At 37.3% G+C, this 47,282-nt stretch carries 56 protein-coding genes, 4 tRNA genes and 1 pseudogene; 8 read left to right on the forward strand and 53 right to left on the reverse strand.

Going from position 1 to position 47,282, the window contains the following annotated elements; genetic code table 11:
* The 50 genes and pseudogenes from PKC21_10360 to PKC21_10605 all read right to left on the reverse strand — a co-directional run.
* A partial coding sequence (locus PKC21_10360; GenBank protein HMR25742.1) for a gamma carbonic anhydrase family protein occupies positions 1-445 on the reverse strand: 445 nt, incomplete at its 3' end.
* Between the two features lie 5 nt (positions 446-450).
* Complete coding sequence (gene miaB / locus PKC21_10365) at positions 451-1,863, reverse strand: tRNA (N6-isopentenyl adenosine(37)-C2)-methylthiotransferase MiaB (protein HMR25743.1); 1,413 nt, start codon at positions 1,861-1,863, stop codon at positions 451-453.
* Between the two features lie 51 nt (positions 1,864-1,914).
* A complete protein-coding gene (locus tag PKC21_10370; GenBank protein HMR25744.1) occupies positions 1,915-2,784 on the reverse strand; it encodes a hypothetical protein in 870 nt (289 codons plus the stop codon).
* A 57-nt stretch (positions 2,785-2,841) separates the two neighbouring features.
* Positions 2,842-3,783 carry an ACP S-malonyltransferase gene (fabD, locus tag PKC21_10375; GenBank protein ID HMR25745.1) on the reverse strand — a complete coding sequence of 314 codons (942 nt, stop codon included), beginning with the start codon at positions 3,781-3,783 and terminating at the stop codon, positions 2,842-2,844.
* Positions 3,784-3,821: 38 nt separating this feature from the next.
* On the reverse strand, positions 3,822-4,364 hold the full coding sequence (locus tag PKC21_10380; protein HMR25746.1) for a TlpA disulfide reductase family protein: 543 nt from the start codon (positions 4,362-4,364) through the stop codon (positions 3,822-3,824).
* Positions 4,365-4,375: 11 nt separating this feature from the next.
* Positions 4,376-4,888: a 50S ribosomal protein L17 gene (rplQ, locus tag PKC21_10385; protein ID HMR25747.1), complete on the reverse strand. Its 513-nt coding sequence runs from the start codon at positions 4,886-4,888 to the stop codon at positions 4,376-4,378.
* Between the two features lie 8 nt (positions 4,889-4,896).
* Positions 4,897-5,955: a DNA-directed RNA polymerase subunit alpha gene (locus tag PKC21_10390; GenBank protein ID HMR25748.1), complete on the reverse strand. Its 1,059-nt coding sequence runs from the start codon at positions 5,953-5,955 to the stop codon at positions 4,897-4,899.
* Between the two features lie 182 nt (positions 5,956-6,137).
* Positions 6,138-6,536 (reverse strand): 30S ribosomal protein S11, encoded by a 399-nt coding sequence (gene rpsK, locus PKC21_10395; GenBank protein ID HMR25749.1) that lies wholly within the window; start codon positions 6,534-6,536, stop codon positions 6,138-6,140.
* A 16-nt stretch (positions 6,537-6,552) separates the two neighbouring features.
* The gene (rpsM, locus tag PKC21_10400; protein HMR25750.1) at positions 6,553-6,933 is read right to left on the reverse strand and encodes a 30S ribosomal protein S13; all 381 of its coding nucleotides are present in this window, start codon (positions 6,931-6,933) and stop codon (positions 6,553-6,555) included.
* 9 nt (positions 6,934-6,942) lie between these two features.
* Entirely contained in the window at positions 6,943-7,056 is a 114-nt protein-coding gene (gene rpmJ / locus PKC21_10405; protein ID HMR25751.1) for a 50S ribosomal protein L36, read from the reverse strand.
* Positions 7,057-7,064: 8 nt separating this feature from the next.
* Positions 7,065-7,811 carry a type I methionyl aminopeptidase gene (map, locus tag PKC21_10410; protein ID HMR25752.1) on the reverse strand — a complete coding sequence of 249 codons (747 nt, stop codon included), beginning with the start codon at positions 7,809-7,811 and terminating at the stop codon, positions 7,065-7,067.
* Positions 7,804-8,355 (reverse strand): adenylate kinase, encoded by a 552-nt coding sequence (locus tag PKC21_10415; GenBank protein HMR25753.1) that lies wholly within the window; start codon positions 8,353-8,355, stop codon positions 7,804-7,806. Before PKC21_10415 ends, map begins: the two co-directional genes overlap by 8 nt.
* Before the next feature lie 10 nt (positions 8,356-8,365).
* Positions 8,366-9,679, reverse strand: a complete 1,314-nt coding sequence (secY, locus tag PKC21_10420; protein HMR25754.1) for a preprotein translocase subunit SecY — start codon at positions 9,677-9,679, stop codon at positions 8,366-8,368.
* A 33-nt stretch (positions 9,680-9,712) separates the two neighbouring features.
* Complete coding sequence (gene rplO, locus PKC21_10425; GenBank protein ID HMR25755.1) at positions 9,713-10,195, reverse strand: 50S ribosomal protein L15; 483 nt, start codon at positions 10,193-10,195, stop codon at positions 9,713-9,715.
* A gap of 173 nt (positions 10,196-10,368) precedes the next feature.
* Positions 10,369-10,545: pseudogene (gene rpmD, locus PKC21_10430) on the reverse strand (50S ribosomal protein L30).
* A gap of 2 nt (positions 10,546-10,547) precedes the next feature.
* Positions 10,548-11,048, reverse strand: a complete 501-nt coding sequence (gene rpsE / locus PKC21_10435; GenBank protein HMR25756.1) for a 30S ribosomal protein S5 — start codon at positions 11,046-11,048, stop codon at positions 10,548-10,550.
* A gap of 9 nt (positions 11,049-11,057) precedes the next feature.
* Positions 11,058-11,402 carry a 50S ribosomal protein L18 gene (rplR, locus tag PKC21_10440; GenBank protein ID HMR25757.1) on the reverse strand — a complete coding sequence of 115 codons (345 nt, stop codon included), beginning with the start codon at positions 11,400-11,402 and terminating at the stop codon, positions 11,058-11,060.
* A 13-nt stretch (positions 11,403-11,415) separates the two neighbouring features.
* A complete protein-coding gene (gene rplF / locus PKC21_10445; protein HMR25758.1) occupies positions 11,416-11,952 on the reverse strand; it encodes a 50S ribosomal protein L6 in 537 nt (178 codons plus the stop codon).
* Positions 11,953-11,982: 30 nt separating this feature from the next.
* Entirely contained in the window at positions 11,983-12,378 is a 396-nt protein-coding gene (rpsH, locus tag PKC21_10450) for a 30S ribosomal protein S8 (GenBank protein HMR25759.1), read from the reverse strand.
* 15 nt (positions 12,379-12,393) lie between these two features.
* Entirely contained in the window at positions 12,394-12,936 is a 543-nt protein-coding gene (gene rplE, locus PKC21_10455; GenBank protein ID HMR25760.1) for a 50S ribosomal protein L5, read from the reverse strand.
* Positions 12,937-12,953: 17 nt separating this feature from the next.
* Positions 12,954-13,292: a 50S ribosomal protein L24 gene (gene rplX / locus PKC21_10460; protein HMR25761.1), complete on the reverse strand. Its 339-nt coding sequence runs from the start codon at positions 13,290-13,292 to the stop codon at positions 12,954-12,956.
* Complete coding sequence (gene rplN / locus PKC21_10465) at positions 13,292-13,660, reverse strand: 50S ribosomal protein L14 (protein HMR25762.1); 369 nt, start codon at positions 13,658-13,660, stop codon at positions 13,292-13,294. Before rplN ends, rplX begins: the two co-directional genes overlap by 1 nt.
* Positions 13,657-13,956, reverse strand: coding sequence for a 30S ribosomal protein S17 (gene rpsQ / locus PKC21_10470; GenBank protein HMR25763.1), 300 nt, complete (start codon positions 13,954-13,956; stop codon positions 13,657-13,659). The genes rplN and rpsQ overlap by 4 nt, the downstream gene beginning before the upstream one ends.
* Positions 13,957-13,968: 12 nt before the next feature.
* Positions 13,969-14,199, reverse strand: coding sequence for a 50S ribosomal protein L29 (gene rpmC, locus PKC21_10475; GenBank protein HMR25764.1), 231 nt, complete (start codon positions 14,197-14,199; stop codon positions 13,969-13,971).
* Positions 14,196-14,609, reverse strand: coding sequence for a 50S ribosomal protein L16 (rplP, locus tag PKC21_10480; protein HMR25765.1), 414 nt, complete (start codon positions 14,607-14,609; stop codon positions 14,196-14,198). The genes rpmC and rplP overlap by 4 nt, the downstream gene beginning before the upstream one ends.
* A gap of 14 nt (positions 14,610-14,623) precedes the next feature.
* Positions 14,624-15,298, reverse strand: a complete 675-nt coding sequence (gene rpsC, locus PKC21_10485) for a 30S ribosomal protein S3 (protein HMR25766.1) — start codon at positions 15,296-15,298, stop codon at positions 14,624-14,626.
* Positions 15,299-15,308: 10 nt separating this feature from the next.
* Positions 15,309-15,635, reverse strand: coding sequence for a 50S ribosomal protein L22 (gene rplV / locus PKC21_10490; GenBank protein HMR25767.1), 327 nt, complete (start codon positions 15,633-15,635; stop codon positions 15,309-15,311).
* A gap of 14 nt (positions 15,636-15,649) precedes the next feature.
* Positions 15,650-15,925, reverse strand: a complete 276-nt coding sequence (rpsS, locus tag PKC21_10495; protein HMR25768.1) for a 30S ribosomal protein S19 — start codon at positions 15,923-15,925, stop codon at positions 15,650-15,652.
* On the reverse strand, positions 15,925-16,752 hold the full coding sequence (gene rplB / locus PKC21_10500) for a 50S ribosomal protein L2 (protein HMR25769.1): 828 nt from the start codon (positions 16,750-16,752) through the stop codon (positions 15,925-15,927). Before rplB ends, rpsS begins: the two co-directional genes overlap by 1 nt.
* Before the next feature lie 2 nt (positions 16,753-16,754).
* Positions 16,755-17,060, reverse strand: coding sequence for a 50S ribosomal protein L23 (rplW, locus tag PKC21_10505; GenBank protein ID HMR25770.1), 306 nt, complete (start codon positions 17,058-17,060; stop codon positions 16,755-16,757).
* On the reverse strand, positions 17,057-17,683 hold the full coding sequence (rplD, locus tag PKC21_10510; protein HMR25771.1) for a 50S ribosomal protein L4: 627 nt from the start codon (positions 17,681-17,683) through the stop codon (positions 17,057-17,059). The genes rplW and rplD overlap by 4 nt, the downstream gene beginning before the upstream one ends.
* A 2-nt stretch (positions 17,684-17,685) precedes the next feature.
* A complete protein-coding gene (rpsJ, locus tag PKC21_10515; protein ID HMR25772.1) occupies positions 17,686-18,003 on the reverse strand; it encodes a 30S ribosomal protein S10 in 318 nt (105 codons plus the stop codon).
* Positions 18,004-18,017: 14 nt separating this feature from the next.
* Positions 18,018-20,090, reverse strand: a complete 2,073-nt coding sequence (gene fusA / locus PKC21_10520; GenBank protein HMR25773.1) for an elongation factor G — start codon at positions 20,088-20,090, stop codon at positions 18,018-18,020.
* Positions 20,091-20,099: 9 nt separating this feature from the next.
* Positions 20,100-20,570, reverse strand: a complete 471-nt coding sequence (rpsG, locus tag PKC21_10525; GenBank protein HMR25774.1) for a 30S ribosomal protein S7 — start codon at positions 20,568-20,570, stop codon at positions 20,100-20,102.
* A gap of 5 nt (positions 20,571-20,575) precedes the next feature.
* Entirely contained in the window at positions 20,576-20,944 is a 369-nt protein-coding gene (gene rpsL, locus PKC21_10530) for a 30S ribosomal protein S12 (GenBank protein ID HMR25775.1), read from the reverse strand.
* Positions 20,945-21,031: 87 nt separating this feature from the next.
* Positions 21,032-25,198, reverse strand: a complete 4,167-nt coding sequence (gene rpoC / locus PKC21_10535) for a DNA-directed RNA polymerase subunit beta' (GenBank protein HMR25776.1) — start codon at positions 25,196-25,198, stop codon at positions 21,032-21,034.
* Between the two features lie 37 nt (positions 25,199-25,235).
* Positions 25,236-29,408: a DNA-directed RNA polymerase subunit beta gene (gene rpoB / locus PKC21_10540; GenBank protein HMR25777.1), complete on the reverse strand. Its 4,173-nt coding sequence runs from the start codon at positions 29,406-29,408 to the stop codon at positions 25,236-25,238.
* 302 nt (positions 29,409-29,710) lie between these two features.
* The gene (gene rplL, locus PKC21_10545) at positions 29,711-30,085 is read right to left on the reverse strand and encodes a 50S ribosomal protein L7/L12 (protein HMR25778.1); all 375 of its coding nucleotides are present in this window, start codon (positions 30,083-30,085) and stop codon (positions 29,711-29,713) included.
* Positions 30,086-30,120: 35 nt separating this feature from the next.
* Entirely contained in the window at positions 30,121-30,657 is a 537-nt protein-coding gene (gene rplJ, locus PKC21_10550) for a 50S ribosomal protein L10 (protein ID HMR25779.1), read from the reverse strand.
* A gap of 31 nt (positions 30,658-30,688) precedes the next feature.
* Entirely contained in the window at positions 30,689-31,384 is a 696-nt protein-coding gene (gene rplA, locus PKC21_10555; protein HMR25780.1) for a 50S ribosomal protein L1, read from the reverse strand.
* 12 nt (positions 31,385-31,396) lie between these two features.
* Positions 31,397-31,825: a 50S ribosomal protein L11 gene (gene rplK / locus PKC21_10560; protein ID HMR25781.1), complete on the reverse strand. Its 429-nt coding sequence runs from the start codon at positions 31,823-31,825 to the stop codon at positions 31,397-31,399.
* Positions 31,826-31,833: 8 nt separating this feature from the next.
* Positions 31,834-32,496 carry a transcription termination/antitermination protein NusG gene (gene nusG, locus PKC21_10565; protein ID HMR25782.1) on the reverse strand — a complete coding sequence of 221 codons (663 nt, stop codon included), beginning with the start codon at positions 32,494-32,496 and terminating at the stop codon, positions 31,834-31,836.
* A gap of 6 nt (positions 32,497-32,502) precedes the next feature.
* Entirely contained in the window at positions 32,503-32,883 is a 381-nt protein-coding gene (secE, locus tag PKC21_10570; protein ID HMR25783.1) for a preprotein translocase subunit SecE, read from the reverse strand.
* Positions 32,884-32,966: 83 nt separating this feature from the next.
* Complete coding sequence (gene tuf / locus PKC21_10575) at positions 32,967-34,163, reverse strand: elongation factor Tu (protein ID HMR25784.1); 1,197 nt, start codon at positions 34,161-34,163, stop codon at positions 32,967-32,969.
* 65 nt (positions 34,164-34,228) lie between these two features.
* Positions 34,229-34,303, reverse strand: a tRNA-Thr gene (locus tag PKC21_10580).
* A 31-nt stretch (positions 34,304-34,334) separates the two neighbouring features.
* A tRNA-Gly gene (locus PKC21_10585) sits at positions 34,335-34,410 on the reverse strand.
* 28 nt (positions 34,411-34,438) lie between these two features.
* Positions 34,439-34,524: transfer RNA gene (locus tag PKC21_10590), tRNA-Tyr, on the reverse strand.
* A 145-nt stretch (positions 34,525-34,669) separates the two neighbouring features.
* Positions 34,670-34,745 (reverse strand) — tRNA-Thr (locus PKC21_10595).
* Positions 34,746-34,936: 191 nt separating this feature from the next.
* On the reverse strand, positions 34,937-35,695 hold the full coding sequence (locus PKC21_10600; protein HMR25785.1) for an RNA methyltransferase: 759 nt from the start codon (positions 35,693-35,695) through the stop codon (positions 34,937-34,939).
* A 12-nt stretch (positions 35,696-35,707) separates the two neighbouring features.
* Positions 35,708-36,298: an SPOR domain-containing protein gene (locus PKC21_10605; protein ID HMR25786.1), complete on the reverse strand. Its 591-nt coding sequence runs from the start codon at positions 36,296-36,298 to the stop codon at positions 35,708-35,710.
* A gap of 146 nt (positions 36,299-36,444) precedes the next feature.
* On the opposite strand from PKC21_10605, the gene PKC21_10610 reads away from it, so the two are divergent.
* Together PKC21_10610 and infA are read left to right on the forward strand one after the other, a co-directional pair.
* Positions 36,445-37,938, forward strand: coding sequence for a hypothetical protein (locus tag PKC21_10610; GenBank protein ID HMR25787.1), 1,494 nt, complete (start codon positions 36,445-36,447; stop codon positions 37,936-37,938).
* A 144-nt stretch (positions 37,939-38,082) separates the two neighbouring features.
* Positions 38,083-38,322 (forward strand): translation initiation factor IF-1, encoded by a 240-nt coding sequence (gene infA, locus PKC21_10615; protein HMR25788.1) that lies wholly within the window; start codon positions 38,083-38,085, stop codon positions 38,320-38,322.
* An 84-nt stretch (positions 38,323-38,406) separates the two neighbouring features.
* Here the strand turns inward: infA and purM are convergent, their stop codons facing one another.
* Positions 38,407-39,429, reverse strand: coding sequence for a phosphoribosylformylglycinamidine cyclo-ligase (purM, locus tag PKC21_10620; GenBank protein HMR25789.1), 1,023 nt, complete (start codon positions 39,427-39,429; stop codon positions 38,407-38,409).
* 35 nt (positions 39,430-39,464) lie between these two features.
* Between purM and PKC21_10625 the strand changes: the two genes are divergently transcribed.
* Together PKC21_10625 and smpB are read left to right on the forward strand one after the other, a co-directional pair.
* The gene (locus PKC21_10625) at positions 39,465-40,130 is read left to right on the forward strand and encodes a DUF502 domain-containing protein (GenBank protein ID HMR25790.1); all 666 of its coding nucleotides are present in this window, start codon (positions 39,465-39,467) and stop codon (positions 40,128-40,130) included.
* Positions 40,130-40,588 (forward strand): SsrA-binding protein SmpB, encoded by a 459-nt coding sequence (gene smpB, locus PKC21_10630; GenBank protein HMR25791.1) that lies wholly within the window; start codon positions 40,130-40,132, stop codon positions 40,586-40,588. The genes PKC21_10625 and smpB overlap by 1 nt, the downstream gene beginning before the upstream one ends.
* Before the next feature lie 48 nt (positions 40,589-40,636).
* Here smpB and PKC21_10635 read toward each other — a convergent pair whose 3' ends face one another.
* A complete protein-coding gene (locus PKC21_10635; protein ID HMR25792.1) occupies positions 40,637-41,434 on the reverse strand; it encodes a hypothetical protein in 798 nt (265 codons plus the stop codon).
* Positions 41,435-41,451: 17 nt separating this feature from the next.
* On the opposite strand from PKC21_10635, the gene PKC21_10640 reads away from it, so the two are divergent.
* Both PKC21_10640 and PKC21_10645 read left to right on the forward strand, forming a co-directional pair.
* The gene (locus PKC21_10640; protein HMR25793.1) at positions 41,452-41,889 is read left to right on the forward strand and encodes a DMT family transporter; all 438 of its coding nucleotides are present in this window, start codon (positions 41,452-41,454) and stop codon (positions 41,887-41,889) included.
* 171 nt (positions 41,890-42,060) lie between these two features.
* Entirely contained in the window at positions 42,061-43,620 is a 1,560-nt protein-coding gene (locus PKC21_10645; protein ID HMR25794.1) for a SulP family inorganic anion transporter, read from the forward strand.
* 26 nt (positions 43,621-43,646) lie between these two features.
* Here the strand turns inward: PKC21_10645 and PKC21_10650 are convergent, their stop codons facing one another.
* Positions 43,647-44,384 carry a hypothetical protein gene (locus PKC21_10650; protein HMR25795.1) on the reverse strand — a complete coding sequence of 246 codons (738 nt, stop codon included), beginning with the start codon at positions 44,382-44,384 and terminating at the stop codon, positions 43,647-43,649.
* A 161-nt stretch (positions 44,385-44,545) separates the two neighbouring features.
* On the opposite strand from PKC21_10650, the gene typA reads away from it, so the two are divergent.
* Both typA and PKC21_10660 read left to right on the forward strand, forming a co-directional pair.
* Positions 44,546-46,417: a translational GTPase TypA gene (gene typA / locus PKC21_10655; protein ID HMR25796.1), complete on the forward strand. Its 1,872-nt coding sequence runs from the start codon at positions 44,546-44,548 to the stop codon at positions 46,415-46,417.
* A 94-nt stretch (positions 46,418-46,511) separates the two neighbouring features.
* On the forward strand, positions 46,512-47,171 hold the full coding sequence (locus tag PKC21_10660) for a hypothetical protein (GenBank protein HMR25797.1): 660 nt from the start codon (positions 46,512-46,514) through the stop codon (positions 47,169-47,171).
* Positions 47,172-47,282 lie beyond the last annotated feature (111 nt).

The following is a 47,282-nucleotide window of genomic DNA, read 5'->3' on the forward strand; positions in this document are numbered from 1 at the left end:
TTAATTCGCGTTTTACTTTAGCGGGGCTGCCAACAACCAAACCCCCACTAGAAATTTTTGTATTGGGTGTAACAGGCGCCCCCGCCCCAATAATCACATCACTCTCTATATGAGCTCCATCCATGATTGTGGCCCCCATACCCACTAAAATTCTATCTTCAAGAGTACAGCCATGCAAGGTAACACGATGACCAATGGTCACTTCGTCACCAATAATTAAAGGATGGGTTTTGTGCGTTACATGCAACATACTCTGATCTTGCACATTGGTTCTTTTTCCAATCTTTATGTAGTTAACATCACCGCGAATGATTGAACCAAACCAAACACTGCATTGCTCTCCCATACTTACTTCACCAATAATATAAGAAGACGGCGCCAAAAAGACCGTCTCATGTAACTGAGGTGATTGGCCATTGCTTAATGTAATTAACTGTTCAGTCACGCGTTTTATCCTACACTGGGAAGAACTTTGGATGGTTGTTCTTCTTGTACCGCAGAGATCAATTGGCCCTTAAATGTATTACTCATGACCTGATCAATTTTTACATCAACAACTTTACCAATAAGGCTTTTGCTTCCATCAAAATTAACTGACCAGTTTTGCGGCATTTTACCGGTAATTTGCTGACCATCTCTTGCAGACACACCATCTACCAACACTTTTACAGTTTTTCCTAAATAGTTTTGTCGTGCTTGCATGGATAATTTATTTTGCAAGTCTTGCAACTCATATAAACGCTGCTTACCAACTTCTGTAGGAATAAAATCCGCTTCACGTTTTGCAGCTTTGGTATTTGGCCTTGGAGAATACAAAAACGAAAAACTTTCAGCAAAATTAAATTCTTCCATGGCACTTAAGGTATCTTTAAAGTCTTCTTCTGTTTCACCTGGAAACGCCACCATCAAGTCAGTGGTTAAAATCATATCAGGGATGGTTTTGTAAAGATAGTTGGCCACTTCACGAAAACGATCAACGGTATAATCTCTATTCATTGCTTTAAGTACTCGATTAGATCCACTCTGAATCGGTAAATGCAAGCTGTTGCACACTTCATCCAGCTCAGCCATGGTATCTATCATTTCAAAACTAAGCTCAGAAGGATGTGAGGTAACATACCGTATTCTTTCTATACCATCAACGGCTGCAACTGACCTTAAAAGCTTAGAAAAACCAATGTCAGAGCTTTTATCATTGCCGTAGGCATTAACGTTCTGTCCCAATAAAATAACCTCTTTGGTCCCTTTTTGTGCAACTTTTTCAACTTCTCTACAGATATCATCAAGATCACGACTCACCTGACGACCTCTTGTGTAGGGAACCACACAAAAGCTACAAAACTTATCACAACCATTTTGAACAGTAATCAACTCTGTAACTGGATGTTTGTCTTGCTCTTGATGCTTTTCAACATCTAAAAAGCTGTATTTTTGCCAACCAAAAAGATCTAAATTGCTTTGCCGTTTATTTTTCGTTAAACATGCTTCTACCAGTTCTGGAAGAATATTCCATTGATGGGTGCCAAAAACAATGTCCACAAATGGAAACTTACTTTGAATTTCTTTGCCACGCAATTGGGCACTGCAGCCCCCCACAGCAATAATCATATGTTGCTTGCGTTCAGCTTTGGTTTTTTTGAGCTCTCCCAAGGCAGAAAAAGCTTTTTGATCAGCCTTCTCACGAATACTACAGGTATTAAATATAACAAGATCTGCATCATGCGGATGATCGGCCCATGAGTAGCCATATTTATTATGAAATAAGCGATAAGTCCTGTCAGATTCATAATCATTCATCTGACAGCCATAGGTCAAAATATGCATGCGTTGTGAATTCACAGGCCCATACTTACTCTGAATCATACCTATAGGTCAATAGAATAATTGATTATAATCAGGGCTGTTGTATCCATTTCAACACGTTTCAATCGATTTATTCTTAAAATTGACGATTAGAGGGCCATCTGTACATCCTCCAATCTCTTTTTTATCAAGATCACTTTTATCTTCAATTATAACCCAAGGACCGCTTGAATGGTGCATAATTTGCCCAGAGACAAAAACATCTCCAGCTTTTGTTTTTGATAAATTACAGGATTTTTTTAGACGTGCTGTTAAAACGTTTTCGTTAATATGAACATCCAATTCACAACCCATTGTTTTTTTAGCATGCTCAGCAAAGACCAAGTCAAAGATAAAGTTTCCATCTTTCCAAGGTTTTTGAGCTAGTTTTGACACCTGCGCTTCACACTCAATTTTTTTTTGATTAAGCTGAGGGGTATTAAAAAATGTCGTGTAGTGGACTGGACTAAGATAACTGCATTGATGACTTACTTTTTCAAGTACACGTTTTTTTGTTTTTTTAGTGTTTTGGATAGTATAATGCAATTTTGGCCCGGCTTGAATTAACTCAAACACAACTTTATTATAGCTTTGTTGTCTTGAGTCCCAAAGGGTGAGGGTTATTTTTTCAGCACATTGAATAGACTTTATACTTATATCCATTTTTTCAAGTTCAATCCAAGGCTTGGTTGAAAAAGACTCTTCGCCAATAAACTTGATATCGTAAGCCTTTAACTTTTCACTAGCATCCAAGGACACATGATTTGAATCCATCTCATACTTAATAACGTAATTATTATCAAAGTTCATTGGACGGTACGAAGTACTTTCTTTGAGACCCATATTCAACTTTTCATCATACAGACGACAATTTTTCAAATCTTCTGCATATGCCCAAAATGTAGTGCATAACATAACACCAATCAAAATAGATATCCTCATAAAATGCCTCCACAAAAACCATGACTCAAAGCATCTAAAATGTCAGTTGTGATCCAATTAAACACTGGCTTTTACAAGGTTTTGAATATCTTGTTCTGTTTGACTGGGAACACACATTATTTCTGGATTGATTTTTTTAACATGGCCGCAGACTACATTACCTGGTCCAACCTCAATACATTTTGCATCTGGATTTTCTGCAAAAATTGCCTGTAAACTTTGCGTCCATTTCACGCCACTCCAAACTTGTGACTCTAAACGATCAACTACGCCTTGGGTATTTGTATATTTTTGAGCATCGACATTTGCCCAATAAGGTATATTAAGAGTTTTAGACCAGTCAATTTGTTCTAAATAGGGTCTTAAGGCTCTTCCCGCCGGCTCTAGTAAACTGGAATGAAAAGGCGCACTGACTTTTAATGGAATACAACGCTTAACTCCTTTAGCCTTAAGTTGTTCACAGGCTTGATCAACAGCTTGTTTATGACCACTGATCACCAATTGACCTGGGCAGTTGTAATTGGCTGGCTCAACTCTATTGCCTTCTTTTGAAATTTCTGCACAAACATTTTCCACCAATGCATCCTCTGCCCCCAAGACTGCTGCCATACTCCCAACACCAGCTGGAACAGCTTCTTGCATAAGCTCTCCGCGTTTTTTAACAGTTTTTAAGGCATCTTCAAATGATAAACCCCCAGCGGCTACCAAAGCGGAAAACTCGCCCAAACTATGCCCTGCAACCGCATTTGCTTTAAGTCCATACTCTTCATTTAACACTTCTAAAATAGCCACACTTAACAACAAGATTGCAGGTTGAGCATTGTAGGTCAATTGAAGTTCTTCCGAAGGTCCATCAAAAATCAATGCTGATAGATCTTGGTTTAAAATATCATTGGCTTGTTCAAACTTTTGTTTCACTAAAGCGTACCTTTGATAAAGCTCTTGTCCCATACCTACTTTTTGAGAACCTTGCCCTGGAAACAAAAATATTGTACTCATAGCATCTCCTTTTAGCCTTTAATTTAATGAATCAATTGTTATTGCTGACTTAGCAAGTTTAAATAATTTTCAACAATTGAGCTGTCCCAATTGTTAATGCCAACAATTTTATCCGTAATTTTACCTGTTTTATCTATGATGAATGTTTCAGGAACCTTAATGGCATCAAAGCGATTGGCTGTTAGTTTTTTTTGATCCAGTAAAATATCAAATTTTGGATATTTGTTGGCAAATAAGCGTTCAAAAAATCTATCCAAAGCTGGTTTTCCTTCAGTATCAATACTTACAGCTAAAAAAACTATGTTTTTATTATCTTTAATTTTAGCAAATAATTTCTCTAACTCTGGCAACTCTTCAACACAAGGTTTACACCACGTCGCCCAAAAATGTAAAAAAACAACTTTACCGCGCAAGTCATTTGCCGTGACACTTTTATTAAGTAATTTTTGTGATACATTCTCTAAAGAAGAAACTTGAGGTGCACATGCACCAACTTTTGCTTCAACCGCACCTTTGCACACATCCGATGCAAAGGCCGATGAAACAAAAAATAGAAAGCTAAGCCCTGCTATCAATCGCATAAGGCCCAATATTATTCTTTATCAGTTGTTTTGTCTTTAGCTGGAGTCTTACCCGCTTTTTTTTCAACTGTTTTACTTGTGGCAGACTTTGTCTTTTTTTCTTCAGTCTTTGCTGGTTTAGCAGAGGCCGCTTTAGCCTGAGTGGTTTTTTTTGCTTTCTTCTTAGCAGGTTTATCACCTTCTGGTATTAACTCAATAATAGCCATAGGCGCTGCATCACCACGTCTAATTCCACCTTTGTAGATCCGAGTGTAACCACCTGGACGATCTTTAAAACGTTCAACAATGCCACCATCAAACAACTTTTGAACAGTTTCTTTTTTATATAAAACTGAAGCTGCTTGTCGTCTTGAGTGTAAATCACCTTTTTTACCTAAAGTAATCAATGGCTCTACAACTTTTCTAAGCTCTTTCGCTTTCACCAAGGTGGTTGTAATACGTTCATGTTCAATCAATTGATCAGCCAAACCTCTCATCAAAGCTTTACGCTGATGAGGTCTGCGACCAAAATTTCTTTTTCTCATCTGGTGTCTCATACTACTGACTCTCCCAATGCCGCACTGACTTGTCCAACGGCTGAGTTGTTTCTTCTTAACTTCTCAATTTCTTTAACGGTTTCTAAGTCTAGTTTCATACCCAGACCTAAACCCATCTCAGTTAAAATTTCTTTGATTTCATTCAAAGATTTACGACCAAAATTTTTGGTTTTCAACATGTCCATTTCTGTTTTCTGAACCAATTCACCAATAAATTTTAAATCTGCATTTTGTAAGCAATTTGCTGAACGAACAGACAACTCGAGCTCTTCAACTTTTCTTAGCAAATGCTCATTGATTTTATTAGGAACTTCTTCCTCAATCACTTCAACAATTTCAGGCTCAGCAGTTTTTTCATCAAAGTTAATGAATACTTGTACTTGTTCTTTAATAATTTTAGCTGCATAGGCCACTGCATCCTCAGGTGCAATTGCACCATTGGTCCACACTTCTAATGTTAATTTATCAAAGTCCGTTTTTTTACCCACACGCGCTTGTGTTACATTATAGTTAACACGCTTAATTGGAGAAAATGCTGAATCAATAGAAATTGCCCCAATTTCATCGTCTTCATCTTTATTTTCTTCTGAAGTTACATAACCACGACCCATCTTAACAGTCATTTCTGCTTCTAATTTGCCATTTTCATCCAAAGAAGCAATGTGATGCTCAGGATTAAGAATTTCAATATTATCATTGGTCATGATATCTTTTGCAGTTACATCGCCTTGACCAGAAGCTTTAATAGTAATGGTTTCAGGACCTTCAGAGTGACATTTAATACGAACACCCTTAAGATTCAAGATAATATCAGATACATCTTCAGCAACACCACGGATGGTTGAAAACTCATGCTCTACGCCCTTAACTTTTACTTTAGTTATCGCAGCACCTTGCAATGAAGACAACAAAACTCTTCGTAAAGAGTTACCCATTGTAAGACCAAAACCTCTTTCTAGAGGTTTTACAGTAAATTTACCATAATTCTCACGATTTGGATCTCTTTCCAGCTCTACTTTTTCAGGTTCAATCAGATCTTTCCAGTTCTTATACATACCATTTTCTCCTTCATTGCTCTGGTAGTTTTATTAAGAGGGATCTTCCCCCTTCTCAGTCAAAAAACGTGGTTTATGACTGACTCATCCCACCCAGATCAAGTTTTATACAATAAAACTTTCTCTTCTTAAGCATAAATTATTTATTCGTACTAGCGTCTCCTAAATATTATTACAATTAATCAAACTCTTCTTCTTTTAGGTGGACGACATCCATTGTGTGGAATAGGTGTGACGTCACGAATGGAGTTAACTCTAATTCCAGCGGATTGAATTGCTCTTACTGCAGCTTCACGGCCAGCTCCAGGGCCTTTAATATCAACATCCACAGACTTCAAGCCATAGGTATCTACAGCAACCCTAGCTGCTTTTTCAGCAGCAATCTGAGCAGCAAAGGGGGTAGATTTTTTTGATCCTTTAAACCCTTGTGCTCCGGCACTTGACCATGACAATACGTTACCATTTGGTTCAGTAATAGAAACCATTGTATTGTTAAATGTAGCTTGAACTTTTACCATTCCATGTGGAATCGTTCTTTTTTCTTTTTTCTTTTTTGTTACTTTTTTCTTTACTGCAGCCATGCTTACCTCTTCAGTCTTATTTTCCAACCGGTCTATTTACTTTAACCGCTATTTTGCTTTTACCTTTTCTTGTTCTTGCATTGGTGTGCGTTCTTTGCCCGCGAACTGGTAAACCTTTTCTATGACGCATTCCTCTGTAACATCCTAAATCCATAAGACGCTTGATATTGGCATTGACTTCTCTACGAAGGTCACCTTCCACTTTATAGTTTTGGTCTATGATATCACGAATTCTAACCAATTCACCTTCAGCCAACTCATCAACTTTTTTAAACTTATCAACATTAGCAGCATCACATATAGATGTGGCCCTGGTATAACCAACACCATAAATATACGTTAAAGCGTAATCAATTCTTTTCTTTTTAGGTAACTCAACACCTGAAATACGTGCCATTTTTTCTCCTTAACCCTGTCTTTGCTTATGCCTTGGATTATCACAAATAACCCTAACCACTCCTTTGCGGCGGATTACTTTACATTTATTACAAATTTTCTTTACTGATACTCTTACTTTCATATCTACCTCTATACTTGGGTCAAAATTTCTGGCCCATTTTCAGTAATTGCCACCGTATGCTCAAAATGAGCCGACAAACTACCATCTTCTGTGACAGCCGTCCAGCCATCATCTAAAATATTTACTTTTGGCCCGCCTATATTCACCATAGGCTCAATGGCCAAAACCATACCTACTTTTAGCATCATACCAGTGCCTGCTATGCCGTAATTGGGCACTTGTGGGTCTTCATGCAATTGCTTGCCAATACCATGTCCGACAAACTCTCTTACAACACTATAGCCCTCTTTTTCAACACATTTTTGCACGGCCGCACCAATATCATTTAATCTGCCACCAGGCCGAGCTTGATCGATACCTCTATACAATGACTCTTCCGTAGTTTTTAAAAGCTTTTGTGCCTCTAAAGAAACTTTTCCTACCATGCAAGTTACAGCAGTATCCGCGTAGAAACCATTTAAAATAGCCCCCATGTCCATGCCCAAAACATCTCCTTCTTCCAATACTCTATTGCTAGGAATACCGTGAACAACTTCTTCATTGATGGATGTACACAAAGTTGATGGAAAGCCATGGTAGCCTTTAAATGCTGGAACAGCTCCTTTTTCTCTAATCATAGCCTCAGCTTTTTTATCTAGCTCTAAGGTTGTCACTCCAGGCTTAACCATTTCTTTTAAAGTTTCACGAACACCGGCCAATAACCTGTTGACTTTACGCATAATTTCAAGTTCTTCTTTAGACTTAATATTAACCATTTTGACGCTCCAAACATGTTTTAATATTGTCCCAAACTTTTTCAACATTCTCAGAGGCATCAATGGTATATAACTTCCCTTGAGTTTCATAATAACTGCATAAAGGTTGCGTTTGTTTTCTATAAACATCTAGCCGATTTTTTATAACCTCAGGATTATCGTCTTTACGACCTCTTCCAATCAAACGATCAATGACAACATCTTCTTTAACATCAAGGTTAATCACACAGTTTATTTTATCTTTTAATTTGAAAAACACTTCATCCAATTGTTTGGCTTGTTCAAGATTCCTTGGAAAACCATCAAACAAAACCCCTTGTGCTGCAGGAAGTTTTTCTTGAATCATTGCAAAAACAATCTCATCTGGCACCAAATCACCCCGGTCCATGTAAGATTTTGCCTTCAAACCCAGTTCAGTTTCTTTACTCAGAGATTCTCTCAATAAATCACCCGAAGAAATATGCTTAAGACCAAAATGCTCTTTAACATTTTCTGCTTGTGTGCCTTTACCGGCACCTGGGGCTCCTAAAAATATAACGTTCATGACTAATACCTTAACCAGCTCTACGACCTTTTAATTTTCTACCTTTTAAACTACCACCCATCATGGCGTCATAATCATGGCTGACTAAATGCGCTTGAATCTGTGACATAGTGTCTAAAGCCACACCCACAACAATCAATAAACTGGTTCCACCAAAATAAAAAGATACTCCTGCATTGCTTTGTAAAACACCAGGCAAAACACAAACCAAACAAGTATAAATAGCCCCAACAAATGCAATACGCACAATGACTTTTTCTAAGTAATCGGCTGTTGCTTTGCCAGGTCTAATACCAGGAATATAGCCACCAGATTTTTTGATATTTTCAGAAATTTTTTCTGGATTGGTTTGGTCCTGAATTGCAGTATAGAAGAAAAAGAAAAAGATAATAAGAACAACCATAATAACATTGGTTATCCAACCATCAAATGACAAATATTGTTGACTAAAACGTTGCAACCACGGGATATTAGATAAGCGAACCAACGATATCGGACCAGAAATAATAGCCATAGCAAAAATTGCAGCCATAACTCCAGCAGAATTCACTTTAATTGGGATCCCCGTATTTTGTCCCTGAAAAACTTTTCTACCCACAACACGTTTAGCAACTTGTACAGGAACTCTTCTATAAGCCTGCTCAACGTAAACGATACCATAAACAACTGCCGCCATAAAAACACACATAAAAATCAAACTTAAAACAGCCATTTGATTTTCTTGTACTAATGTTAAAGTGTTAGAAATAGCACCCGGTAGGCCCGCCACAATACCAGCATAAATAATTAGTGATATTCCATTACCTATGCCACGCTCAGTAATCTGTTCACCCAACCACATTAAAAACGCAGTCCCCGCAGCTAAGGTTATTACTGTTTGTATTTTAAATGCTAAACCTGGGTTAATCACAACACCTTGGCTTTGAAAATATGCAGCTAAACCAAAACCCTGAGCACAGCTAATAACAATTGTTAAATACCTAGAGTATTGGGTAATTTTACGATTACCTAACTCTCCTTCTTTTTTAAGTCTTTCTAAGTAAGGAATGGTTGGCGCCAAAAGTTGCATGATAATAGATGCACTAATATAGGGCATAATCCCAAGTGCAAAAATAGATAGTCGCTCTAAAGCTCCTCCACTAAACACATTAAAAACACCTAAAATCGTATCACCTTTGTCAGAAAAGAATTTAGCCAACTCTGCAGCATCAATACCTGGCGAAGGCACATGCACACCCAAACGGTAAACCGCTAACATGCCCAAAGTAAACAAAATACGTTTTCTTAATTCTGGGACTTTTGCCATATTTGCTACAGTTGACACTACAATACCTTTCTTTAAAACAATCTTAATCGATTAAGCTTCTTTGCTGTTTTCAGTTTGAGCATCCAAGTTTTGAATCAATTCTGCTGTTCCACCTGCTTTTTCAATAGCTGCTTTAGCACTTGCACTAAAAGCGTCTGCAACAACATGAACTTTTCTATCAAGACTACCATCACCCAAAACTTTTAAAAGACGTAATGATTTTTTACGAATAATCTTGGCATCTTTCAAAATATTCAAATCAATTGGACCGTCAATTTCAATAGCATTAATCGCATCTAAATTGACAACAGCATATTTCTTTTTAAAGATATTGGTAAAACCAAACTTTGGTAACCTTCTAACCAAAGGCATTTGACCACCTTCAAATGCTGGATTCACACCACCACCTGAACGCGCATTTTGACCTTTATGACCTTTACCTGAAGTTTTTCCCCAACCTGATCCGTGACCACGTCCAACACGCTTTCTTTTTTTTCTTGAGCCTTCAGGGCTCTTTAAATTTGATAAATCCATGATCTATACTCCTTAATATACAACTAACTTGCTTTTTTAGTTTCCGACTTCTTAGTTGCAGCTTTTTTCTTAGTTGTTTTTTTTGCAGTCTTTTTTGGTTCAGCTTTTTTATCCACTTGCTTAGACAACTCTACAAACTTTTTCTTAGCAGGTTTTTCAGGTTTTGATTCAGCTTTTTCAACATTTAAAAGATGAATCACTTTTTGAATCATCCCACGTACTTCTGGGGTATCTTCTCTGTATACTGTTGTAGAGGTCTTTTTAAAACCCAGCCCCTGCACATTGGCAATTTGCTTTTGCGTACAACCAATCGTACTTCTTTTAAGTGTTATTTTAATTAGTTTAGCCATAATTACTTTGCTTCCTTATCGTCAAGCTGGCGAGCTTGATTGATTTCTTCTTCTGTTCTTAACATTTGTAAAGCTGCAATCGTTGCTTTAACAGCATTGTGTGGGTTTGATGAGCCTAAACATTTTGATAAAACATTCTGAATTCCAGCTGCTTCAACAACAGCACGCACAACACCTGAGGCAATAACACCTTTACCTTCACTGGCAGGCTTTAACAAAACAGAACCAGCGCCATATCTACCCAAAACATCATGCGCAATGGTATGGCCATGAATGTTAACTTTTGTAATTGATTTTTTAGCTTGTTCTTGAGCTTTTCTAATCGCTTCTGGTACTTCATTGGCTTTACCCAAACCAGCGCCAACATGACCATTACGATCACCCACAACAACAATTGCTGCAAAGCTAAACCTACGACCACCTTTTACTACTTTGGCACAACGGTTAACTTTAATAACATTCTCAACCAAACCCAATTCATTTACATCAATATTTTCAGACACTGTAACTCCTTAAAATTTCAATCCATGTTCTCTAGCTGCAGTGGCTAAAGCTTCTACTCTACCGTGAAACGGATAAGATCCTCTATCAAAACAAACTTGTTCAACTTTATTGGCTTTTGCTTTTTCAGCAATTAACTGCCCAACAGACTTTGCCGCATCTATTGTTAACGAACTAAATTTGCCTTTTAATTCTTTTGACAATGTTGACGCAAATGCTAAAGTTTCATTGCTTTTATCATCAATAATTTGAGCATAGATATGTTTATTGCTTCTAAAGACCGATAATCTTGGTCTAGAAGATACTTTTCTAAGCTTATAACGTGTTCTTGCACTTCTTGAATGGTTTTTTTTCATAACTCAATTCCTCTTACTTTGAACCGGCTTTACCAGCTTTTCTGATGATTCTTTCATCAGCATATTTTACACCTTTACCTTTATATGGCTCAGGTTCTCTGAAGCTCCTAATATCTGCTGCAACTTGACCCACCAACTGTTTATCAATGCCCTCAATGGTTACTTTGGTTTGTTTATCAACCGTAATTGTAACTCCCATAGGAATTGGATAATGAATTGGATGTGAATGTCCTAAAGTCATTTCTAAGACTTGTCCATTAACAGCCGCACGATAACCAACACCAACAATTTCAAGCTCTTTTTGAAACCCTTTGGCACACCCTTCAACCATATTAGCAATCAAACTTCTTGTTAATCCATGTTTTGATGCATCCAACTGACCTTCATCTAAAGTACAAATAACTTGGTTGTCTGCAACTTTAACAGTCACACCATCATATGCTTCAATTGAAGTTTTTCCTTTGGGACCTTCTACAGTTACTGTGTTGCCAGATATACTTACAACAGCACCTTGCAAAATCTCAATTGGTTTTTTCCCTATACGTGACATACCTTATTTCTCCTACCCGCAATACTTCTTTTAAGACACTTCACAAATAACTTCGCCACCAATGCCTTTTGCAATTGCCTCTTTATCAGACATAACACCGTTTGACGTACTTAAAACTCTTAAAGTAATAATATCGCTACCTTTTTTTAAATCTTCAGAAGAAAAATAAACTCTACGACCAGGTTTGCTGATTCTGTCAATTTTTCTAATCACTCCACGGCCAGATCTTTCATATCTTAGCTCAACGTCCAACGCTTCAAAGTTGCTTGCATTGCTACTATTCCAATGGTTAATAAAACCTGCTTTTTTTAATACATCTAAAACTTGTTTTTTTAGCTTAGATGCTGGCACTGAAACAATCTTATGCTTTGCATTTTGAGCGTTGCGAATTCTTGTAATTAAATCTGCTATAGGATCTGTAATCATTTTTAACTCTCCGAACTACTTTCTAAAAGGCATACCCAATAGGGTTAATAACTCTTTACCTTCTTTAGGGTTTTTTGATGTACTTACAAAAGAAATGTTCATACCAAAAGTAGATTGAACATTTTCTAACTTAATCTCGGGAAAAATTGAATAATCTTTAATCCCTAAAGTGTAGTTACCACTTTTATCAAACCCTTTATTAGACACACCTCTAAAATCTCTAACTCTGGGTAGAGCAATAGAACATAACCTATCTAAAAACTCATACATTCTATCTTTTCTCAAGGTCACCTTACAACCAATAGGCATACCTTCTCTTAACTTAAAGTTAGAAATCGCTTTTTTAGCCTTGGTTACAATCGGTTTTTGTCCAGTAAAAACTGAAACCTCTTTAACAACATTCTCAACCAACTTGGGTTCAGACACTGCTCTACCTAAACCAACGTTAATCACGATTTTTTCAAGTTTTGGGGTTTGCATGGTGCTTTTATATGCAAATGTTTTTTGCATATTAGGTGCCACTTCTTTTTTATATTTTTCATACAATCTTGTTGACATGATTTTATCTCTCTAAATTAATTTTTATTCTCTGCTTTTTTACTTACTTTTTTAGCAGTTTTCTTTTTTGTTGTTGTTTTTTTAGGAGCCTTTTCTTCTTTTGCTCCAGAAACCAAGCTTAAATTTGATAAGTGAATCGATGATTCTTGGTCAAAAATTCCGCCTTGATTACCTCTATCGTCGCCTTTTTTGTGTTTTTTCACCATATTAACTTTTTCAACAATGGCACGATCTGTTTTAGCATTAATGCTTAATACTTTACCAACTTTCCCTTTTCCAGCTGAATCTTTGCCGGCAATGACTCTTACCGTATCACCAACTTTAATTTTTTTGTTTGCTCTATTTACGCGTGACATTACAATACCTCCGGAGCCAAGGATATAATTTTCATAAAGCTTTTTGCTCTTAACTCTCTAGCAACCGGACCAAAAATACGTGTTCCAATTGGCTCTTTATCATTATTGATTAAAACAGCTGAATTATCATCAAAACGAATATAAGATCCATCCCTACGAACGTATTCTTTTTTTGTTCTAACAATGACTGCTTTTTTTACTTCACCTTTTTTTACTTTAGCACTGGGAATCGCTTCTTTTATAGAAACCACAATAATATCGCCAACACTTGCATATTTTCTTTTTGAGCCACCTAAAACTTTGATGCACATGACTTTCTTGGCACCAGAGTTGTCAGCAACGGCTAAAACGCTTTCCGTTTGAATCATGATTGCACCTCGCTTACAGCAACATCTTGATTTTCTTCAACAATTGCCGCCTTTTTTAATACTTCAACAACTTTCCAGTTTTTTGTTTTACTCAAGGGTCGTGTTTCACGAATCTTAACTAAATCACCCATTTTTGCGATTTGTTTTTCATCATGCGCAGGAAATTTTAAGCGACGAACATAATATTTTCCATAACGAGAATGTTTAACATGTGACTTTGTTAGAACAATCACTGTTTTTTCCATTTTATCGCTAACAACGATACCTTGCTGCTCTTTTCTTTGTGTACGTTCCATAGTTTTCAATTCCTATTTTTCTATTGTCTCAGTACGTTTTTTTTCATTTAAAACGGTGAGCGCTCTTGCAATACTCTTTTTTGTACTTCTAATTTCAGTTGCGCTAATTTCTTGGCCACTGTTGTTTTTAAATTTCAACCAAAAAGACTCTTCACGCAAGTTGTTAACTTTTGAGCTCAACTCATCAACTGACAAAGCTTTAAAAGCTTGTATTTCATCTTTATTTTTCTTTGCAGCGCTCATATCTGACCTCTTTCCACAAACTTAGTCTTAAAAGGCAACTTATGTGAAGCCAATCGTAAGGCTTCCTTTGCCATTTCTTTATTAACACCTTGCAACTCATACAACACTCTACCAGGCTTAATCACTGCAACCCAATGCGACAATGGGCCTTTCCCTTTACCCATCCTTGTCTCAAGTGGCTTTTTAGTAATTGGTTTGTCTGGAAAAACTCTAATCCAAACTTTTCCGCCACGATCAATATGACGAGTCATAGCAATCCTTGCCGCTTCAATTTGACGTGAAGTCATATAGCCACACTCAACAGCTTTTAAACCAAAGTCTCCAAAAGAAACTTTAGCCCCACGATGAGCTTTGCCTTTCATTCTTCCTGTCTGTTGTTTTCTAAACTTAACTTTTGCCGGTTGTAACATATTTTAATCCTTTATTACGCAGCATTAACCGCTTCTTCACCCTTACCATCACGGTTTGGCTTCTCATTGACGATAACACCTCTATTAACCCAAACTTTTACACCAATTTTGCCATAGGTAGTATTTGCTTCGGTAAAACCGTAATCAATATCAGCCTTAAGCGTATGTAAAGGAACCGCACCTTCCATATACCACTCAGCTCTAGCAATTTCAGCACCACCTAATCGGCCTGCCATGCGAACTTTAATTCCTTTTGCACCCAATTTTATTGCTGATTGCACTGCACGCTTCATTACACGTCTAAAAGCAACACGTCTTTCTAATTGCATAGCAATGTTTTCTGCAACCAGTTGCGCATCCAACTCAGCTTTACGCACCTCTTTAATATTCACCGCAACTTCTTTATCAGTCATTCTTTGCAGCTCTTGTCTCAAGCTATCAATACCTGCACCTCTTTTGCCAATAACCACACCAGGTCTGGCGGTGTAGATATCAACAATACATTTTCCAGCAGCTCTAGCAATATCAATATGTGAAACACCCGCATGATAAAGCTTCTTTTTCACAATATCTTTGATCTTTAGATCTTCATGTAAAAAAGTTGCATAATCTTTTTTTGAGTACCATCTGCAGCGCCATGGCTTCATGATACCTATTCTTAAACCTAAAGGATTTACTTTTTGACCCATAACGATTCTCCTACTTTTCCTTTAACACCAATGAAATATGGCTTGTTCTTTTATTAATTGGCGTTGCTCTTCCTTGTGCTCTTGGTGTAAACGCTTGTATGACTGGTCCCGGATCTACCCAGATCTGCTCAACATATAGATTGTCTACATCAACTTGTCCTTGCGCATTCACATTGGCCACTGCACTTTTTAGCAATTTCTCAATCATTCCCGCGCCTTTTTTTGGCATAAATTTAAGCATAGTAATGGCATCATTAGCCATCTTTCCTTTAATCATATTGGCTACCAATCTTGCTTTTCTTGGCGGCACTCTTAAAAATTTTGCTCTAACTTGCATGATTCACACCCTCATTATTTTCCGGCTTTTCTATCACCGGCATGCATTGTAAACGTTCTTGTCAATGCAAATTCACCCAGCTTATGACCAACCATGTTTTCTGTTATATATATTGGAAGAAACTTACGCCCATTGTGAATAGCAAAAGTTAACCCTACAAACTCTGGCAAAACAGTAGATCTACGTGACCAAGTTTTAATCACTTTTTTACCACCTGCATTACGAGAATCTTCTGCTTTTTTCAGCAAATACCCATCAACAAAAGGGCCTTTTTTGGTACTACGTGCCATTATTTTTTCTTCCTTTCAATAATAAATCGACCGGTGCTCTTATTCTTACGTGTTTTGTATCCTTTTGTTGGAACACCCCACGGTGTAACTGGGTGACGACCCCCAGTTGTTCTACCTTCACCACCACCATGTGGATGATCTACAGGATTCATCGCAGATCCACGTACGCGTGGGTTTTTGCCCAACCAACGTGAACGCCCCGCTTTACCAATGGTTAAGTTCTCATGTTCAATATTAGAAACTTGACCAATGGTTGCATAACACTCTTTACGAACTCTTCTGATCTCACCAGAAGGCATGCGTATTTGCGCATAACCTTCTTCACGACCAATCACTTGAGCAGAGGTGCCCGCAGAACGCACCATTTGCGCACCACGACCTTTTTTAAGCTCCAAATTATGGATCAATGTACCAACAGGTATGTTTTGCAATTCTAAAGCATTTCCTGGTTTGATTTCAGCTTCTTTACCACACTTTAACGTGGCACCCACTTCTAAACCATGTGGCGCTACAATATATCTGTACTCACCATCAAAATAAGAAACCAAAGCAATGCGCGCAGAGCGGTTTGGATCATATTCTATTGTTTTTACACGACACTCGATACCTTCTTTATCACGACGTAAAAAGTCTATTTGTCTGTATTTCTTTTTGTGCCCGCCACCAATCCAACGGCTGGTAACACGACCTTTATTATTTCTTCCACCTGTTCTCTTCTGTGGAGACAACAAACTTTTCTTTGGCTTGTTAGATGTTACATCAGAAAAATCTGATGTAGTCATAAAACGTCTACTTGGAGTAATCGGTTTATACTTTATAACTGGCATTTTTAAACTCCTTCAAACAACTCAATCTTTTCACCTGGAGCCAACTTAACTATAGCTTTTTTCCAGTTTGCTTTTTTAAATTCAACTCTACGTCTACCAATAATAGGTCTTTTACGCTTAGAAGGCACCATCATCGTTTGTACAGAGTCAACCTTAACACTAAAGGCTTTCTCAACTGCAGATTTAATACTTAGTTTATCTGCAGTTGGATACACTTCAAAAACAACCTGATTTGCCACTTCCTTTTGTAAAGTGGTTTTCTCAGTTTGTATTGGCCTTTTTAATACTTTATCTAATCTTACGTTCATACCTTTGCTCCTTCATTAAGGTATGCAACTGCATCCTCAGAAATAACCAAAGTTTTATACTTCAATAAATCAAAAACGTTCAAGCTTCTTACATCTAAGTAACGAGCATTAGGAATATTACGTACAGACAAAGACAACGCTTCATTTGACTTATCAACAAAAATAACACTTTCTAATTGTGCAGATTTCATCCACACAGAAACTTTTTTTGTTGATGGTTTTTCTTCAGAAAAACGTGTACAAACAAACACCTGTTCATTGTTAAGCTTGTCAGTCAAAACACTATTCAAAGCAACTTTTTTAAGCTTCTTAGAAATTTTTTGCACATAAGATCTAGGTTTAGGACCAAAAACTGTACCACCACCAACGAAAATAGGTGAAGTATAACTACCATGTCTAGCGTTACCCGTACCTTTTTGACGATACGGCTTCTTACCACCACCTGCGACCTCACCTCTGGTCTTAACTTTTGCTGTTCCAGCTCTACGCCCTGCTAAAATGCTCAACACATTTTGATGCACAGCAGCCTCTTTCACTTCAGCTGCAAACAAATCTTTAGGCAATGAAACTGCCGTACTTGATTTTTTAGCTGACCAATCAATTTTTTTTGCTTCAACGGCCATGACTACTCCCTATAACTCTTTATCTCTACATCAACACCAGCAGATAAATCCAATTTCATCAAAGAATCAATGGTTTGCTGTGTAGGCTCAAGAATATCCATCATTCTTTTGTGTGTTCTAATTTCAAAATGCTCACGAGATTTTTTATCTGTGTGCGGAGACCTTAAAACACAATAACGATTTATCTTTGTTGGCAAAGGAATAGGACCTGCAACTCTTGCTCCTGTTCTTCGCGCGGTATCAACAATCTCTTGCGTAGATTGATCCAACAACTGGTAATCATACGCTTTTAATCGAATTCTAATTTTTTCTTCTGCAATAGCCATATTATCCTCTACTTTGACTTTGATTTCTCAATGATTTCAGCACTAATTTTTGCTGGCAATGGAGCATAATGATCAAACTCCATTGACGAACTTCCTCTACCTTGCGTATTAGAACGCAAATCAGTGGTGTATCCAAACATTTCTGACAAAGGAACTTCAGCATCAATAACCTGCGTACCTGAACGAGGAGTCATGCCCAAAATCTTTGCTCTTCTTGAATTTAAGTCCCCAATAACATTAGACATATAATCTTCTGGCACCACGACTTCTGTTTTCATGATAGGCTCTAACAAAATAGGTGATGCTTTGGTACACCCATTTTTAAAACCCATAGAACCTGCAATTTTAAACGCCATCTCTGATGAATCCACTTCATGGAAAGATCCGTCTACAAGATTAACTTTTATATCAACCACTGGATAGCCAGCCAAAACACCTGAGTCTAAAGCTTCTTTTACGCCTTCTTCAATCGGCTTAAAGAATTCTTTAGGGACAGAACCCCCTTTAATGGTTGTCTCAAAAGAGAACCCACCACCAGCTTCATTTGGTTCCATCTCAAAAACAACGTGACCATACTGACCTTTACCACCTGATTGACGAATAAACTTACCTTCAGCTCTGATGGGCTTTGTGATGGTCTCACGATAAGCAACCTGTGGCTTACCAATATTGGCCTCCACTTTAAATTCACGCAACAAACGATCCACAATAATCTCAAGGTGCAACTCACCCATACCTGCCAACAATGTTTGTGCAGTTTCTTCATCAGTTTTAATACGCAAAGAAGGATCTTCTTGTGCCAATTTGTGCAGAGCTTCGCCCATTTTTTCTTGGTCAGACTTTGTTTTTGGTTCAACTGCAATCTGTATCACTGGCTCTGGGAAATTAATGGACTCCAACTTAACTGGGTTGGTCGGTGAACAAAACGTATCGCCTGTAGACGCTGTTTTTAGGCCCACAGCTGCTATAATATCTCCAGCAGATGCTTCGTTTAATTCTTCACGTTTATTGGCGTGCATTTGAAGAATACGTCCCAATCGCTCCTTTTTATCTTTAGTTGAGTTTAAAATAGCATCACCACTAGCAATCTTGCCCGAATAAATTCTTAAGAAGGTTAAATGACCAACAAAAGGGTCTGACATGATTTTAAACGCTAAAGCTGAAAAGGGTTCAGACACATCAGCCTTTCTCAAAATCTCTTTCTCATCATCTTTAATATCTGTTCCTCTGATTGCAGGGACATCTATAGGAGAAGGCAATAAACCGACAATTGCATCTAATAGCTGCTGCACACCTTTATTCTTAAAAGCAGAGCCACACAACACTGGTGTAAGCTCCATAGAATTGGCACCTTTACGCAATGCGCTCCAAATTTCGTTGTCTGAAAGCGTTTCACCGCCTAAATATTTCTCCATCAAAGCTTCATCGATTTCAGAAACAGACTCCAGCAACTTCTCTCTCCATGTATCAGCATCAGCTTTATATTCAGCAGGAATATCAATTTCATCAAATTTTGCACCCAAAGACTCATCGTTGAATTGGTAAGCTTTCATTTTCACCAAATCAATAACACCCATGTGACCTTCTTCTCGACCCAAAGGAATCTGAACTGGCACAGGATTGGCCTGCAACCTTGAAACCATCTGCTCAACACACATAAAAAAGTTGGCACCTGTACGGTCCATTTTATTTACAAAAGCTATTCTAGGTACTTTATATTTATCTGCTTGACGCCAAACCGTTTCTGACTGAGGTTCAACACCTGCAACACCGTCAAAAACACCCACAGCACCATCTAAAACACGCAATGAACGCTCTACTTCAACCGTAAAATCAACGTGGCCTGGAGTATCAATAATATTGATTTTGTGATCTTTCCATGAACATGTTGTTGCTGCAGATGTAATGGTAATACCACGCTCTTGCTCTTGCTCCATCCAGTCCATGGTTGCATTACCTTCATGCACTTCACCAATCTTGTGTGAACGACCTGTATAATACAATACACGCTCTGTGGTTGTTGTCTTACCCGCATCTATGTGCGCAATAATTCCAATATTTCTTACTTTTTTTAAATCCATTGCTTTGTCCTACCATCGATAATGTGCAAACGCTTTATTGGCTTCTGCCATTTTATGCACTTCTTCACGTTTTTTAACAGCCGCACCTCTTTGCGCATGCGCATCCATCAACTCATTTGCTAATTTTTCAGACATTGACTTACCTGAACGATCACGACTAGATTTTAATAACCAACGAATACCTAAAGCTTCTGCTCTATTAGGCCTTACTTCCATGGGCACTTGATAGTTAGCTCCACCCACACGTCTATTTTTAGTCTCGACTACTGGTTTAACATTGTCCAAAGCTTTTCTTAAAACTTTAATTGGGTCATCTTTCATTTTTTCCGCCACCATGTCTAAGGCGGTATAAACAATTTTTTGACTCAAGGACTTTTTACCGTCCACCATACAACAACTGATCAGTCTCGCAATAAGACGATCATTAAATCTTGGATCAGGAATACGAACTCTAACTTTAGCTTCTCTTCTTCTAGACATAACCCTTAACTCCTCTTGGAACCGTACTTAGAGCGGCCTCTTTTTCTATTTTGTACACCTGCAGTATCCAATGAACCCCTTACAATATGATAACGAACACCAGGTAAATCTTTTACACGACCACCACGAACCAGAACCACTGAGTGTTCTTGTAAATTATGCCCTTCACCTGGGATATAGGCCGTAACATCATAACCATTGGTCAATCTGACCCTGGCCACTTTTCTTAAAGCCGAGTTTGGCTTTTTAGGCGTAACTGTGTAAACTCTTGTACAAACACCCCTTTTTTGTGGGCATTTTGCTAATGCAGGAGCCGTATTCTTTTGGCTCTGTTTTACTCTCGCTTTTCTAACTAATTGGTTTATCGTTGGCATATTTTTCCTTTTCTAAAGAATGCGTACCTAAGGAATTGTGGGCCAAAAGTCAAGAACTTTTAACTAAGGCCCTAATTTTTAAGCTTTTTAAGCACCTGTTTCTGTCGTCACACTCTCTATGTAGCTGTTTTCATTAGCAGAACTCTCCAATGTAGGATCTACCATTGATTTAATTTCTTTTCCTACAACCTCAAGCCCTAAGTTTCTATAATGGGCGGTTCCTGTTCCCGCTGGAATGATTCTACCCATAACAATGTTTTCTTTTAAGCCTCTTAAATGGTCTATTTTTCCGTTGATTGCAGCTTCAGTAAACACTTTTGTTGTTTCCTGGAACGATGCAGCTGAAATAAATGACTCGGTAGACAAAGAAGCTTTAGTAATACCCAACAACAAAGGCTCTGCTTTTGCAGGCTTTTTCTTTTCTGCCAAGACTTTATCATTTTCTTCATAAAACGCTGCTTTATCCACTTGCTCTCCAGACAAGAAGTTGGTCTCACCTGGATCAACGACTTTAACTTTACGCAACATTTGACGAACAATTGTTTCGATATGTTTATCGTTAATTTTTACACCTTGCAAACGGTAAACCTCTTGCACTTCGTCTACCATGTATTTTGATAATTCTTTTTCACCAAGAACACTTAAAATATCATGTGGATCAGCAGAACCATCCATTAATGCTTCGCCTGCAACCACTCTATCTCCTTCAATAACAGAAATATGCTTACCTTTAGGAATCAAGTATTCACGAGCATCACCAACTTCAGGCGTTACAATCACTTTACGTTTACCTTTTGTATCTTTACCAAAAGACACAACACCATCAATCTCAGAAATAACCGCAACTTCTTTTGGTTTTCTTGCTTCAAAAAGCTCGGCAACCCTTGGTAAACCACCTGTGATATCTTTCGTTTTACTGCTCTCACGGGTAATTTTAGCTACCACATCTCCAGGCTTTAACTCAGCACCGTTATCAACAGCTAAGTTAGCTCCCACCGGTAACACATATTGAATATCACCACCGGTAACCTTTGATTTAATAGCCTCACCTTTTTTATCGGTTAAGATAATTGAAGGTCTCAAACCAGCCTCTCTTGCCTCAATAACCACTTTACGCGAAAGTCCAGTCACAGCATCTACTTGATCAGCAACAGTGTTACCTTCTATCATATCGTTATATTGAACAAAACCGCCAACCTCAGTAATAATTGGGATGGTATATGGATCCCACTCAGCAATCATCGTATTGGCTTTAACTTTTTTACCATCATCAAAGAATACTTCTGAACCATAAGGAACTTTATATTTCTCACGCTCACGACCCTTATCGTCAACAATGGCAATTTCAGCATTTCTGTTTAAAACTGTTAAACGCCCTGCTTTATTTTTTACCGTATTTAAGTTAATAAACTTAATTGTACCCGCATTGCGACTTTCCAATGTTGATTGCTCTGCTCTACGAGTCGCAGTTCCCCCAACGTGGAAAGTTCTCATGGTCAACTGAGTTCCAGGTTCACCAATAGACTGCGCAGCAATAACCCCCACAGTTTCACCAATACTCACCATTCTACCACGAGATAAGTCACGGCCATAACACAGTGAGCAAATACCTCTACGAGTTTGGCATGTTAAAACTGATCTAATTTTTACTTTTTCAATAACTGAGTTATTCACCTTAGCTACAATTTTTTCATCAATCTCAACATTGGCCGGAATAATAACTTCACCAGAGTATGGATCTACAACATCTTCTAATGCCACACGACCTAAAATACGATCTCCTAATGGCTCAATTATTTCTCCACCCTCTATCAAGGCAACTGCTTCAACTCCATCTAAAGTGCCACAATCATATTCAGTAATAACCGCGTCTTGAGCAACATCCACCAAACGTCTAGTTAAATAACCAGAGTTTGCTGTTTTTAATGCTGTATCTGCAAGACCTTTACGAGCACCGTGTGTAGAAATAAAGTACTGCTGTACCGTTAAACCTTCTTTAAAATTTGCTGTAATTGGAGTCTCAATAATTTCACCTGATGGTCTAGCCATCAAACCACGCATACCAGCCAACTGTCTCAATTGCTGAGCACTACCTCTAGCTCCTGAATCAGCCATCATAAAAATAGGATTAAAACTTGGTGCTTCTTCAGACTGTTTACCATCGGCACTGGTTACAATATCAGTACTAAGCTCACCCAACATTTCTCCAGCAATTTGCTCAGAAACCTGAGCCCACTCATCAATAACTTTGTTGTAACGCTCACCATCAGTAATTAAGCCTTCAGTATATTGCTTTTGAATTTGCTGTACTGAAGCTTGCGCTTTTTCTAACAACTCAGACTTTTTACTTGGAATTTGCATGTCATCCATGCAAATCGACACACCTGCTTGAGTAGAATGCTTGTAGCCAAGGTTTTTCAATTGATCTGCCAACAAAATCGTATCTTTTTGGCCACATAGACGAAAAGCCTGATCCACAATATCTGCCAAAGCTTTCTTATCCATGACTTTATTAATCATTGAAAACGGCAAGCCTTCTGGTAAAGCCTCTAAAAGAAGAACACGCCCCACAGTTGTCTGGACTTTTTCACCACGAATTCTTGCATGAATCTTAGCATGCAATTCAACAGCACCAGAGTCATAGGCAATCCTCACCTCTTCTTCACTAGAGAAGCTTTTTCCTTCCCCAACAGCAAAAGGTCTTTCTTTAGTCAAATAATACAAACCTAAAACAATATCCTGCGAAGGCACAATAACGGGCTTGCCATTGGCCGGAGATAAAATATTATTGGTAGACATCATCAATACGCGTGCCTCCACTTGGGCCTCAATGGACAATGGAACGTGAACTGCCATTTGGTCACCATCAAAGTCAGCGTTAAACGCAGAACAAACCAATGGATGCAAACGAATAGCCTTACCTTCAATCAAAACAGGTTCAAAAGCCTGTATACCAAGGCGGTGCAATGTTGGTGCACGGTTTAGCATCACTGGATGTTCTCTTACCACTTCATCCAATGCATCCCAAACTTCATCTGTCTGATCTTCTACCATTTTTTTAGCCGCTTTCACTGTAGGAACGAAACCTCTTTCATCAAGTTTTTGATAAATAAATGGTTTAAACAACTCTAGGGCCATCAATTTTGGCAAACCACACTGATGTAATTTCAACTCAGGACCAACCACAATCACTGAACGTCCTGAATAATCAACACGTTTTCCTAAAAGGTTCTGTCTAAAACGACCTTGCTTACCTTTGATGATATCTGACAAAGATTTTAATGGTCTTTTGTTAGTTCCAGTAATGGTTTTACCCCTTCTACCGTTATCAAACAAAGCATCAACAGCCTCTTGCAACATTCTTTTTTCATTTCTAATAATGATGCCAGGAGCATTAAGCTCTAACAAACGTTTTAAACGATTGTTTCTATTGATCACACGACGATATAGATCATTAAGATCTGCTGTAGCAAAACGACCGCCTTCAAGAGCCACTAGAGGCCTTAAATCCGGTGGTAAAACAGGAATAGTATCTAAAACCATCCACTCTGGTTTATTACCTGACTCTCTAAACGCCTCAACAACTTTTAAACGCTTGGCTAATTTTTTCTTCTTAGCTTCTGATTTAGTAGCAGACATTTCTTCTCTTATGGTTACAGCCAAATCTTCTAAATCAAGATCCGCCAACAAAACTTTAATGGCTTCAGCGCCCATACCTACTTCAAAACCAGTATCACCAAAGTCTTCAAGAGCCTTATGATATTCATCTTCACTAAGTACTTGACCTTTTTCTAGACTAGAAGCACCAGGCTCAAGAACAATATGCGCTTCAAAGTAAATAACTTTTTCAAGATTTTTTAAGGTTAAATCTAAAAGATTGCCAATGCGGCTAGGCAAAGATTTTAAAAACCAAATGTGCGCTACTGGTGAACCTAAAGTAATGTGACCCATGCGTTCACGTCTAACTTTTGACTCAATAACTTCTACACCACATTTCTCACATACAATCCCACGGTGCTTCATTCTTTTGTACTTACCGCAGTTACACTCATAGTCTTTAACTGGGCCAAAAATTTTAGCACAAAATAAGCCATCTCTTTCAGGCTTAAAGGTTCTGTAGTTAATGGTTTCTGGTTTTTTTATTTCACCATACGACCACTCCAATATTTTTTCTGGAGAAGCCAATCCAACTTGGATAGCTTCAAAAAATAGTGGATCTTTTGGTTTTTCAAAGAATGAAAATAAATTCTGCATTATCTTTTTCCTCTAGTTTTAATATTCAAACTAAAAATTAAGCCGCTGCCTCTTGGTCAGAAGACTCTTTATTTTTATCATCAGATCCTTCTTCAACAGAAGCCTCTGGAGCCTCAATCAAGCGTACATCCAACGATAAAGCCTTTAACTCTTTTAAAAGCACATTGAATGACTCAGGTAAGCCGCACTCTAAGTGATTTTCACCCTTGACAATAGCTTCATACGTTCTTGTTCTACCAGCAATATCATCTGACTTTACTGTTAAAAACTCTTGCAAAGCGTAAGCTGCACCATAAGCCTCTAAAGCCCATACTTCCATCTCTCCAAGCCTTTGACCACCAAACTGAGCTTTACCACCCAAAGGTTGCTGAGTCACAAGCGAGTATGGTCCAATAGAACGGGCATGCAACTTATCATCCACCAAGTGGTGCAACTTAAGCACATACATGATGCCAACGGTCACCATACGGTCAAATGAATCACCTGTTCTACCATCAAAAAGTTTACTTTGTCCTGAAGTATGAACATCAGATAATTTTAACAATTCTTTAATATCCTCATCATTTGCGCCGTCAAATACTGGTGTTGCCAAGTGAACATGCTCCTCTGCAATTCTTCTTGCATAAGTTAGCACCTCGCTTTTACCGGCTTTTTCAATCAATTCGTGATCTTCAGTTCTGTGATACACTTTCTTGAGAAAAGCTCTAATTTTTTCACTATCAACTTTTTCTTCGATCATTTGATCAATTTTACGGCCAAGCATACGACCTGCCCAACCCAGATGTGTTTCCATAATCTGCCCAACGTTCATCCGAGATGGAACCCCCAGAGGGTTTAAAACAACATCAACTGGCGTTCCGTCTTCTAAGTAAGGCATATCTTCAACCGGCATAATTCTGGAGACAACACCTTTGTTTCCGTGGCGTCCTGCCATTTTATCACCGACTGAAATCCTTCTTTTGATGGCAACAAACACACGAACCATTTTGATAACTCCTGGTAACAAGTCATCTCCACTTTTGATTCTTAAAATCTTCTCATCAAAAGCGTGCTTTATACCATCGGTTTGTTCAGCTAACTGATCAAACGTCTGTAGAACCTGTTTTTCTGCCTCTTCGTTGCTTACAAGTGCAATATCTTTCCACTTATGTCTTGGAATTTCATCTAAGGCTTCTTGTGTGATTTTTGTACCTTTTTTGATAAGCGTCTTGCCTTTGTTATCTTTAAGATCAGCAGCTACTTTTTCTGCAGTCAAAATGTTTGCTATTTTTGCATAAGAAGACTCACGAATAATTTTTATTTGATCTTCCTGATCTTGCAACAACTTACTGACTTGCATATCTTCAATTTCTTTAGCTCTAGCATCTTTTTCAACGCCTTCACGAGAGAAGATTTGCACATCAATTACAGTACCTTTTGCACCTGGAGGCATTCTAAGTGATGTATCTTTTACATCTCCTGCTTTATCTCCAAAAATTGCTCTTAGCAATTTCTCTTCAGGTGAAAGCTGAGTTTCACCTTTTGGCGTCACTTTACCAACTAAAATATCGCCAGAAGAAACCTCGGCACCAATTCGAATAACCCCAGAATCATCAAGATTTCTCAAAGCATCTTCACCCACATTTGGGATATCTCGAGTTACCTCTTCTTTTCCTAATTTGGTGTCCCTAGCAAAAAGTTCAAAGGTTTCAATATGAACTGATGTATAAACATCTTCCGTTACGAGTCTTTCAGATAAAAGAATTGAGTCCTCAAAGTTATAGCCTTGCCATGGCATAAATGCGACAATTACATTTTTACCTAATGCCAGCTCACCTTTTGATGTTGATGGACCGTCTGCTATAACTTCACCACGCATAACATGGTCACCTTTTCTTACAATTGGCTTTTGGTTAACACACGTTGCCTGGTTAGATCTTTGGTATTTAACCAAATTATAAATATCTACCTCAGGACCTGAAGCTTTAGAACCCGCTTTTGAACGTATCACTATTCTTCCCGCATCCACAGATTCAACAACACCGTCATTAACAGCAACCAAAGCTGCTCCTGAGTCACGAGCAACAATGCTTTCCATACCTGTACCAACAATAGGTGCACTTGCCGACAGCAAAGGAACTGCTTGCCGTTGCATGTTTGACCCCATCAATGCACGGTTTGCATCATCATTTTCCAAAAATGGAATCAAAGACGCCGCTACAGAAACGAGCTGGTTCGGCGATACGTCCATTAAAGTTACTTCTGATGGAGCAACAGAGATTGTTTCACCAGCTTTTCTACATTGAACCAAGTCACCCGTAAACTTACCCTTTGCATTGATAGGTGCGTTGGCTTGAGCAATAATATGCTTTTCTTCTTCAAGAGCAGAATAAAAACTAACTTCATCAGTTACAACTCCATCAACTACTTTTCTATATGGAGTTTCAATAAAACCGTAATCATTGACTCGCGCAAATGTTGACAATGAGGTAATCAAACCAATATTGGGCCCCTCAGGCGTCTCAATAGGACAAATTCTTCCGTAGTGAGTTTCATGGACATCGCGAACCTCAAAGCCAGCTCTTTCTCTTGTCAAACCTCCTGGTCCTAAAGCAGAAAGTCTTCTTTTATGCGTTGTGGAAGACAATGGATTGGTTTGATCCATAAATTGAGACAACTGACTGGAACTAAAGAACTCTTTAACAACCGCAGATACAGGTTTAGAGTTAATTAATTCATGCGGCATTAAAGTTTCTACATCCTGTAAGCTCATACGCTCTTTAATGGCTCTTTCCATACGAACCAGACCAACACGATATTGAATCTCTACCAGTTCTCCCACAGTACGAACACGTCTGTTACCTAGATGGTCAATATCATCTGTCACGCCTAAACCATCTTTTAAACCTGAAAGATACTTTACTGAATAAAGAATATCCTCTTTTTGCAAAGTCCTAACTTCTAAATCTGTCTCAAAACCAAACTTATGATTAATTTTTAAACGGCCCACATGCGACAAATCATAACGATCAGGATTGAAAAACAGACTTTCAAAATAAGCTGTTGCAGTTTCAAGTGTCGGCGGTTCGCCAGGACGTAGTCTTGAATATATTTCCAAAATAGACTCATCTTGGGTTGTCATTTTATCTGCAATAAGAGTATTTCTCAAAGCCGCATTAACATTAACACCATCTATGTAAAGCAGTTCAAACGACTCAATACCCGCAGCTTTAATATCATCAAAAATCTCCGCTGTAAGCTCTTGGTTAACCGCTAAAATAACCTCACCTGTATCTTTATTTACTACATCTCTAGCAGCAAAGCGGCCAATGATGTCTTCGGCATTGATCTTAATGGTATCAATATTAGCACGCTCTATTCTTTTTAATGAAAACTTGGTAAATTTTTTCCCTGCTTTTACCAAAACTTCACCAGACTTAGGATCTTTAACATCAAAGCTAGCCATCTGCCCTGGCAAAAGGTCAAGAATAACCGTTTTAAAAATATCCTTACCCTTAAAGCTAACCGTTTCTGCTTTATAAAAGAAGTTTAATAAATCTTCTTCAGAATAACCTAAAGCTCTAAGCAAAATGGTCGCTGGCATTTTTCTACGACGATCAATTCTTACATACAAAACATCTCTGTGATCATATTCAAAATCTAGCCAAGATCCACGGTAAGGAAGCATTCTTGCCGAGTAAAGCACATTACTTCTTGAAACCGCGGTTGCGCTAGCAGATTCAAAAAATACGCCAGGAGAGCGATGCAACTGACTTACAACCACTCTTTCGGTACCATTATTAATAAATGTACCGTCACCTGTCATTAAAGGAATTTCACCAAAATAAACCTCTTGCTCTTTTACATCCCGAATTGCGCCAGGAGGAGCTCCCTCAGATGTATCCCAAACAACCAAACGCACCACAACACGCACTGGACATGCGTAAGTCATACCTCTTTGCAGACATTCATCTACATCATATTTTGGATCTTCTAGCTTGTAAGAGACAAACTCTAACGATGCCGTTTCATTAAAGTCTTTGATTGGAAAAACAGACTTAAAAACAGATTGTAAACCTATATCTTCTCGTCGATCTTCCGGGACCCCTATTTGCAAAAACCTCTCATATGATCTTTTTTGAATATCAATAAGGTTTGGTACATCAATAACCTTATTAATTTGTGAAAAATTTTTACGGGGTCGATGCAAGTGGTTTACAAATGAGGCCATTCAAAAACTCCTAAATATATAATATTATTAAACTTCTGCATGAGCTCAACAGTGTTTCCCTCTATGCAGTAAAGTTTGGTTTACACCAAACTTTATTTTTAAGATAAAGGCAGTGTTAAACACCTTTATCAAAGACTGACTAAAATCCTATTTTTTTATTGTTTAAATACTATTCAACAATAAAAAACATTTAATCTTATAAAAGAAACGCAAATGAATTAATTCAATTCATTTACGCTTCTCAAAATAGCTACAAGCCTAAAAAGCAATGCCCATAGACTTGTCCACAACCAAACGATCTATTAAGAAAGTTCTACAGTAGCGCCTTCTTGCTCAAGATCAGCCTTGATTTTTTCAGCTTCTTCTTTAGCAACATTTTCTTTAATCGCTTTTGGCGCACCATCAACCAAATCTTTAGCTTCTTTTAAACCAAGACCTGTGATCGCTCTAACAACTTTAATCACTTGGATTTTTTTGTCGCCTGCAGCTTTTAAAGTTACGTTAAATTCAGTTTTTTCAGCCGCAGCTGCTTCACCGCCAGCTGCTGGAGCTGCCGCACCGGCAACTGCAACAGGAGCAGCAGAAACACCAAATTCTTCTTCAAAAATGTCTACCAACTCTTTAAGTTCTAAAACAGACATTGCCTTTACATTTTCAACAAATTGTTCTTTTGTCATTTTCTCAGCCATTTTTCTCTCCCAATATTAAAAGACTACTCGCCCTTACTTTCTTTTTCTCTTCGGATAGCGTCAAGGACATAAACAAACTTCCGAAGAATACCTGATAAACCGTAGACCATACCTGCATAGGGCGACTGAAGTGATCCAGCCAACCTGCTCAACAAAACTTCCCTACTTGGAATATTTGCTAATGCATCTACACTTTTCGCATCCAACAATTTTCCATCCAACACACCGGCTTTGATAGAAAATGTTTCTTGCGCTTTTGCAAAATCAGAAATGATCTTTGCTAACACAACTGGATCACTCTCAGTAAAAGCAACCGCTGTTTGTCCTGAAAACTCTTCTTTTAAAGGCTCCAGACTTGTTCCTTCTACTGCTCGTGAGGCAATTGTATTTTTTAAAACTTTAAACTCTACATTTTCAGAACGAAGTTTAGCCCTAAACTCAGTGATATCTTCGACACTAATTCCCGTGCACAAAGATAAAACTGCTGCTTTCGATTTAGAAAACTTTTCTTTATATAAAGCAACTTGTTCTTCTTTTCTTATTCTATTTTGACTTGGCATATTAAATACTCCACCTATTAGCAATTAAAAATTACTGAAACTGTCCTGGATCAAGTGTTACTGAAGGACTCATAGTCCCAGAAACACTAATGTTTTTAATATAGACCCCTTTGGCAGAAGACGGCTTGGCTTTTACAATAGAGTCCATAACAGCTGATAAATTTTGCGCTAGCTTTTCAGCATCAAACGACATACGACCTACAACAGTATGAACATTGCCTGTTTTATCAACTCGAAAATCTACTTTACCGGCTTTAATATCTTTGACTGCTTTTTCAACTTCAAAAGTTACTGTTCCGGTTTTTGGGTTTGGCATCAAACCTCTTGGACCCAAAGAAGAACCCAACTTACCCACAGCAGCCATCATGTCAGGTGTTGCAATCAATTTATCAAAGTCAAACCAGCCTTTGGCAATTTTATCTAAAACATCTTGATCACCAACAATGTCAGCACCCGCTGATTTAGCTTGCTGAGCCTTATCTGCTTTTGCAATCACAACAACTCTAACTTCTTTTCCGGTTCCGTGCGGTAATTTCACTGAGGCTCTGACCATTTGATCAGCTTGCTTTGGGTCAACCCCAAGGCGAACACACAAATCAATTGTTTCATCAAATTTTGGGGCAGCAAAACCCTTTAGTGTTTCAAACGCTTCTCGCGCCGCATATTTTTTATCTACAGCTACTTTCTCACTGTTGGTTTTATATCTTTTACCTGTCATTGTCGCCATTGTATCTATCTCCTAGCCAATCACTTCTATACCCATACTTCGGGCAGTACCTGCTACAATTTTTTTTGCTGCTTCTAAACTAGCTGCATTGAGGTCAGGCATTTTTGTTTTTGCAATCTCTTCAATTTGAGCATCGGTAACCTTTCCCACTTTATTTTTATGGGGCTCACCGGAACCTTTTGCTATTCCAGCAGCTTTTTTAAGAAGGTTTGAAGCTGGTGGCGTTTTGGTAATATAAGTGAAACTTCTATCCTGATAAACTGTAATAACAACAGGAACAACGGTATCACCCATACTTTGAGTATCAGCATTAAATGCCTTACAAAAATCCATGATGTTAACACCATGTTGCCCTAACGCGGGACCAACAGGAGGTGCTGGATTTGCTTTACCCGCAGGTATTTGCAACTTAATAAACGCTTGTATTTTTTTCTCTGCCATTTTATACCTCAACTTTTTTCTACTTGTGCATAGTCCAACTCAACTGGAGTCGAACGTCCAAAAATACTCACAAGCACTCTTAACTTACCTTTATCAGGCTTAACTTCATCCACCACACCGTTGAAGTTCTGAAAAGGACCTTCAACAACACGAACGTTTTCTCCTTTTTCAAAACTCATTTTTAATTTTGGATTAACTACACCTTCACTGATTTGCTGAGTTAACCTTAAAACTTCATTTTCTGGTACAGGCGTTGGCTTTCTAGAAGCCCCACCGACAAAACCAGTAACCTTTGGTGTACCTTTTACCAAGTGCCACATATCGTCTGTCAAATCCATCTGAACCAATATGTAACCTGGAAAAAACTTTCTCTTTGAGGTCTTTTTTTGCCCCTGAACCATCTCTACAACGTTTTCAGATGGAATCAAAACGTCACCAAAATTGGCTTCTGCTGACAAAGATTTAATCCGCTCTATTAGGCTTTCTTTCACTCTTTGTTCATAACCAGAATAAACGTGGACAACATACCATTTAAAGTTTGGATTCTTAACTGAAAGCTGATTTTCAGCATCAACACCAACTTCTTTTACAGAATCAGTTGCCGTCTCAACGGAAGAATCTTGCAAGTCTTCGTTGTTGTTTGCGTTAGATTGTTCTTCACTAAAAACCATATTCAATCACACCTTCAATACCAAGCCAATTAGACTTGTACACAGCCAATCAAAAACTCCCAACACGCTAGCAGAAATAACCACCAAAATGACAACTACAATTGTCGAAAGGTATGCTACCTTTCTGGTTGGCCAAACGACTTTTTTAAGTTCCTGCAGAACCTCAAAAGCAAAACTCTGCACTTTTGCTTGTCGTGTATACAAAAAGACCCCTGCAGCACTTACTAACATAGCCAATAGAGCTGAAGTAGGCAAAACATCTAAAAACAAAGGGTTTTGTAGCTTTGCATATCGTGCAACCAACAAAAACGTCTGATTCAGAATCCAAGCTAAAATTATAGCCAAAGAAACAAAACTAAGATTTATCCACTTTTTATCACCCGACATGACAAACACTCACCCTTAAAAACTTATACCTCCCCAAGTCGATTTACTCGAGCTGGAGGAGGCACATAACAAATAATTAATAATTATTCAATAATTTCTGATACCACACCGGCACCAACAGTTTTACCACCTTCGCGGATAGCAAAACGTACTTCTTTTTCCATTGCAACTGGGTTGATTAATTCAACTTCCATCTCAATGTTGTCACCTGGCATAACCATTTCAACATTTTCAGGCAGCTTACAAACACCTGTTACGTCAGTGGTTCTGAAGTAAAACTGAGGTCTATACCCTTTAAAGAACGGAGTATGTCTACCACCTTCTTCTTTGTTAAGAATATAAGCACTGGCTTTAAACTTCTTATGAGGAGTTACAGAACCTGGTTTACATAAAACCTGTCCACGCTCAACTTCATCACGCTTTACACCACGAACCAATAAACCAACGTTATCGCCAGCTTGTCCTTGATCAAGCAGTTTTTTAAACATCTCAACACCTGTTACGGTTGTTTTTTGAGTGTTTTTCAAACCCACAATCTCAATCTCTTCACCAACTTTGATAACGCCACGCTCAATTTTACCAGTTACAACTGTTCCACGACCTTCAATTGAGAAAATATCTTCAACAGGCATTAAGAACGGTTTATCTATTTCACGTTTTGGTTCAGGAATGCTTTCATCTAATGCAGCAATCAAATCCCAAATACATTTTCCGCCTTCACCTTCTGGATCAGCAATAGCAGCAGTAGCACTACCACGGATAATTTTAGAATCTTTAAACTCATATTTTTCAAGAAGCTCAGTGACTTCCATTTCAACCAACTCTAACAGCTCTTCATCTTGAACCAAGTCACACTTGTTTAAGAATACTGTAATTGAAGGTACGTTCACCTGACGTGCTAACAATACGTGCTCTTTTGTTTGAGGCATTGGACCAGTGTGTGCGCTAACAACCAGAATTGCACCGTCCATCTGAGCTGCACCTGTAATCATGTTTTTAATGTAGTCAGCGTGACCAGGACAATCAATGTGCGCATAGTGACGAGTTTCTGACTCATATTCAACGTGAGACAAAGCAACTGTAAGAATTTTTGTCGCATCTCTTCTAAATGATTTTGCATCAGCTTTAGCCACATCATCATATGCTTTATAAGTAGCCATGCCTTTTGTTGCTAAAACACAAGTAATCGCCGCAGTAGTTGTTGTCTTACCGTGGTCAACGTGACCAATGGTACCAACATTAACGTGCGGTTTCGTTCTTTCAAATTTTTCTTTTGCCATTTTCTTTCTTTCTCCTACAGTTTTTTACTTTGCCCTTTAGTTTCTCTAAAAAGCATTCTTTCATCTGGAGCCCGCGATCGGACTTGAACCGATGACCTCTTCCTTACCAAGGAAGTGCTCTACCGCTGAGCTACGCGGGCAATAACAAACTTTGATAATAAAATCAATGTTTGGAGCGGGGAACGGGACTCGAACCCGCAGCCCTCAGCTTGGAAGGCTGATGCTCTACCAATTGAGCTATCCCCGCATGCACAGCGTTTCTCACCAAGCTACAGTGGTGGAGAGGATAGGATTCGAACCTACGTAGGCGTTAACCGTCAGATTTACAGTCTGATGCCTTTAACCACTCGGCCACCTCTCCATTTGACTATGTAAAATGCTCTGCATTTTATTGCTTCAGCACCTTCAGCCAGGAAAAAATAAAAGCGCGGTTTTATTTTTTCCGCTTCTCCGCTTTCACGGAAAATTTTATCTACATATCTAACACGGTTACTTGTCAGATACTGTGGAGCTGGTGATGGGACTTGAACCCGCAACCTGCTGATTACAAATCAGCTGCTCTACCAATTGAGCTACACCAGCTTAGCTTGATTAGTCTTTAAAAGCATATTTTAGCCGCTTTTAAAGACTAATAACAAAGCGCACCCAGTACTTTGTTTTTTTATGTTTGTCAACCATTTAGGAAAAGTTTAAAACCGATATATTTTCTTAAAAAACCTTATTTATTCTAATTACTTAGAAAACGCAATTCACAGACAAAAAAAGTACATTTTTTAATCAGACTTATTTTTTCTATAATCAAAGTGATACATCGCAATAGATGCGGCGGCGCTCACATTCAAGCTCTCAAAGCTTGGTTTTTGGGAAATTTTATACACTTCATCGCAAGCACTTAAAGTTAATGCTCGCATTCCTTTTCCTTCATTTCCCATTACAATAATCAAATTTTCATTTAAAAACTTAGAATCGTACAAAGTTATTGAGGCATTCGTATCTAAACCCAAACAAAAAAAATAGTTTTCTTTTAAAAAGTCGATCTCTCTTTTTAAATTGTTGGCACAAATGATGGGTAGACTAAACAAGGCCCCGCTTGAAGCTTGAACCACCGTTGAACTGAATGGTGCACTGTTTCTTTTTGAAACCATCACGGCATCATAATTAAAAAATTTAGCCGTTCTCACCATTGCCCCTAAGTTTTGAGGGTCCTGGACCTGATCTAAAAGCAAAATACGGGCAGGGACATCTTTTTTTTTCCAAGACGTCATCCAGGACTTACTTGAATGATATGTGTGCAAATTTACTTTTGCAAAAATCTGTCCCCTATCTTTCTTAGTTCTATTTGACTCAAGACTTTCAACAATTTTGGTTTTCTTTTTTAATTTTGAAAACATATCCCTATATTTATCAAAAGCTCTTGACTCTAAAAACTGCTTGCTAACACTTATAGAAAGAATCTGACAGTATGGCGAATTAATCGCGTATTCAAACTGCCTAATGGTAAAAAGATCAAGTTCATACTGCTGTTGTGTCACTTCATTATTCCCTTACTGAGTTGGTTGATCTACAATAAATCCTCGCCCAAAACCATTTTGCTCTAATTTTTGTATCCCTTCATTGGCTTTGATTCGATTATCATATGGGCCAACAAAAACCCTATGCCATATTTGATCTCCCTCTTGAGAGATTAAAAAGGCTAAGAACCCTTTTGACTGTAAACTGTTAACCAATTCTTGGGCTTTATCCTTATCTTTAAAAGCACTCAATTGAATGACCAAACTATCTGGAAAAGTGGTTTTGGAACTGTCTAAAGTACTTTTTGACTGCAATTCATCCTGCCTAACAACAGGTGTTTCTTCTTTTGGCGTCTCAACAACCTTAGGTGTTTTTTTAACCAATAAACTTTCACTTTCTGAGTCAACCTTATCATCTAGCTCTTTGTTTAATTCATCATAAAAAATAAGCTTCTCTGGTCTCTTAATAACCTTTCTATCGACAATTGTTTCTAATGATTCATTATAAGTAACTTTATAAATACCTTTTTGATAGCCAATCTTGTAAGAAATGAAACATAAAAAAAAGACAAATAGGGGAAACCCAATATAATAAACTTTTTGCTTATTTGTTGTGAATTTCATAAAAATAATTCATGCTTATACTACAAAGAGCCCTAAAGACTCTAAAAGCTTACCATCTACTTTATTTAACATAAAGTTCAGTAGAGTAAACTTTGCAAGCTTATACCGTTTTTTAACTCTTTTTAAAACAATTGTTAATATCAACCATGTACAGTCAGCAACTTAAAATAAAAGAACACTCCCAACTTGAGCAAACCCCTCACTTTATTTTTCTGGATGCTTTGCAAAGCTACCTTAAGCTTGAGCAAAACACTAGCAAAAACCAAAAACTGGTTGAAAGCTTATACGACAAACTTCAAGCTATACCAAAACAGATTATACAATTTAATTTTTACCAGAACTCTATTTCTTACCACCGTCACCAAACTTATATTTTTAGCAAAGCATCTCCTTTTTCTGGTTTAACTCGTTTGGGTATTTATAAAGTTCGCGTGCTCAATACAATTGAACTAAATGCTTTTGAAGAATTTTTATCTCTCCTATTATCTAGTGTGAATAAACGCCCGATCAAAACCCATCAATTCTCTACACATGGTTGGGGAGTTTATTTTAAAAAAACAATCACTCCATCTTTTAAAAGTGTTTTGAAAAAATGCGAACATGAGTTTAGTGCAATAAATACATCTACCAATGACATCAACAACCTTTTCTCTTTACTAGAAATATTAAAAACTTATCCGGAGAGCGTAAAACTAAGGGAAGATTTGGAGATCTTTCTGTTTAACTTAATAAAAAACCAACGCTATCGGGACGCCTTCAATCTGATAGAAAGCTATACCCATAAAAACTATCCGCTAAAAAGCAATGTCTCATTATGGTCAAGCACCCTGATTAGAAAAACATTAAACCATTTAAAGTTTTTTAAAATCCTTTTAGAACATGAAGAGGCTTGTGAAAATCTACTCAGCACAATTCCAACAGAATTTTTCATCTTATGTTTTGAACACACTGAAAACTTTATCCTTCATCCGTCAAAAATGATTTTTGTTCGCTACCTTGCCAGAATTCATAGAGGTGACAGTGGCTTTTTGCAGAAAATTTTTAGCCTTTCACAAAATCAAAATAGATTATATCAAAAAACATTACATCAACTTGTCTATATAATGGATGCATCTATTGACCCAAATTTAGTCATTGACTTAGCCCAAAACTTATCAAGACAAAACAAAAGAAAGCTGGTTAGGTTATTGCTCCCCCATTGTTCTAAACAAGCCACATGCTCATGGCTTATAAAAAACTTAAACACCCTGAGCAAAACTGATCAAAATAGTATCCTACAACATACACAAAACATAAACCAAAATTTTGTTGCTCAACTTCTTATAGATAACGTGATAAAACAAAAACACTTTTTAAATATGGATGCAGTCCTTAAGGAGTCTGTTTACGATTCAGTTTTAGCCAACTCACCAAAACTGTTCACTGAACACATCCAAAGCCACAAGTTAAAAAAAGGGCTTTTTTATAAAATAAAGTATTTTAACGATTATGTTTGTATAGAAAAAGTTCTAAAAAAAAATCAGTACTTTTCCAAAAGCTTAACTCTAAAAAAAATACAAAAAATCAGTCAAAGCTATAAAATTTATATTCTTAGAAAATTTTATATTCTTCTGGGCCTAGCCCAACAAAAAACAACTTAATTATCTAGATCGCCTCAAAGACTTTCCCATCAACAAGACATACTAAAACAAAAGAAGAACTTGATCTTTTGCTTTAAATTCAATAAACATGCGGCATAATAATTAATAGCTTATTGCATTTTATTAAATTAAGGAGTGTTTCGTTTGGCAAGAGAAGATTTAGTTTTAATTGAAGGAAAAGTGATTGAAGTCGCGGCTGGTGGTAACTTTATGGTTGAAGGACCCAATGGCATGCGAATCGCAGCAAAACTTGCCGGCAAACTAAGAAGAAAACATATACGCGTTATTCTTGGAGACCACGTTACAGTTGGTGTCTCTCCTTATGATCCTAGCCACGGTTTAATTACATACAGAGGCAAAGACCCTGCTTTGAGCAGATCTTAATTATTTTTAACACCCTAAGTAAATCATATTTTATCAATTATTAATAAACTGATATCAATATTGACGGGTCATTCCCCTTTTGGTTTAAACAAGACTGACTTTCTGGTTGCCTGACTTAATAGACCCTACAACAACAGCATCTAAATAATTTTCTAGTAGCTTCTTACTGTCTTCTAGTGAACAAACTAAAAGATAGCCTAGCCCCATGTTAAATGTCTTAAACATTTCTTCTTGGTCAATATTACCTTTGCTTTGTAAAAAAGAAAACAGTGTTGGAATCTGCCATGTATCTTTTTTGATTATAGCATCACAATGACTTGGTAAAATTCTACTCAGGTTTCCTGCAATACCCCCACCAGTAATATGTGCCATACCTTTTATTTTTAGTCCCTGTTTTAGCATAGACAATACAGTCTTTACATAGATACGGGTTCCTTTTAATAAACTTTGACCAAGGCTTGTTTCAAAACCTGGGTAGGTTTCGTTTAATTTTAATTCAGCATGCTCAATCACTTTTCTCACTAGACTAAAACCATTAGAATGAACACCTGAAGACGGCAATCCAATAACAACATCACCTTCTTCTATATTTTTTCCATCAATAATGTTTGCTTTATCAACCAACCCAACACAAAAACCACTTAAATCAAAATCATTTTTGGCATATAAGCCTGGCATTTCTGCGGTTTCTCCACCAACCAATGCACAGCCTGACAGTTTACAAGCTTTAGCTATACTTTTTATAATTTCTGTTGCTTGCTGAAGGTTTATTGAATCACAAGCATAGTAGTCTAAAAATAAAAAAGGACTAGCCCCTAAAGTTAATAAGTCATTAACGCACATAGCTACTAAATCCTGGCCCAGTTGCTCATAATGATTTAACTCACGCGCTAAAAGCAATTTAGTACCAACACCATCTGTGGCAGTAACAATCATTGGCTCTTTATATTCACTTGGAATACTGGCCACAGAAGCAAAGCCTCCAATATTATTTTGAACATGTTTATGAAAGGTTTCTTTGGCCAAAGGCTTAATATTATTTACAAAATCATCGCCTTTTTTTATATCCACACCCGCATCACTATAACTTAAACTTTTTTCCGACATGTGGTAACTTGTAACGCAGCAAAAAGAAAGAGTCTATGAGAATTTTCAACGCATTAAAAAAAATTTTAAAACATTACTTTTTATTAGGTTTATTTGTCTTGTTACCTTTTTACATCACCTTAAAGTTTTTTATGTTGGTGTTCGGTTTTTTTGAAAGTATTTTACGTATTCACGACGGTACTTTTCTTTATATAATCCCAGCCGATTTTCATCCTAACTATTTACTTGGCTATAAAGTCCCGGGCTTGGACATAGCAGTGACAATTTTCTTTATAATTTTAGTTGGCATTTTAAGTCGAAATTATTTTGGACATACTTTAATTAAATTGGGAGATCGTATTATTGACCAAATCCCTCTTGCACGCTCTATACATCGTGTTGCCAAAGAAATTTTAAAAAACTTTACTGCAGAAGATCATTACAATCAATTCAAGCGCGTTATCCTAATAGAATATCCCAGAAAAGGTTTGTATACTATGGCTTTTGTAACCAGCGATCAGCAAAAGTATTTTTCTCGTATTACTGGTAAAAAGCTTCTTAATGTTTTTGTTCCAACATCCCCTAACCCAACAAGTGGTTACTTAATTCTTGTTCCAGAAGAAGAAACAATTCCCACAGATTTTGGCATAGAAGCTGCTTTTAAATTAGTTGTTTCAGGTGGGATGGTTAGCGTCGATTTTGAAAATCCAGAGGTTTTGTGATGGCAAAAAACACACCTCCAACACAATTTGCCCACAATAGACAAGCAAAACATAATTATCAAATCATTGACAGCTTTGAGGTTGGCTGCGTTCTTTTGGGTAGTGAAGTAAAATCTATTCGCCAAGGCAATGTCCAACTCAAAGAAGGTTATGCAAATATTGTTAAAGATGAGCTTTTTTTAGAAGGAGTTTACATTAAACCCTATGAAAACACAGGTGGACATAGCGCTCCAAAATCAGTCAGAACAAGGAAACTGTTGATGCATAAAAAACAAATTCAAAATTTGGCGATGCAAATTGCTCAACAACGATTAAGTCTTGTTCCAATGAAATTGTATCTAAAAAATGGTAAAATTAAATTAGAGCTTGGTTTAGGTAAAGGTAAAAAAGCTCATGATAAGCGAGAAAGTATTAAACAACGTGATGTTGAAAGAGATCTTTTGCGCTATAACCGTTAAACCTAAACTTTTAATAAAGTTGTCCAACTGCATATAAGCAGTTTCAATTCACTCTATAAAAGCGTGAATATCATTTAAGCAAGCTTGATCAAATAACACCAAATTAAGATTATTCTCTGCCATAACATACGCAGCTATATCATGTGTTTTTGCTTCATTTTGCCAAAACATAATACAGTTAGTGTTATTACAATGCGCTGAACCATGCTCAGAACTTTCATCTAAATGATCAGAAACGTTTGACAACCCATTATTGACTAAACCAATGACATGACCAATCTCATGATTGGCAACTATTTGCTGAGCATACGCTTCATAATGGGGAAAGCTACTTGAAGCAAGTTCAACGGCAGGCTTAAATACAACTAACATCGCTTGCCCAGATATAGACAATCCTAAAACATTGGTTTCAGTTTGTTCTTGGTTATTTTTAAAATACCCATCTACCCATAACATGTAGATTGAAGCTTGTTTGTTTTGCCAAGCTGGGCTATCTCTGTGTTGCATCGCAAGATGAATCAAGTCTTCACGTGTATAGTTTTTGCTTTCTGCAGAAATCTGACTCATATCTGAACTTGTTAAAGGAATGAGTAAGTTTTTTGATCCTGAAAAAATGTGATCTAGATTATACTGTAAGAGCTGCCATATATGAAGTCCACTATTTGGATCAATGGTTACCGGCAGAGTTCCTTGCATATAGTCTAGCTCAATGTACAAAGTTTCTGTTTGATTAGAAAAAAGTTTTTTAATGAATTCTCTTTGAGGATCTTCTTTGCCGCAAGATGCTAACAATAGCGTAAAAAACAAAAAAATAGCTTGAAACAATTGGTGCATCCAGTCTTTCATTATATAAAACACTTATCATGAAATCAATACAGTACTTCATTCCTATCATTTTAGGCCTAATTGTCCCTTTACAAGCTTTAGCCAATGCAAAATTGGGAGATAAATTAGGGCACCCTTTATGGGGAGCCTTGTTTAACTTCATTGTTGCAATCAGCTGTATTAGCAGCTCTATTCTTTTTTTTGGTTTAGAAAAACCTAATTTTTCTCACCTGAGCATTAAACAAAGTTATCTTTTTTTTGGTGGACTTGTAGGAGCCTTGTATATTTTTACCAGTCTATTTTACGTCCCTAGAATAGGAGGCCTAATCTTTTTCAGTACTATGATTGCTGTACAGCTTATTGCTTCTCTTGTTTATGACCACTACGGAATATTGGGCAAAACCTTAACTATAACCCCAGAAAAAATTTTAGGTATTCTTCTACTATTAGCTGGAACTTTTTTGGTTTCAAAGTAACCATTACACTTTACTTTTTAAGTTTTGATGTACTATTACAAATAAATACTAAACTAAAAACCATAAATAAAACTTTTTAAAAAGACTCAGGCTAATCAAAATACAAACTTCGTTCAACAATAGCTAAAGTAATAGCTTTATTAAAGCACTAAAATACCATATAAATTTTACATGATTCATACTATTTCAAAAAACATCATTAAAGACTTTACACCTTCTTTGGTTGTTTTTTTAATTTCTTTACCTTTGAGTATGGGGGTAGCCTTGGCTTCTGGCTTACCCCCGGCTTTGGGACTTATCACAGGTATAGTTGGCGGAATTGTAGTTGGCCTTTTTGGTGGTGCGCCATTGCAAATAGCTGGGCCTTCCGCTGGTTTGGCTGTCATTATCATGGAGATGGTACAAAAACATGATGTTGCTGTTTTTACTCTAATAGTAGTCATCACCGGCATATTACAATTTCTAGGTGGATATTTTAAGTTAGGTAGATATTTTAGAGCGGTTTCACCCGCAGTCATTAGAGGCATGTTATCTGGAATTGGAGTTCTTATTATAGTTAGCGAAATTCACATTATGTTTGACGGTCATCTTTATGAAAGTGGGCTAAAAAACTTACTGATGATTCCTTATGCAATTTTTGATACTTTTATTAAACGATCCAACCCCAACCAAACCAGTGCCGCATTTATTGGCACACTTACCTTGTTTATTTTATTTTTTTGGGAAAAATATAAACCCATAAAATTTAAAGTCATTCCTGGTGCCTTATTGAGCATTTTAATTGCAATTGCAACATCTCACTTTCTAGCACTCAATATTCAGTATATAGATGTACCCAACAATATTTTAAAAATAGTTAGCCTACCTCAATGGGACATTTGGACAAACTCTATAAAGCCAGATATTTTTATGGCGGCCATAGCACTGGCCTTTATTGGAACAACTGAAACCTTACTTTGTGCAAATGCCGTTGCTCGCATGCATAATGGCCCAGCAACAAACTACAATAAGGAGCTTGCTACACATGGTGTAGCCAATATAATTTGTGGGTTACTTGGGGCTCCTCCTGTTACTGGGGTTATCAGTAGGTCAACTGTCAATGTTGATGCTGGAGCCACCTCTAAAGCTTCTGCAGTGATGCAAGCTATTTGGATATTAACCTTTATTTTATTTTTCCCAAACCTTTTAGCTCTAATTCCAACTTCAAGCTTAGCCGCAATCTTAATTTATATTGGCTTTAAGTTGCTCAATATTTCTGCCATTAAGTCCTTATTTAAATATGGAAAACCTGTCATTTTTATCTTTTTAGCAACAATCATTGGCATTATATGTCTCAACTTACTTAATGGCATAATCATTGGCTTGGTCTTATCAACCATAAAGCTGGTTTACTCTCTTTCTCATTTGGAAATTGAGCGTAAGTCTGAAGACAATGCCATAGAAATCATATTACATGGTTCGGCTACTTTTTTAGCTCTTCCGCAACTTGGCCAAGAACTAGAAACCATTGATGCTGGTACAAAAGTATGTTTTCATGTTGAAAACTTAGAATTTATTGATCACGCTTGCCTTGACCTCTTGTCTGCATTTAAACATAGGCATGAGGAAAACGGTGGTTTGGTTGAGTTGGAGTGGGACACTTTGTTTAATCGTTATACCCAAGGTAAAATAACGACCTCAGGCGAATACAAACTCCCTGATGACATTGATCAACCCATCAAAGACAGTTAATTTATCATAAATGTTTTTTCATACTTTTAATTTTTCACATCAAACATGTTTAAGCTGAGTTCTTCAAAAACTTCTGGGCTAATGATCTGATATTCTCTTGCTTCTAGCAAAGCCTCTTTTTTTAACTGCAAAATCATCTCTGCAAGTATGGGATCCATCATATACCGTCCATTGATATTACTTTTTACTCCAAAAACTCTCTCAAATAAGCTTAAAATGGCCTTTCTTTGGCTTGTGTCATTGATGACCACTCCAAAAAGACTTCTAGTATGCAGCTCCATGATAGCCAGATACAAAATATACTTTTGATCAGCACTCAGCTCTAAATCTGGCGCATAACAATTTAAATTCTGTTTGTTTCCAGAAGCAAAAGACTTGATAAAAGCTATCTGTAGGCTTTCTATACTCCACTCTTTTTCAAAGCTTGATTTTAGGATATTTTGTGTCGTTAAAATATCTTTTTGTAGATCCTCCAATAAATTGGCATAAGAGAAAAATTCTTCAGCAGGGCAAAACCGCCCCATGTAACGTATATCATTTGCATTATTATTATAAGCCGCTATTTTCTTTGCTTCTGGTAAGATTAGCATTTTGATTGCTGTGCATACTTTAATTTGATCGCCATCAACTTTTAAGCTCATTTGATCTGGATTTAAATTGCTCCAATACTGCTGAATATCTTGTGCATGCAAAGACCTGGTGAAAACCAACAGCATAATTAATGTCAAACAAGCATTATAAAAATTATTTTTTTTTGCCATCATGTATTATTAAGCAACCTTAATGCCAAACCGTTTCTTTTAATTTTAAGTACTTACCCCTACAAAACATGTACATATTTTGTGAAATGCGACTTTAGCCAAAAAACGCTATGATAGGCAAGTTTTGCCTTGACCTTATAAAAAAAAACCGTACACTCCCGCCAATGAATTTTAGAAATGTCTGTATCATAGCCCACGTTGACCATGGAAAAACCACCTTGGTTGATTTTTTATTAAAGCAAGCAGGAACTTTTGCTGAGCATCAAAGCGTAGATGAACGCGTTATGGATTCTATGGACCTAGAACGTGAACGTGGCATAACTATTTTAGCAAAAAACACATCAATCACTGTTGGTAATATCAAAGTAAACATTGTTGACACCCCTGGACACGCTGATTTTGGCGGTGAGGTAGAACGGATCATGAACATGGTTGATGGCGCAATTCTTTTAGTTGATGCTGCTGAAGGGCCTCTTCCACAAACACGTTTTGTTTTACAAAAAGCTTTGGCCAAAGGCCATAAAATTGCATTGGTGGTCAATAAAGTAGATCGCAATGAATGCAGGCATTCCAATAGAATCACAGAAGTGGTGGATGAAGTTTTAGAGCTGTTTATGGAATTAGAAGCCACGGATGAACAACTTGATTTTCCCATTATATATGCTTGTGGGCGTGAGGGTTGGTGCACCGCAGACAAAGGAGAAATTGAAGATCTTGTCAACGGAAGCAAGAGTTCTGATTTAAAGCCTCTATTTGACCTTATTCTTGAAGATTTCCCACAACCCAATGTCGTAGCCAATCAAGATTTTCAAATGCTTATCTCAAACCTAGCTTATTCTGATTATGTGGGCAGTTTAGCTATTGGAAAGATCAATTCAGGTAGCATTAAAAAAGGCCAAAAAATTATCCGTCATGGCCTGAATACTAAAAAAGAGCTTGTGCAGGAAAGCTTTACAGTAACAAAACTATTTACCTATCAAGGACTCAAACAAGTTGATGTGGAAGAATTACAAGCCGGTGATATTGGAATTGTAGCTGGAACCGACAAATTTGAAATTGGTGACACCCTTGCTGCCAACGCAAATATACCTATTCTTGAACGTATCAATGTAGAAAATCCAACTTTATCCATGATTTTCTCAATCAACAACTCCCCTTTTTCAGGTCAAGATGGTGAAGCCATTCAATCTAGAAAATTACGTGAACGTCTATTGCGTGAAATCAGGCAAAATGTTGCATTACGCTTTGAAGAAACTGAAAGTTCCGATCAATTTAGAGTATTAGCGCGTGGTGAGTTACAATTGGCAATATTAATTGAACAAATGCGTCGCGAAGGTTTGGAGTTTTTAGTTGGGAAACCTTTGGTACTGACTCAGCAAGATGAAAATGGTAGAATATTGGAACCCTATGAAATAGCTGTTTTAGATGTACCAGAAGAATCTGTGGGTGACCTTTCCCAACTTTTTCAAAATCGCGGCGGTGTCTTGAGCAAATATGAAACCGCAACAGGCTCCAATGAAGGCAGTAGCAATCCACGCGTACGTTTAGAATTCACTATTCCAACCAAAGGTTTATTGGGTACCCGGTCTAAATTTTTATCTATCACCAAAGGTCAGGGCTTGATGAGTTCACAGCTTGATGGCTTTAAAGAAAATTCCAAAGCATTTTTACATAGAAGTCAGGGTGCACTAATTGCAGATAGAACTGGTGATGCCACTGAATATGCCCTACTTGGCCTAGAAGACCGAGGGATCTTTTTTATTGATCCAGGAACAAAAGTGTATGAAGGCATGATTGTTGGTCAATTTAATAAAGATACTGACCTTAACGTTAATGTTTGTCGTGAAAAGAAACTCACCAACTTTAGAGCTGCTAATGCAGACATTTTAGTAACTTTAGCCGGCACAAAAAAAATGAGCCTAGAAGACAGCATTGAGTGGATTGATGATGATGAGTGGATAGAAATCACGCCAAGTACAATAAGAATGCGTAAAAAAGTATTGGCCAGCAATATGCGCAGTGTCAAACGCAAATAATGTGTTACATTTTAGCTTTGCGTTAAAGCTCATGCATTTGACATTGTAAGTCAAAACATGCTAAATCGTCCTAAAAACTGTAGGGAGATTTACGATGCAAAAAACTGTGGCTTATTTTTTTATTTTAGTTTTATGGATGGCAAATATTCAGTTGGCCTTTTCAAACGACGTAACATCTCTTGAAAACTGTACTGACCCATACAATCTTTGTCCATCAGACATATTATCTGTCACCTTAAATTCCATAGAGATTCATCCAAATTCATATGATAAGGGTGGAAGAAAAAACACTGCTTTAGAACTGAGCTACTATTTAGAGCTTGGTCTTCAAGGACATTATACCAATGTCTTAATGTACTGGGAGGATGCTCAAAAAAACTTTCCAGCTAATTTTGAAGATAAATCTTATGAAGTTTCCATAAACAAAAAATACACGAGCATGCTTAAAACAAATATTAATCTTTATAATATTCAAGAAAATACTGATCTAGATGACTTTTACAGTAAAATTAATTTTGTAGTCAAAGAAGCAAGAACAATTGGAAAGTCAACTTTATGCAATATTGCTCTAGCCAAACCAGATCATAACAATAAGCATGCTTTTAACAGCTTTATTAGTATGGTGCGCGATGCTAATGAAAATGACACCAGAAAAGCTCAAACTCATATCAACCTAATTTGCATTCCAAATAATGAATCGGCTCGCATAACATTTAAGTTTTTATTCGAGTTTGAGCGTCAACAAATTGATTGAATATTATAGTCATTTAATAAAGTGTTCGTACATGAAAGATTATTTTTTATGATACACGAAGGCCTTGAGGGCTCTTGCCCGATCAGCCGAGTGTTCATTAAAAATAATCTG

The sequence above is a fragment of the Oligoflexia bacterium genome, assembly GCA_035326705.1.
Taxonomy (GTDB): domain Bacteria; phylum Bdellovibrionota_G; class JALEGL01; order JALEGL01; family JALEGL01; genus JALEGL01.

Coding starts and splice junctions, on each gene's coding strand:
- miaB (HMR25743.1), bottom strand. CDS start 1,863: ATGATTCAGAGTAAGTATGGGCCTGTGAATTCACAACGCATGCATATT.
- PKC21_10370 (HMR25744.1), bottom strand. CDS start 2,784: ATGAGGATATCTATTTTGATTGGTGTTATGTTATGCACTACATTTTGG.
- fabD (HMR25745.1), bottom strand. CDS start 3,783: ATGAGTACAATATTTTTGTTTCCAGGGCAAGGTTCTCAAAAAGTAGGT.
- PKC21_10380 (HMR25746.1), bottom strand. CDS start 4,364: ATGCGATTGATAGCAGGGCTTAGCTTTCTATTTTTTGTTTCATCGGCC.
- rplQ (HMR25747.1), bottom strand. CDS start 4,888: ATGAGAAAAAGAAATTTTGGTCGCAGACCTCATCAGCGTAAAGCTTTG.
- PKC21_10390 (HMR25748.1), bottom strand. CDS start 5,955: ATGTATAAGAACTGGAAAGATCTGATTGAACCTGAAAAAGTAGAGCTG.
- rpsK (HMR25749.1), bottom strand. CDS start 6,536: ATGGCTGCAGTAAAGAAAAAAGTAACAAAAAAGAAAAAAGAAAAAAGA.
- rpsM (HMR25750.1), bottom strand. CDS start 6,933: ATGGCACGTATTTCAGGTGTTGAGTTACCTAAAAAGAAAAGAATTGAT.
- rpmJ (HMR25751.1), bottom strand. CDS start 7,056: ATGAAAGTAAGAGTATCAGTAAAGAAAATTTGTAATAAATGTAAAGTA.
- map (HMR25752.1), bottom strand. CDS start 7,811: ATGGTTAATATTAAGTCTAAAGAAGAACTTGAAATTATGCGTAAAGTC.
- PKC21_10415 (HMR25753.1), bottom strand. CDS start 8,355: ATGAACGTTATATTTTTAGGAGCCCCAGGTGCCGGTAAAGGCACACAA.
- rplO (HMR25755.1), bottom strand. CDS start 10,195: ATGGATTTATCAAATTTAAAGAGCCCTGAAGGCTCAAGAAAAAAAAGA.
- rplR (HMR25757.1), bottom strand. CDS start 11,402: ATGAAAAAAAACCATTCAAGAAGTGCAAGAACACGTTATAAGCTTAGA.
- rplF (HMR25758.1), bottom strand. CDS start 11,952: ATGTCACGTATAGGGAAAAAACCAATTGAGATTTTGCAAGGTGCTGTT.
- rpsH (HMR25759.1), bottom strand. CDS start 12,378: ATGATTACAGATCCTATAGCAGATTTAATTACAAGAATTCGCAACGCT.
- rplE (HMR25760.1), bottom strand. CDS start 12,936: ATGTCAACAAGATTGTATGAAAAATATAAAAAAGAAGTGGCACCTAAT.
- rplX (HMR25761.1), bottom strand. CDS start 13,292: ATGTCACGCGTAAATAGAGCAAACAAAAAAATTAAAGTTGGTGATACG.
- rplN (HMR25762.1), bottom strand. CDS start 13,660: ATGATTCAAACGGAAAGCGTTTTAGCCGTTGCTGACAACTCTGGTGCC.
- rpsQ (HMR25763.1), bottom strand. CDS start 13,956: ATGGAACGTACACAAAGAAAAGAGCAGCAAGGTATCGTTGTTAGCGAT.
- rpmC (HMR25764.1), bottom strand. CDS start 14,199: ATGAGCGCTGCAAAGAAAAATAAAGATGAAATACAAGCTTTTAAAGCT.
- rplP (HMR25765.1), bottom strand. CDS start 14,609: ATGTTACAACCGGCAAAAGTTAAGTTTAGAAAACAACAGACAGGAAGA.
- rpsC (HMR25766.1), bottom strand. CDS start 15,298: ATGGGTCAAAAAGTAAATCCTTTAGGTTTAAGAATAGGTATCATGAAG.
- rplV (HMR25767.1), bottom strand. CDS start 15,635: ATGCAAGTTAGAGCAAAATTTTTAAGAGTGCCGCCAAGAAAAGCAAGA.
- rpsS (HMR25768.1), bottom strand. CDS start 15,925: ATGGCACGTAGTACCAAAAAAGGCCCTTTTGTTGATGGGTATTTGCTG.
- rplB (HMR25769.1), bottom strand. CDS start 16,752: ATGCCAGTTATAAAGTATAAACCGATTACTCCAAGTAGACGTTTTATG.
- rplW (HMR25770.1), bottom strand. CDS start 17,060: ATGAACGTAAGATTAGATAAAGTATTAAAAAGGCCAATACAAACTGAG.
- rplD (HMR25771.1), bottom strand. CDS start 17,683: ATGGCCGTTGAAGCAAAAAAAATTGATTGGTCAGCTAAAAAATCAAGT.
- fusA (HMR25773.1), bottom strand. CDS start 20,090: ATGGATTTAAAAAAAGTAAGAAATATTGGAATTATTGCGCACATAGAT.
- rpsG (HMR25774.1), bottom strand. CDS start 20,570: ATGTCTAGAAGAAGAGAAGCTAAAGTTAGAGTTCGTATTCCTGATCCA.
- rpsL (HMR25775.1), bottom strand. CDS start 20,944: ATGCCAACGATAAACCAATTAGTTAGAAAAGCGAGAGTAAAACAGAGC.
- rpoC (HMR25776.1), bottom strand. CDS start 25,198: ATGCAGAATTTATTTTCATTCTTTGAAAAACCAAAAGATCCACTATTT.
- rpoB (HMR25777.1), bottom strand. CDS start 29,408: ATGGCCTCATTTGTAAACCACTTGCATCGACCCCGTAAAAATTTTTCA.
- rplL (HMR25778.1), bottom strand. CDS start 30,085: ATGACAAAAGAACAATTTGTTGAAAATGTAAAGGCAATGTCTGTTTTA.
- rplJ (HMR25779.1), bottom strand. CDS start 30,657: ATGCCAAGTCAAAATAGAATAAGAAAAGAAGAACAAGTTGCTTTATAT.
- rplA (HMR25780.1), bottom strand. CDS start 31,384: ATGGCGACAATGACAGGTAAAAGATATAAAACCAACAGTGAGAAAGTA.
- rplK (HMR25781.1), bottom strand. CDS start 31,825: ATGGCAGAGAAAAAAATACAAGCGTTTATTAAGTTGCAAATACCTGCG.
- nusG (HMR25782.1), bottom strand. CDS start 32,496: ATGGTTTTTAGTGAAGAACAATCTAACGCAAACAACAACGAAGACTTG.
- secE (HMR25783.1), bottom strand. CDS start 32,883: ATGTCGGGTGATAAAAAGTGGATAAATCTTAGTTTTGTTTCTTTGGCT.
- tuf (HMR25784.1), bottom strand. CDS start 34,163: ATGGCAAAAGAAAAATTTGAAAGAACGAAACCGCACGTTAATGTTGGT.
- PKC21_10605 (HMR25786.1), bottom strand. CDS start 36,298: ATGAAATTCACAACAAATAAGCAAAAAGTTTATTATATTGGGTTTCCC.
- PKC21_10610 (HMR25787.1), top strand. CDS start 36,445: ATGTACAGTCAGCAACTTAAAATAAAAGAACACTCCCAACTTGAGCAA.
- purM (HMR25789.1), bottom strand. CDS start 39,429: ATGTCGGAAAAAAGTTTAAGTTATAGTGATGCGGGTGTGGATATAAAA.
- PKC21_10625 (HMR25790.1), top strand. CDS start 39,465: ATGAGAATTTTCAACGCATTAAAAAAAATTTTAAAACATTACTTTTTA.
- smpB (HMR25791.1), top strand. CDS start 40,130: ATGGCAAAAAACACACCTCCAACACAATTTGCCCACAATAGACAAGCA.
- PKC21_10635 (HMR25792.1), bottom strand. CDS start 41,434: ATGAAAGACTGGATGCACCAATTGTTTCAAGCTATTTTTTTGTTTTTT.
- PKC21_10640 (HMR25793.1), top strand. CDS start 41,452: ATGAAATCAATACAGTACTTCATTCCTATCATTTTAGGCCTAATTGTC.
- PKC21_10645 (HMR25794.1), top strand. CDS start 42,061: ATGATTCATACTATTTCAAAAAACATCATTAAAGACTTTACACCTTCT.
- PKC21_10650 (HMR25795.1), bottom strand. CDS start 44,384: ATGATGGCAAAAAAAAATAATTTTTATAATGCTTGTTTGACATTAATT.
- typA (HMR25796.1), top strand. CDS start 44,546: ATGAATTTTAGAAATGTCTGTATCATAGCCCACGTTGACCATGGAAAA.
- PKC21_10660 (HMR25797.1), top strand. CDS start 46,512: ATGCAAAAAACTGTGGCTTATTTTTTTATTTTAGTTTTATGGATGGCA.